49 protein-coding genes and 2 pseudogenes are annotated in these 54,136 nt (G+C 65.9%); 31 read left to right on the forward strand and 20 right to left on the reverse strand.

All coding sequences use genetic code 11. The features are described 5' to 3' along the window. Positions 1-281, reverse strand: a pseudogene (locus tag ACWEO2_RS39335) (hypothetical protein); the annotation flags it as partial. Here ACWEO2_RS39335 and ACWEO2_RS39340 point away from each other — a divergent pair. The 6 genes from ACWEO2_RS39340 (at position 220) to ACWEO2_RS39365 (ending at position 3,514) form a co-directional block, all read left to right on the forward strand. Beyond that, complete coding sequence (locus ACWEO2_RS39340; protein WP_452410059.1) at positions 220-627, forward strand: DUF6301 family protein; 408 nt, start codon at positions 220-222, stop codon at positions 625-627. The pseudogene ACWEO2_RS39335 and the gene ACWEO2_RS39340 sit on opposite strands and share 62 nt — an antisense overlap. Beyond that, entirely contained in the window at positions 624-1,073 is a 450-nt protein-coding gene (locus tag ACWEO2_RS39345) for a TY-Chap domain-containing protein (protein WP_452410016.1), read from the forward strand. Before ACWEO2_RS39340 ends, ACWEO2_RS39345 begins: the two co-directional genes overlap by 4 nt. A gap of 34 nt (positions 1,074-1,107) precedes the next feature. Continuing rightward, entirely contained in the window at positions 1,108-1,344 is a 237-nt protein-coding gene (locus ACWEO2_RS39350) for a hypothetical protein (protein ID WP_452410017.1), read from the forward strand. Between the two features lie 637 nt (positions 1,345-1,981). Further along, the gene (locus ACWEO2_RS39355) at positions 1,982-2,542 is read left to right on the forward strand and encodes a DUF6301 family protein (RefSeq protein WP_452410018.1); all 561 of its coding nucleotides are present in this window, start codon (positions 1,982-1,984) and stop codon (positions 2,540-2,542) included. Continuing rightward, positions 2,511-2,993, forward strand: a complete 483-nt coding sequence (locus tag ACWEO2_RS39360) for a DUF6301 family protein (RefSeq protein WP_452410019.1) — start codon at positions 2,511-2,513, stop codon at positions 2,991-2,993. Before ACWEO2_RS39355 ends, ACWEO2_RS39360 begins: the two co-directional genes overlap by 32 nt. After that, positions 2,990-3,514 carry a TY-Chap domain-containing protein gene (locus tag ACWEO2_RS39365; RefSeq protein WP_452410020.1) on the forward strand — a complete coding sequence of 175 codons (525 nt, stop codon included), beginning with the start codon at positions 2,990-2,992 and terminating at the stop codon, positions 3,512-3,514. Before ACWEO2_RS39360 ends, ACWEO2_RS39365 begins: the two co-directional genes overlap by 4 nt. Before the next feature lie 20 nt (positions 3,515-3,534). Here the strand turns inward: ACWEO2_RS39365 and ACWEO2_RS39370 are convergent, their stop codons facing one another. After that, complete coding sequence (locus ACWEO2_RS39370) at positions 3,535-4,407, reverse strand: LysR family transcriptional regulator (protein WP_452410021.1); 873 nt, start codon at positions 4,405-4,407, stop codon at positions 3,535-3,537. 108 nt (positions 4,408-4,515) lie between these two features. Here ACWEO2_RS39370 and ACWEO2_RS39375 point away from each other — a divergent pair, with 108 nt between their 5' ends. Continuing rightward, positions 4,516-5,514: a 4,5-dihydroxyphthalate decarboxylase gene (locus tag ACWEO2_RS39375; protein ID WP_452410022.1), complete on the forward strand. Its 999-nt coding sequence runs from the start codon at positions 4,516-4,518 to the stop codon at positions 5,512-5,514. A gap of 63 nt (positions 5,515-5,577) precedes the next feature. Here ACWEO2_RS39375 and ACWEO2_RS39380 read toward each other — a convergent pair whose 3' ends face one another. Then, positions 5,578-6,510 carry a LysR family transcriptional regulator gene (locus ACWEO2_RS39380; RefSeq protein WP_452410023.1) on the reverse strand — a complete coding sequence of 311 codons (933 nt, stop codon included), beginning with the start codon at positions 6,508-6,510 and terminating at the stop codon, positions 5,578-5,580. A gap of 135 nt (positions 6,511-6,645) precedes the next feature. On the opposite strand from ACWEO2_RS39380, the gene ACWEO2_RS39385 reads away from it, so the two are divergent. From ACWEO2_RS39385 to ACWEO2_RS39395, 3 genes and pseudogenes are all read left to right on the forward strand, one after another. Further along, entirely contained in the window at positions 6,646-7,923 is a 1,278-nt protein-coding gene (locus ACWEO2_RS39385) for an MFS transporter (protein WP_452410024.1), read from the forward strand. Positions 7,924-8,053: 130 nt separating this feature from the next. After that, positions 8,054-8,581: pseudogene (locus tag ACWEO2_RS39390) on the forward strand (isochorismatase family protein); the annotation flags it as partial. Beyond that, complete coding sequence (locus ACWEO2_RS39395; protein ID WP_452410025.1) at positions 8,479-10,149, forward strand: cutinase family protein; 1,671 nt, start codon at positions 8,479-8,481, stop codon at positions 10,147-10,149. The pseudogene ACWEO2_RS39390 and the gene ACWEO2_RS39395, both read left to right, overlap by 103 nt. A gap of 393 nt (positions 10,150-10,542) precedes the next feature. Here the strand turns inward: ACWEO2_RS39395 and ACWEO2_RS39400 are convergent, their stop codons facing one another. The 3 genes from ACWEO2_RS39400 to ACWEO2_RS39410 form a co-directional block, all read right to left on the reverse strand. Further along, positions 10,543-10,875, reverse strand: a complete 333-nt coding sequence (locus tag ACWEO2_RS39400) for a hypothetical protein (RefSeq protein WP_452410026.1) — start codon at positions 10,873-10,875, stop codon at positions 10,543-10,545. 99 nt (positions 10,876-10,974) lie between these two features. Beyond that, positions 10,975-11,103 carry a hypothetical protein gene (locus ACWEO2_RS39405; RefSeq protein ID WP_452410027.1) on the reverse strand — a complete coding sequence of 43 codons (129 nt, stop codon included), beginning with the start codon at positions 11,101-11,103 and terminating at the stop codon, positions 10,975-10,977. Positions 11,104-11,125: 22 nt separating this feature from the next. Next, the gene (locus tag ACWEO2_RS39410) at positions 11,126-12,166 is read right to left on the reverse strand and encodes an alpha/beta hydrolase (protein WP_452410060.1); all 1,041 of its coding nucleotides are present in this window, start codon (positions 12,164-12,166) and stop codon (positions 11,126-11,128) included. A gap of 276 nt (positions 12,167-12,442) precedes the next feature. On the opposite strand from ACWEO2_RS39410, the gene ACWEO2_RS39415 reads away from it, so the two are divergent. After that, positions 12,443-13,342 carry a DMT family transporter gene (locus ACWEO2_RS39415; protein ID WP_452410028.1) on the forward strand — a complete coding sequence of 300 codons (900 nt, stop codon included), beginning with the start codon at positions 12,443-12,445 and terminating at the stop codon, positions 13,340-13,342. Between the two features lie 9 nt (positions 13,343-13,351). On the opposite strand, the gene ACWEO2_RS39420 is transcribed toward ACWEO2_RS39415, so the two are convergent. After that, complete coding sequence (locus ACWEO2_RS39420; protein ID WP_452410029.1) at positions 13,352-13,846, reverse strand: MarR family winged helix-turn-helix transcriptional regulator; 495 nt, start codon at positions 13,844-13,846, stop codon at positions 13,352-13,354. A 54-nt stretch (positions 13,847-13,900) separates the two neighbouring features. Between ACWEO2_RS39420 and ACWEO2_RS39425 the strand changes: the two genes are divergently transcribed. The 4 genes from ACWEO2_RS39425 (at position 13,901) to ACWEO2_RS39440 (ending at position 17,973) form a co-directional block, all read left to right on the forward strand. Further along, positions 13,901-14,494 carry a hypothetical protein gene (locus ACWEO2_RS39425; protein WP_452410030.1) on the forward strand — a complete coding sequence of 198 codons (594 nt, stop codon included), beginning with the start codon at positions 13,901-13,903 and terminating at the stop codon, positions 14,492-14,494. 7 nt (positions 14,495-14,501) lie between these two features. Continuing rightward, on the forward strand, positions 14,502-15,146 hold the full coding sequence (locus ACWEO2_RS39430; RefSeq protein WP_452410031.1) for a class I SAM-dependent DNA methyltransferase: 645 nt from the start codon (positions 14,502-14,504) through the stop codon (positions 15,144-15,146). A 142-nt stretch (positions 15,147-15,288) separates the two neighbouring features. Beyond that, positions 15,289-16,644 carry a WS/DGAT/MGAT family O-acyltransferase gene (locus ACWEO2_RS39435; RefSeq protein WP_452410032.1) on the forward strand — a complete coding sequence of 452 codons (1,356 nt, stop codon included), beginning with the start codon at positions 15,289-15,291 and terminating at the stop codon, positions 16,642-16,644. 204 nt (positions 16,645-16,848) lie between these two features. Further along, entirely contained in the window at positions 16,849-17,973 is a 1,125-nt protein-coding gene (locus ACWEO2_RS39440) for an NAD(P)H-dependent flavin oxidoreductase (RefSeq protein WP_452410033.1), read from the forward strand. A gap of 316 nt (positions 17,974-18,289) precedes the next feature. Here ACWEO2_RS39440 and ACWEO2_RS39445 read toward each other — a convergent pair whose 3' ends face one another. Together ACWEO2_RS39445 and ACWEO2_RS39450 are read right to left on the reverse strand one after the other, a co-directional pair. Further along, a complete protein-coding gene (locus ACWEO2_RS39445; RefSeq protein ID WP_452410034.1) occupies positions 18,290-19,240 on the reverse strand; it encodes an oxidoreductase in 951 nt (316 codons plus the stop codon). A 466-nt stretch (positions 19,241-19,706) separates the two neighbouring features. Further along, positions 19,707-20,486, reverse strand: coding sequence for a GntR family transcriptional regulator (locus ACWEO2_RS39450; RefSeq protein ID WP_452410035.1), 780 nt, complete (start codon positions 20,484-20,486; stop codon positions 19,707-19,709). A 109-nt stretch (positions 20,487-20,595) separates the two neighbouring features. Between ACWEO2_RS39450 and ACWEO2_RS39455 the strand changes: the two genes are divergently transcribed. After that, on the forward strand, positions 20,596-22,080 hold the full coding sequence (locus ACWEO2_RS39455) for an ABC1 kinase family protein (protein ID WP_452410036.1): 1,485 nt from the start codon (positions 20,596-20,598) through the stop codon (positions 22,078-22,080). Between the two features lie 299 nt (positions 22,081-22,379). On the opposite strand, the gene ACWEO2_RS39460 is transcribed toward ACWEO2_RS39455, so the two are convergent. Then, positions 22,380-22,979, reverse strand: a complete 600-nt coding sequence (locus tag ACWEO2_RS39460) for a DUF459 domain-containing protein (RefSeq protein WP_452410037.1) — start codon at positions 22,977-22,979, stop codon at positions 22,380-22,382. Positions 22,980-23,098: 119 nt separating this feature from the next. Here ACWEO2_RS39460 and ACWEO2_RS39465 point away from each other — a divergent pair, with 119 nt between their 5' ends. Both ACWEO2_RS39465 and ACWEO2_RS39470 read left to right on the forward strand, forming a co-directional pair. Then, positions 23,099-23,878: a 2OG-Fe(II) oxygenase family protein gene (locus ACWEO2_RS39465; protein ID WP_452410038.1), complete on the forward strand. Its 780-nt coding sequence runs from the start codon at positions 23,099-23,101 to the stop codon at positions 23,876-23,878. After that, positions 23,862-24,638 carry an SDR family NAD(P)-dependent oxidoreductase gene (locus ACWEO2_RS39470; RefSeq protein WP_452410039.1) on the forward strand — a complete coding sequence of 259 codons (777 nt, stop codon included), beginning with the start codon at positions 23,862-23,864 and terminating at the stop codon, positions 24,636-24,638. Before ACWEO2_RS39465 ends, ACWEO2_RS39470 begins: the two co-directional genes overlap by 17 nt. 1 nt (position 24,639) lies before the next feature. Here the strand turns inward: ACWEO2_RS39470 and ACWEO2_RS39475 are convergent, their stop codons facing one another. Next, complete coding sequence (locus ACWEO2_RS39475; protein WP_452410040.1) at positions 24,640-25,488, reverse strand: SDR family NAD(P)-dependent oxidoreductase; 849 nt, start codon at positions 25,486-25,488, stop codon at positions 24,640-24,642. A gap of 205 nt (positions 25,489-25,693) precedes the next feature. On the opposite strand from ACWEO2_RS39475, the gene ACWEO2_RS39480 reads away from it, so the two are divergent. Further along, a complete protein-coding gene (locus tag ACWEO2_RS39480; protein WP_452410041.1) occupies positions 25,694-28,066 on the forward strand; it encodes a lysylphosphatidylglycerol synthase transmembrane domain-containing protein in 2,373 nt (790 codons plus the stop codon). On the opposite strand, the gene ACWEO2_RS39485 is transcribed toward ACWEO2_RS39480, so the two are convergent. Beyond that, positions 28,063-28,773: a methyltransferase domain-containing protein gene (locus ACWEO2_RS39485; protein WP_452410042.1), complete on the reverse strand. Its 711-nt coding sequence runs from the start codon at positions 28,771-28,773 to the stop codon at positions 28,063-28,065. The genes ACWEO2_RS39480 and ACWEO2_RS39485 overlap by 4 nt on opposite strands. Positions 28,774-28,877: 104 nt before the next feature. On the opposite strand from ACWEO2_RS39485, the gene ACWEO2_RS39490 reads away from it, so the two are divergent. Beyond that, positions 28,878-29,522, forward strand: coding sequence for a TetR/AcrR family transcriptional regulator (locus ACWEO2_RS39490; protein ID WP_452410043.1), 645 nt, complete (start codon positions 28,878-28,880; stop codon positions 29,520-29,522). A 73-nt stretch (positions 29,523-29,595) separates the two neighbouring features. Here the strand turns inward: ACWEO2_RS39490 and ACWEO2_RS39495 are convergent, their stop codons facing one another. After that, on the reverse strand, positions 29,596-30,201 hold the full coding sequence (locus ACWEO2_RS39495; RefSeq protein ID WP_452410044.1) for a cysteine hydrolase: 606 nt from the start codon (positions 30,199-30,201) through the stop codon (positions 29,596-29,598). Between the two features lie 47 nt (positions 30,202-30,248). Further along, positions 30,249-31,820 (reverse strand): fatty-acid--CoA ligase FadD5, encoded by a 1,572-nt coding sequence (gene fadD5, locus ACWEO2_RS39500; protein ID WP_452410045.1) that lies wholly within the window; start codon positions 31,818-31,820, stop codon positions 30,249-30,251. Positions 31,821-32,159: 339 nt separating this feature from the next. Between fadD5 and ACWEO2_RS39505 the strand changes: the two genes are divergently transcribed. Further along, positions 32,160-33,134 carry an NAD(P)H-dependent flavin oxidoreductase gene (locus tag ACWEO2_RS39505; protein ID WP_452410046.1) on the forward strand — a complete coding sequence of 325 codons (975 nt, stop codon included), beginning with the start codon at positions 32,160-32,162 and terminating at the stop codon, positions 33,132-33,134. 48 nt (positions 33,135-33,182) lie between these two features. Here the strand turns inward: ACWEO2_RS39505 and ACWEO2_RS39510 are convergent, their stop codons facing one another. Continuing rightward, positions 33,183-34,136, reverse strand: a complete 954-nt coding sequence (locus ACWEO2_RS39510; protein WP_452410047.1) for an MBL fold metallo-hydrolase — start codon at positions 34,134-34,136, stop codon at positions 33,183-33,185. A 191-nt stretch (positions 34,137-34,327) separates the two neighbouring features. Here ACWEO2_RS39510 and ACWEO2_RS39515 point away from each other — a divergent pair, with 191 nt between their 5' ends. Genes ACWEO2_RS39515 through ACWEO2_RS39535 form a run of 5 tightly spaced genes read left to right on the forward strand, consistent with a single transcriptional unit; the run spans position 34,328 to position 42,714 of the window. Beyond that, positions 34,328-34,597: an acyl carrier protein gene (locus tag ACWEO2_RS39515; protein ID WP_355177219.1), complete on the forward strand. Its 270-nt coding sequence runs from the start codon at positions 34,328-34,330 to the stop codon at positions 34,595-34,597. Further along, a complete protein-coding gene (locus tag ACWEO2_RS39520; RefSeq protein ID WP_452410048.1) occupies positions 34,594-40,974 on the forward strand; it encodes an SDR family NAD(P)-dependent oxidoreductase in 6,381 nt (2,126 codons plus the stop codon). Before ACWEO2_RS39515 ends, ACWEO2_RS39520 begins: the two co-directional genes overlap by 4 nt. A 52-nt stretch (positions 40,975-41,026) precedes the next feature. Next, a complete protein-coding gene (locus tag ACWEO2_RS39525; RefSeq protein WP_452410049.1) occupies positions 41,027-41,341 on the forward strand; it encodes a hypothetical protein in 315 nt (104 codons plus the stop codon). 30 nt (positions 41,342-41,371) lie between these two features. Then, the gene (locus tag ACWEO2_RS39530; protein ID WP_452410050.1) at positions 41,372-41,581 is read left to right on the forward strand and encodes a hypothetical protein; all 210 of its coding nucleotides are present in this window, start codon (positions 41,372-41,374) and stop codon (positions 41,579-41,581) included. Beyond that, complete coding sequence (locus ACWEO2_RS39535; protein WP_452410051.1) at positions 41,578-42,714, forward strand: cation:proton antiporter; 1,137 nt, start codon at positions 41,578-41,580, stop codon at positions 42,712-42,714. The genes ACWEO2_RS39530 and ACWEO2_RS39535 overlap by 4 nt, the downstream gene beginning before the upstream one ends. Positions 42,715-42,816: 102 nt before the next feature. Here ACWEO2_RS39535 and ACWEO2_RS39540 read toward each other — a convergent pair whose 3' ends face one another. The 3 genes from ACWEO2_RS39540 to ACWEO2_RS39550 all read right to left on the reverse strand — a co-directional run bounded on the left by ACWEO2_RS39540 (position 42,817) and on the right by ACWEO2_RS39550 (position 44,558). Continuing rightward, entirely contained in the window at positions 42,817-43,224 is a 408-nt protein-coding gene (locus tag ACWEO2_RS39540; protein ID WP_355177224.1) for an RNA-binding S4 domain-containing protein, read from the reverse strand. A gap of 2 nt (positions 43,225-43,226) precedes the next feature. Then, complete coding sequence (locus ACWEO2_RS39545; protein WP_452410052.1) at positions 43,227-43,832, reverse strand: C40 family peptidase; 606 nt, start codon at positions 43,830-43,832, stop codon at positions 43,227-43,229. Between the two features lie 456 nt (positions 43,833-44,288). Next, complete coding sequence (locus tag ACWEO2_RS39550) at positions 44,289-44,558, reverse strand: hypothetical protein (RefSeq protein WP_452410053.1); 270 nt, start codon at positions 44,556-44,558, stop codon at positions 44,289-44,291. Between the two features lie 209 nt (positions 44,559-44,767). Between ACWEO2_RS39550 and ACWEO2_RS39555 the strand changes: the two genes are divergently transcribed. Then, positions 44,768-45,949 carry an ATP-binding protein gene (locus ACWEO2_RS39555; protein WP_354959704.1) on the forward strand — a complete coding sequence of 394 codons (1,182 nt, stop codon included), beginning with the start codon at positions 44,768-44,770 and terminating at the stop codon, positions 45,947-45,949. Between the two features lie 203 nt (positions 45,950-46,152). Here ACWEO2_RS39555 and ACWEO2_RS39560 read toward each other — a convergent pair whose 3' ends face one another. Beyond that, on the reverse strand, positions 46,153-47,523 hold the full coding sequence (locus tag ACWEO2_RS39560) for a serine/threonine-protein kinase (protein WP_452410054.1): 1,371 nt from the start codon (positions 47,521-47,523) through the stop codon (positions 46,153-46,155). A 249-nt stretch (positions 47,524-47,772) separates the two neighbouring features. On the opposite strand from ACWEO2_RS39560, the gene ACWEO2_RS39565 reads away from it, so the two are divergent. Next, entirely contained in the window at positions 47,773-49,728 is a 1,956-nt protein-coding gene (locus ACWEO2_RS39565; protein WP_452410055.1) for an acyl-CoA dehydrogenase family protein, read from the forward strand. Positions 49,729-49,892: 164 nt separating this feature from the next. Here the strand turns inward: ACWEO2_RS39565 and ACWEO2_RS39570 are convergent, their stop codons facing one another. Further along, entirely contained in the window at positions 49,893-50,372 is a 480-nt protein-coding gene (locus ACWEO2_RS39570; protein WP_452410056.1) for an ester cyclase, read from the reverse strand. Positions 50,373-50,811: 439 nt separating this feature from the next. Between ACWEO2_RS39570 and ACWEO2_RS39575 the strand changes: the two genes are divergently transcribed. From ACWEO2_RS39575 to ACWEO2_RS39585, 3 genes are all read left to right on the forward strand, one after another. Continuing rightward, a complete protein-coding gene (locus ACWEO2_RS39575) occupies positions 50,812-51,045 on the forward strand; it encodes a WXG100 family type VII secretion target (RefSeq protein WP_452410061.1) in 234 nt (77 codons plus the stop codon). Then, the gene (locus tag ACWEO2_RS39580; RefSeq protein WP_452410057.1) at positions 51,042-52,073 is read left to right on the forward strand and encodes an outer membrane protein assembly factor BamB family protein; all 1,032 of its coding nucleotides are present in this window, start codon (positions 51,042-51,044) and stop codon (positions 52,071-52,073) included. Before ACWEO2_RS39575 ends, ACWEO2_RS39580 begins: the two co-directional genes overlap by 4 nt. Before the next feature lie 351 nt (positions 52,074-52,424). Beyond that, complete coding sequence (locus ACWEO2_RS39585; protein WP_452410058.1) at positions 52,425-53,153, forward strand: HEAT repeat domain-containing protein; 729 nt, start codon at positions 52,425-52,427, stop codon at positions 53,151-53,153. Positions 53,154-54,136: the final 983 nt, after the last annotated feature.

Consider the following 54,136-nt stretch of genomic DNA (forward strand, 5'->3'; position numbering starts at 1 on the left):
CCGCAGGCCTGGACGGCGATTCGGATCTGCCCTGGGCCTGGGGCGGGAGTCTCGGTCTCGTCGAGCCGCACGACGTCGAGTGGGGAGCCGTATTCAATCCAGATGCTCAACCGGGCCTCTGCCTTACCCATGACGGGATGGCGTGCGCTGACCGATGACGAGATAGTCGAATTGGCTACCGGCTTGCGGTCGTTGGACTGGTCGTGGCAGCTGCGGGATGTGCCTGCGATAGCGGCAAGGTTCGACTGGAAGGTGTTGATGACCCGAGGGGATTGGGTCATGCTCGACTGCGGTTTCGGGCTGAGCAGCGGTTCGGTAAACGGCCGCGACGGGGTAGCCGAGTACATCAAGTTGATGGTGACCGACGCCGCGAGCGAGGACGCGAGCGGCCGAGCAATGGTGCATGATGCGTTCGTCAGGATGAACGAGGCCATAACCGGCGCCCTCGGCGAACCAACCTCCCGTATGCCGGGGGAAGCCGCAGAAATCCGTTGGGCTTTCCCGGCAACAACATTGCGCCTGAACAATCTGAATCTCGCACATACTGTCCAGCTGACGTATCAGACGAACGCCTCGCTGGCGGCTCTCGACAGATCCATCGAATTCGAACGGCAGGGCCTGACATGATGGATTGGACGGAATTCACCGAGCGACTGGCCGAGCAGTTGGCTGTACTGCCCGCAGGCGCGATCGTAAAGATCGTAGAGGCGGGGCTCCCTCCGGGCCACCGGCGGTTCGCGCAGTTCGCGCAGACCGATAGCGAGCTACTGGCCGAATTGGTAGGCGATGAGTTCCTCGATCCCTCCGCACGGCCCGACGAAACAGGACACCGCTTGATCACCGAGACAGGCTGGCAGGAACCCGATTCCGACCACGGCCCCTACTGGTGGATCGAACTGCCATGGCCGGTCACTTCAGCCATCTACCGCCAGTTGGCGGCAATGGTGGTGACCGGACTCCGTGACGCATTCCGAATCACCGCCCCGGGGTCCTTGACCTACACCGCATGGAACAAGAACGCGGACGAACGCGACCTCCACCTGCCACTGCTCGGGCTGGCACGTCAGGATTGATCGGTTGTCATCCGAGCTTCGGGACAAGGAGGCCATGACATTGGCACTGTACGCAGAAATCGAGAAAATTGAGGAAGACGAGGAACGAGTTCGCTACCGGTACACCGATATTCAGGGCAGTCAGTACACGTTGGTCCTGAACAAGGCCACATTGGTAATCGCGTCGGAGGACAGCGCCGACGATATGCTCTATCGGGCCGTCGCGAGAAAGATCGCAACGGCGTGGCTGGACAGCGGCACATCGCCCGATCGCCTCGTAGTGCAGTCGTGAAGGCAACGTCGGGAGGCCTCGAATGAAACTGATGCGGCGGTTTCGCCTGGTCACAACTGGTCGGCTCGATCAAGCCCAACTGGAGGAACTTCGGGCGGTCATCGGGCTTGCCCCCTCGGGTGCTGCGAACGATGCAGTGGGCAGCGAATTGGGGTGCCGAGTCCGGAACCACCCGCGATATCCGTCAATTCGTGCATCCACCATCACGCTGCTGCGCACCGGCGCCGATGAATGGTCCATCATCGTTGATGCCCTCCCCTTTTTCGATATCTCGACATCGATCGGGCTGGTCGAAGTCGGCTGCCGCGCAGCAGGACTGACTGTCATCGGTCGGCATCTGTCAGCCGACGCAACGGTAAGCGACACTGCGCCCAGCGCTGCCTCATTGGAGGAGGCACGCAAAATTCTGGAAGAATCCAGGACACGAATGTGGGATTCGACCCTCACATTCGGCACACCACCCCCCGAAACACCGCGAGCCCGTATCACTTCCGAAGACGACCTGACGTTCGATTATGCGGCGGCCACCGAATTACTGTCGACGGGCCACGCAGTCCGCCCCGCGTCGAAACCCCTCTTCGTCGCCGACCACATACCCGTCGCCCAGCCCACGCCGCGACCAACCGGATGGCACGCATTGTCCGACAACGAGATCGTCGATCTCGCCGAGAAACTGCGCACCCTGGTCTGGTCATGGCGAATGGACGATCTGCTGCGCTTGGTGATCGTATTCGGTTGGCAAGAACCCCAGATCCACTCGACGGACCGGGTCCAATTCGCCGCCGCACTCGGCCCGGACACCGTCGACATCATCGGCTTCGATGGCGACGCGGTACGCGTCGAAGTTACCGTCAGCACCCAGGCAGCTGATACGCCGGACAGCCGCGACAACACAGTGGCGGCTTATGCCCGAATGGCGAACGTATTGACCGAATCCCTCGGCGAGCCGACCGCTCACCTCAACGACAGGGTTTCCGAAATCCGCTGGGCCGGTCCTCGAACAACCCTGCGGCTGATCGATTTCCACCACACGGTTCGGCTACAGCTGGTAACCAACGACTGGCTCAGCGCCTCGACCAAGAAGATTGACAACGCCCGTCAACCAGCGAGCTGGGATTGGCGGATCAGGCCAGGTCGCGTGAAGGCGACTTACGATAGGGCGGGTTATGACGAGGTGGCGAGCGCTGGACGACACTGAGATTGTCGCGTTGGCGCTTCGATTGCGGTCGCTGCATTGGTCGTGGCGTTTGGCTGACGTACCGAAACTGGCCGCAGAATTCGGATGGCATGTCGAGCGGATCGGCCCCCATTCGGTAAGCGTTGACGTTGGATTCGGGCTGGATAGCGGTGGAGTCGACGGCTGGGACGGACAAGCCCACCACATCGTGCAGTCGGTGACCGACAGCGACTCCGATGAGGCCGACAGCGTGTGGGATGCATTCGTGCGGATGACGCATGCGCTTACTGGTGCCCTCGGTGCACCAACCACACAGATCCCGGGTGAATACCCCCAGGTGCGGTGGGCCGGGCCGCAGCAGACGCTCATGCTGAGAGCGCTTCCGAACGTGGTGAACCTGGAGCTGGTGCCCAACGAGCAGTTGGCTCTCGATGACGAGGGAGACGTGCTTGCCGAGGCAGAACGGTCATGATCGGCTGGGACGAGTTCACCGATAGGTTGGCCGACCAGTTAGCCGTGTTGCCTGCTGGTGCGGTTGTGTCCATCAGGGAGCGTGTACCGAACCCGGATCGGCGCCGATATGCGCAGTTCTATCAGACCGATACCGAGCTGTGCGCCGAACTACCCGGCCCCGGCATGCTCGACCCCCAGGTGCGAGCCGATGCCGCGGGCCTTCAGCACATCACCGACCTGGGCTGGCAGCCGCCTGCCGGGCGCGACAGCTACAACTGGTCATACAACGTATCGTGGCCCGCACCACGGGCCGGCTATCACAGGCTGGCGACGATGATCACCTCCGGTCTGCGGGATGCGTTCGCAATCGCAACACCGGCGCAGTTGACATATAAGGCGTGGAACGAGAACGAGGGCAACGCCGACCTCGCCCTTCCCCTCCTGGGACTGGAACCGACCCCCAACGAGGCGGCATTGGCGACAGATCGAGAGCGGGCGGCGAGCGTGATCGCTTTGACCAGCAGGCCCTTACGCCGCTGATGGTGCCCAGGATGTCGCGCTCAGACGCCGCCTTCGTCGCGGGAACTGTAGCTGCGCTCGGCGATCTGGACGAAGCTGCGGATCAGCGGGTTGTGAGCGGTTTTCAGCCACGCGACGACGAGATGGCTCGGCGGGCGAGCGGAGAATGGGACGGTGACCAGGCCGGAGGGCAGCGGCTGGTCGATCGGGGCGAGCGCCGACGTTCCGTTCCATATGACCGCTTGCAGGCATTCCTGGATCGTCCGCATCGCCGGTGCTGCGTCGTCGTGCGCGCCGCAGGTCCAGTAGGCGGTCCATGCCGGGTCTGCGCCGGATGGCAACCGGACCCATCGGCGGCCGGCCAGGTCGACCGGCGACACCGAAGTGCGATGGGCGAGCGGGTCGTCGTCACGCATCACGACGCCGACAGGTACCGAGCGCAGGATGCGCATGCTGATTCCGTTGTCGTCGAAGGGGGTTCGAGTGAGCGCCACGTCGACGAGCCCGGCGTGCAGCCCGACGGTCGGTTCACCGAGATCGGCTTCGTGAACGCGAACATCGACGTGCGGATGGCGTGCCCGGAACAACGCCACCAGCCGACCGTCGACGTGCGCTGCGGTATCCGCCAGTGTCCCGATGGTGAGCGTCGCCGACCCCGCGCTGGCGGTCACCCGGTCGCGGATCCGGTCGGCTCGCTTCAGCAGCGCACTCGCCTCGTCGTACATCGTTGCTCCGGCCGGAGTCAGGACGACGCCCTTCGGGGTGCGCTCGAGCAGGATGACGCCGAATTCGTCCTCCAGCTCCCGGATGGCCCGGCTCAGCGGCGGCTGCGTCATGTGTAGGCGGTTCGCCGCCCGGCCGATATTGCGCTCCTCCGCCACCGCTACGAAGTACCGGAGCAAACGAAGGTCCACCGCAACACGATACCTACGCGGTATGGCGGATGCGGAGATGGTCTTGGACAGCCGGCCCGGTCACGGAGAACTGTTGAAAGCGTAGAGCCGACAAGGAGATCCACGCTCATGACCAACCGCACTCTCACCATCGGATGCTTCCGATACGACACCACCCGGGCGCTTTTCGACGAGAGCGCCAGTGTGGACGGCAGCGCTGTCACAATGGAAACCGCGGCCACCCTGCCGGAGATCTTCGAACGGCTGATCCGCGGAAACGAGTTCGACATCGCCGAACTCGGGCTCACGTTCTACCTGCGCCTGCTCGAAACAGGATTGCCGTACGTGGCGCTGCCGATCTTCCCGAACCGGGTGTTCCGGCACTCGTGCATCTTCGTCAACACCCACAGTGGCATCACCCACCCTGCCGCTCTGACCGGACGGACCATCGGGGAATTCGGCACCTACGGCCAGGACTCCGGCGTGTGGGCCAAAGGGATCCTCACCGACGAGTACGGATTCGAGCCCGAACAGAACCGCTGGGTGATCGGCGGCCTCGAATCTCCCGCACCCCCTTTTGATTTCATCCCGCACCCGCACCCGGCCGATCTCGAGGTGACCGCCACACCCGAGGGAACGACACTGAGCGCCATGCTGGATGCGGGCGAAATCGACGCCCTGTTCTCGGCGAATGTTCCACAGTGCGTGCTCGACGGATCTCCGAACGTCGCCCGGCTGTTCCCCGACTTCGAGCCACTGGAACGCGACTATCACCGGCGAACCGCGATCTTCCCGATCATGCACACCATCGTCGTGCGCAGGGATCTGCTGCATGCGCGCCCCGGCCTCGCGCAGGACGTCTACCGGGTCTTCTGCCAGGCGAAAGACGCTGCCGCTGAATACTATCGCCGCAACCGCAGACTGTACGAGGTCCAAACCATGGTGCCGTGGATGAACGCACTGATCGAACGCAACGGCGAACAGTTCGGCGACAACTGGTGGCCCTACGGCATCGCAGCCAACCGCACCGCCCTCGACACCTACCTGCGCTACCACTTCGAACAAGGCTTGTCGTCTCGACGGTGGAGGATCGAGGACGTCTTCGCCCCGGAGTTGCTCGACAGCTGAGAGTTCTCCCGGTCATGTGGCATCGAATGCAAAGCAGCTTTCCTGCTCCAGGTGGCCTGGGTCTTAGCGTGCCCAGTCCGGTGTCCATATGTCATCGCTGGATGTCGTTCGGTATCTGGTCTGGAGGTAGTCGAGGAAGTTTGCGAGGACGGGGTGGGAATTGTCTGCTCGCCAGATCACCGAGAGTGGGTAGACGGGGGTCGGGTCGACAACGGGGATTCGGCGCAGGTCGTAGCTTTCCGGCCAGAGGTATCGGGAGCCTTCGCCGGCGAAGGTGGCGAGTTGGGTCGAGTCGGCGAGTTCGGCGAGGAGCGCTTCGATGCCGAACATCGGGCCGATCGTGTCGATGGTGAGTCCGAACGCGGTCGCGAGATCGCTGTAGTAGCCGATCGGCTCCGGATCGGACATGCCCGGCATCCAGATGGGGTGGTCGGTCAGTTCGGCCAGCGTCACGGATTTCGCGTTCGCCAATGGGTGCTTCGGGCCGACCAGGAGTTCGTGTCGGTCGTCGATGACACGCGATGAGCGGAGTCCGGTCGGGACTTTGCGGGCGGAGTCGCGTAGGGATCTGAAGGTGGCGTCGAGGGTACCGGCGCTGATCTCGGCGAGCGCCGCTGTGGCGTCGGCGTTGGGCAGGGCGACGACATCGAGCTCGATATCGGGGTGCTGCTGGTAGAAGGCGTGCAGGACATTGGACGGTGCGATCCTGCGGCTGACCACGTCGATCCGCAGCGCCCTGCGCCCCGGTGTCACGGCCGCGATGGCGCGTTCGGCGGCACGGAGCACTTCGCGGGCATGGGATAGCAGTGCTTGTCCGTCGACGGTGAGCCGGACGCCCCTGGCGGTCCGCGCGAAGAGCTGTACGCCCAGCTCTCGCTCCAGGCTCGCTACTCGTTTCGAGGCCCCCTGCTGGGTGATGCGCAAATCGTCGGCAGCGGCTTGGAACTGGCCCGTCTCGGCAACAGCGACGAAGGTGCGAACCGCATCGAGATCCATGGGGGAGAACCTAATCGCACAACGATGAGTTGTGGCACGCCGCTCGATCTGTTGTTGGTGTCGGCGTCCTGCAACCGGCTTCAATCCCCGTGGCAACAGAGCGTTGTCCCATGAGGTGTGAAGCGGAGTGAGCGAGTGCCGAATATCGGGCGGAGGACGAGACTGGGCCGGGCGTTCGGATGGTTGTGGGCCGCCTACGCGGTCAGCGCCTACGGAACCGGGCTCGGGTTCGGGGCATTCTCGGTCGTTGCCATTACGGTTCTGAACGCGAGCGCGGCAGAAGTGGCGGCCTTGTCGTCGTCCGGGCTGGCGCTCGGGGCGCTGCTGGCGGTCCCGCTCGGGCCGTGGATGGAGTTCCGCGCCAAGCGGCCGGTCATGATCGCCATGGACGTGATCCGCTTCGCGGCATTGGCATCGGTACCGCTCGCCTACTGGCTCGGTGTGTTGTCGTTTGCGCAGCTCTTGCTGGTCTCCATGGTCGCCGCGACAGCGAAGATCGCGTTCACGGCCGCCAGCGGCGCCTACCTCAAGACCATCGTCCCCGCCGACGGACTGCTGGTGGCCACCAGTCGTTTCGAGTCGACCACCTGGTCGGCCACGGTCATCGGACCACCCTTGGGTGGCGCCGCAATCGGGCTCTTGGGTCCGGTGACCACCGTTGTCATCGATGCGGTGAGCTACCTCCTCTCAGCGCTCGGCATCACCGCGATCACCGAACCCGAGCAGCCGCCGAAGCCGCAGCACACGCGAACACGCCGGTGGAGCGATATCGCCGAGGGGTGGCGCTACATCCTCACCCACGACACGCTGCGTCGATTCTTCTTCAACACCATGCTGGTCAACGGGCTGATCATGGCCACGGAGCCGCTGTTATCGGTGCTGATGCTGTCCCACTTGGGATTCCCGGTCTGGGAGTACGGGCTCGCGTTCGCCGTACCGTGCATCGGTGGCCTGATCGGGTCACGACTCGCCCGCCGCATCGCTGCCCGCCTCGGCGAACAGACGGTGCTGCGCGTCTTCGGCGCGCTACGCGCCTGCTGGCCCCTCGGGCTGGCGTTCATCCGGCCCGGCCTCGCTGGGCTCGTGATCGTGATGGTCACCGAACTCGGCCTGATCATCTGCGCCAGCATTTTCAACGCCGTCTTCGCCGCCCACCGGTTGAACACCACCGCCACCGACCGCCACGCCCGGGTACTCACCGCCTGGTCGATCACCACCAGCACCAGCATCGCCGCAATCACCGTGCTGTGGGGCCTGCTCGCACAACTCACCAGCCCGCGCACAGCAATTGCGCTGGCCGGGATTCTGCTCCTCGCCACACCTTTCCTGCTGCCGCGCCATGTCGAGACCTCCGAACCGGCCAGCGCGATTCCGACTCACGAAGAGCCGGTCTCCTCCAGTGACAGGGCATGACCACGAAACGATCTACGACCAGCGGATCCGGGTCATCAAGTGGGCATGATCGATACCGGACAGATCGAACTGATTCGTATGGAACAGCCGTCCGCCGAACTACCGCCGCCTGTGAGATCGACTCGAATCGTGGCTGCGGGAACGCGGCGTCGACACCATCGCAGTCGTCGGGTACCTGACCCATCACTGCAATAACGCGCTGATCACGCACGCGCACCACGCCGGATTCGCCACCGAACATCTCAGCGACGCGACCGGCACCGTACCGCTGACGAATGCCGCTGGTCAGGCCACCGCGGCGGAGATCCACCGCGTCCTCAATGTCGTGATGCACTCCCAGTTCGCCGCCGTCAGCACCACCGATCAGTGGATCGATAGTCGTCGGCAACGCAACCGCAACACCGATCGGAAATCTGTTCGATTCCTACAACAGTTCTTTCGCCTCGGCGGCGCCGCGGTAACGAATACGTCCCGGTCACCGACACACCTCGTGACATATGGCCTGTCGGGGGGCCTGTCCGCCCATTTGTCGGATTTTGGATTGGGGAACTGGACATGGCTCTTCGGGAGTTCATCGCGCGCCATCGGCTGGCTTCGGCCGTTGTCGCGCCCGCCACGCTCGGGGTGGTGGCGATCGTCGCCGCCTCCTGGGCGCTGACATCGACGTCGCAAACCGTGGATACACAGCTCAGGGCCTCGGTGACGGAGTGCCACGACATGGTGACCATTTCGGTGGCCGGACGCCGTGACACTCCGGTCGAAGGCACCACGAAGCTGCTGGTCGGCGCCAATGGCGAGGAATTGCCCGCCGCGCTGTCGGATGACTATCACAGTCAGTGGGTCGACCCCGTCGTCAACGCACCCGCCGATAATGTCGATCCCGGCTCATATGCCGCGGTATACATCGCGTATCCGGCGAATATGGCCACCTACGAGGACGCCGTCAATGCCGGTGTCGCGAATACCGAACAGGTGATGCGGGAGATCAGCCAGGCCTGCCCGGACACCAAGTTCTCCATCGTCGGCTACAGCGAGGGCGCCGATGTCGTGCGCCGCGTCGCCATGACGGTCGGACATCAGACGCCCGACCAGAACGGTGGCTACGCAGTCGTCGATCCGGCCGATGTCGTCGGTGTCGTCATCCTTGCCGATGCCGGACGCTCGGCGGGCGACGGGCCGTTCCCGGGTGCGAAGGATCCGTACAGCAATCCCGACGGCTTCGACCAGAAGTATCAGAGCGGCACCAAAGCGGTTGCCGGTCAGGGTGCATTGCCCGGCACCAGCGGCGACTTCGGGGCGCTGAACGGCAAGATCGCGTCGTTCTGCTCCGATGGCGATCTCACCTGCTCGGCACCGCAGAATATTTCGCTGCTGCAGTTGGTGGTCAATGTGGGTCGCCAGTTGAATGTCGACGCACTCGAACGTGATGGGCTCACCCCGGCGACCGGGCAGGACGTCGCGGTTGTCCTCGGCCGGATCGCGCTGGCGGCCTTCGCCGATATTCAGTCGCAGCCGAACTGGATGCAGAGCAACGAAACCTTCCTCCAGGTGCTGCTGCGGGTTTCCGATCCCGAGTACAAGCCGGGTCAGACGCCCAAGCCCACCACGCAAGCGACGGCGATCGCGACCAACGACATGTCGCCACTGGCCTATCTGCCGCAGAAGGTGTTCAACGAGATCGTCGGTCTCATCGTGACGAACCAGAACACCATCCCCGTGATCATGAGCGACCCGTACCAGCTCACACTCGGGCCGAACGCGACCGGTCACCACTTCGACTACTGGCGCGACGCCGCCGACGGCAAGCCGCTGACCTCCGCCGAGTACGCGGCCGCCTGGCTCACCCATCTGGCGCAGCAGGCGCAGGCGGGTAAGACGGTCGATACCAGCGCAAAGCCGACGCCAGCGGATCTCGCCGCCGCATACCAGGCGGCGACCTCCACGACCAAGACCAGCGAACCGACCAAGACCACGACCACGTCGCCGACGACCACGACCAGCACCTCGCCCGCGAAGTCCCCCGCGGCCAGCGCACAGCCGACGACCACGACACCGCCCACCACCACGACGTCGAGTGCGCCGACCACCCCGCAGGTGACGACAACACCACCGGCTCCGACCTCGGTCACCACCCCCGCCCAGACGACAAAGCCGACCACCACCGAACCGACCACCACGACCACGACCACGCAATCCGCGACACCGACCACCACCGCTACGCGCTAGCAGTCACCGCAGGTTTTCGATACGGGCCGTGGAGTTCGGCTCGGGTGGCCCGTCTCGCTCGCCAGAAGACTGGCGAGCGGGCCGCCTATCCGATCCGGATGACGCTCTTGCCTCGGTGATATCGAAGCGGACCGAACCAGCGATGGCGAATGTCGCTGCGGCGCAGCGGGTTTCAGCGGTCAAAGGGATCGGATGGACGGCGTTCGGCTCGGTTGGCCCGTCTCGCTCGCCAGAAGACTGGCGAGCGGGCCGCCTATCCGATCCGGACGACGCTCTTGCCTCGGTACTGCCGTCGCTGAGATTCGCGGCGGCGGTACCGAGGGCGGATTTGCCGCGGTGATATCGATGCGGACCGAACCGTCGATGTCGAATGTCGCTGCGCTGCAGCGGGTTTCAGCGGCCGAGGGATCGGATGGCTCGGTTGAGGTCCGCGTGGAGGCCGTCGACGGCGGCGCGGGCGTCGGCGATGGCCTCGCGGCGGGCGGCGAGAGCGGTTGGGGTGTAGTTCTTCGCCGCGGCCTTGCGCTCCAGTTCGGTGGCGGATCGGTCGAGTCGGCGGTGGGCCGCGGTGACGCGATCAGCAGCCGCGGTGAGGGCGGGGACGACCTTATCGGTGCGGCCCGCGACAGTGCTGAGATCGCCGCCGGATACGCCGAGGCCCGCGCGGACCGCTCGGACCGGCAGTACCAGTTGACGGTGCAGGATTTCGGCGGTGTTGGTTTCCATGTCGAACCTCTCGGTGATCGTTGCTTGCCGCGTCCTTCGTGGCATGGGCGCAACAGTGCCGACCGCCGCTGACACCGCGCTGACACCGCGGCCGATTCGCTAACTGCGCAGGCGGTCGACCACGGGGAGGCCCAGGTCGGTGCGGAGGTTCTCGACGCGGGCGGCGATATCGCCACGAATGGGGCGGACCTCGTCCTCCAGCCCGTCGAATGCCCGCCGAGCGAACATTCCGTTAACCGGCTCGAACCAACTACGGAGCGGAGTACAGTCCCTGCGCCAGAACCGGCCATGAGGTGTGCAGATCCTCCTGCCAGTAGCCCCAGGAATGGGTGCCGCTGTCCCGGTAGACGAAGGTGGCGGGGATCCCGAGCTGGTCGAGCCGGTTCTGCAGATTGTGCGTCGACCAGTTGACCCCGGCCTCGATCGCCGCGCCGACCGCGACCGTCTGCGCATTGTCCTCGGGCTTCTCCAGCCGGAATTTACCGCCCGGCTGGTCGTAGACACCGGGTATGCCATTTCCGGTGGAAACGAAAAGGTTTGGTCCGCGCAGCTTTTCGGCATTGCGGATGGGATCGTTCGCGGCCCAGAGCGGACTATCGGACGGACCCCACATATTTCGCGTATCGCCACCGCCGTAGGTCTCCACGGTCACTTTGACCATGCGCTGACCGATCGGGTCACTGGTCTGGGCGATCCCGCTGTAGACCGCGACGCTGCGGTAGAGGCCGGGCTTGGCGATTTGGAAATTGAGCACCGAGGTGCCCGCCATCGACAGTCCCGCAATGGCATTGACACCATTGGTGCCGAGCGCGGTATCGATCAGCGGCGGCAGTTCCTCGGTGAAAAAGGTCACCCATTTATTGGTGCCGAGCACCGGATCCGGCGCGATCCAATCCGCGTAGAAGCTCCAGTGCCCGCCGATGACATTGACCACATTGACGTTCTTGTCCGACAGGAACTCCATTGCGTCGGTATTGCGCTTCCACGTCGCATCGTCCTGTCCGCCGCCAGCACCGTTCAGCAGATAGAGCGTCGGGCGCGGCACCGAGGTGTCGGTCGGTCGCAGCACATCGACCGGGATCGTCGAATTCATTGCGGCGGAATGGATGTAGAGCCGAACGTTGCGGGCGTCCTTGGCCTCGACCTTCTCGATGAACGAACCATCGGGCGACTGCACCGATGACGGCAGCACAATGGCGGGCTGCGTCGATCCCGTTCCGGAGCCCGTATTCGGCTCCGCATGCGCGGGAATCGCACCGAGACCGAGCAATACCGCAATCGCCGCCAGCATTACGCGTTTCGTTGGACGGTTCAACACCCATTCCTTCGTTCGGGCCCGGACCCGAATACCCATCGGCCCGGCCAGTTGATCGAGAACCGGACCGGCCTCGTTACGACAACCTGTCGTCGGACGGCCGAAACTGGTGCGCGGCTGGCTGATTGAATCCGATGCCGCGGGCTGCCGTCGAGCCCCCGATTCCACTGGCTCGACCAGCAAAACTTGCCCTCGAATCATGGGATGAACCCATATATGCTCCGGTGCGAGAAAACGATCGGAGGTGCCACGATGACCAGGCGTGGCTGGGTGCTGTTCTTGGCAATGGGCGTCATCTGGGGCGTGCCCTACGCGATGATCCGGATCGCCGTCGAGGATTTCGACCCGATCGCGGTGGCCTTCGGCCGGACCTTCCTCGGCGCGCTGATCCTGCTGCCGATTGCGCTCTACACCAAGGCGCTGGCACCGGTATTCCGCCGCTGGCGTCCGCTGCTGCTGTACACCCTGGTCGAGATCACCGGCCCGTGGCTGCTCATCGGCTTCGCCGAGACCACATTGAACAGTTCGACGGTCGGCCTGCTGATCGCCGCGGTACCGCTGATCGCGGTGGTCATCGTGACCAAACTCGGGCACGACCGCTTCGACGCGCGCCGCACCGTCGGCCTGATCGTCGGCTTCGCCGGGGTGGCGGCGCTGGTCGGCTTCGATATCGACCTGACCCAGCCCGCAGCCATCGGCGCGATCGGGCTGACCACCATCGGATATGCCGTCGGCCCGATCATTATCAATCGCGCACTCGCCGACCTGCCGCCGCTCGGCGTGGTCACCGGATCACTGATCCTCGCGGCGGTGATCTACGCACCGTTCGCGGCATGGCGCTGGCCGGCACACTTCACCGCCGATGCGTCGTGGTCGGTGCTCGGCCTCGCCGTCATCTGCACGGCCGCGGCGTTCCTGGTCTTCTTCGCGCTGATCAGCGAGGTCGGCCCGGCCCGCGCCACCGTCATCACCTATATCAATCCGGCAGTCGCCATCCTGCTCGGGGTGACCCTGCTGGACGAACCGCTGACCATCGGCATGGGCATCGGCTTCCCGCTGGTCATTCTCGGCTCGATACTCGGCACCGCGCGCGCCCGCGCCGCCGAACAGCCGGTTTCGACGCCGGTGCCGCAATCGCCGAGTCAGGTGTGAGTCCCGCGCTCATTCGGCGCGCATCACCTCGGTCGCGCCCGCACTGAAGGTCAGACCCGCACCGCCGATGATCTTCATCAGCACATCGCGCAGCCGAACCACTTCGGCCGCACCGATTATCGCGTCGAGATGCGCGTCGAATCGCTCGACCACATCGAGTCCGGCCGCCAGCACGGACCGGCCAAGCGGAGTCAGGCGCACCAGCCGTGCGCGCCGATCCGTCGGGTCGGGAGCCACCTCGACATAACCGCGCGATTCCAGGTGCCGCACGAGTTCGCCCATCGCCTGTTTGGTCATGCCCGCCCGCGCGGCCAGGTCGATCAGCCGGGTGCCCTCGGGATCGATTACCTGGAATACCGGCGTGTGCGCGGCGCGCAGGTCGGTGAATCCGGCCGCGGCCAAACCCGCATCCATTTCGGCCGCAAGCGTTCTCGCCGCGGCGCTGAGCAGATTCCCGAGCGGCGGCGGCCGATCGGCCAGCGGATTAGTCAGGCTCTTGACCATTCTTCGACTCCTTCGTACCTTTAGTCAGGAACCTTACTACTTTGGATGGTGCACATGACTGGACAGGCTGTCGTCGGGCTCTCGGCACTGGCCCTGGTGATCGAATCCGGCTGGCTGATGTTCCCGGACGGATCCGTTGGATCGATCACCGCGGTCGTTCTAGTGAGCGTCGCGGTGCTGACCGTGAGCGCGGCCCGATTCGTGGCCATCGATACCGCCGTGCGAATTTTGTTGGGCGCCTTGTTCGCCGGATCGGTCGCGGACCGGTTCGGACTACTCGGCGCGCCGGGCACGAAAGACGTTTCCTGGGGCAGCTATTCGGCGTTCGTCGACTACACCAGAACCTTGGTACCCCAGGCGTTGGACTGGTCCGTACCAACCCTGGCCGCAGTCGCGACGGCGCTGGAAACCCTGATCGCCATCGGTCTGATCCTCGGCATCGCGGCGAAATCCACCGCACGCCTCGCAACCGCGGTGCTGATCGCCTTCGCGGCGGCGATGTGGACATCGGTGGGTTTCGATGAAATGTCTTCCTACGGTGTGCTCGTCGTCGCGGGCGGCACCGCGATACTCGGCACCTGCGATACCGCGCTGCGACTCGACCAACTGCTGCGCCGTCTGCCGTCGCGGCGCCCCGCGGTGGAATGATGGCCGGATGGCACGCACCGATTACGCCGATGTGGCGCAGACCCGCACCGCCTACGACGACCTCGCGGACCAATACGCCGAGTTCGTCATCGGGCACCTCGAGTCCCAGCCGTTCGACCGCGCCATGCTCGGCGTATTCGCGGAACTGGTGCGGGCCAACGGTTCTGGTCGGGTCGCCGACCTCGGATGTGGCGAGGGCCGACTGACCGCGCACCTGGCGGGGCTCGGACTGGATATCTTCGGCATCGACCTGTCACCGCGGCTGATCGCACTGGCGCGAGCGCGACATCCGGAACTGACCTTCGGCGAGGGTGCGCTCGAACACCTCGACCTCGCCGACGGTACCCTCGCGGGCGTCCTCGCGTGGTACTCGTTCATCCATCTACCACCCGAACGGATTCCCGCGGTGTTGACGGAGTTCCATCGGGTACTCGAAAACGGAGGGCACGCGCTGCTCGGCTTCCAAGCCGCCGCTGTCGAGGATGTGGAACCGTACGACCACAAGGTGATTCGCTCCTACCGCTGGTCGCCCGATCGGCTCGCCGCACTGGCCGACCAGGCCGGTTTCACGGCGACCGCCCGGCTGGTACGGGAACCGGATCCCGGCGAGCGGGGTCGCCAGGGCTACTTGCTGCTGGTCAAGGATCACTGATTCGGCGGACGCCGATCCGGACCTTTCAGTAAGGTTGAGGCCACCGCGCAGGGGACTGGCTGCGCGAGCCCTTCCGACATCGTGGTCGATACCGCTTGTTCGAGACCTCCACACCACACCGTCGTCAGGGGGCGACTCACCAATGGAGCTCATTTCTCCGATCGATGCCGTATTTCTGCTGGCCGAATCCCGCGAGCACCCAATGCATGTCGGTTCACTGCAGCTGTTCGAGACGCCGGAAGACGCCGGGCCCGACTACGCCCAGATAATTCACGAGAAGTTGTTGGCGGACACCGAATTCCACCCCACCTTCCGCAAACGACCGGCGAGTTGGCTCGGCGCACCGCAGCTGGCGTGGACGCAGGCCGAAGACATCGAACTCGCCTATCATCTGCGCCGGTCGGCGCTGCCGAGTCCGGGGCGCTTCGACCAATTGCTCGAGCTGGCCTCCGAGCTGCACAGCGCCCTGCTCGACCGGCACCGCCCGCTGTGGGAGATCCACCTGGTGGAGGGGCTGAGCGACGACCGCTTCGCCATCTACTCGAAGATGCACCACGCGCTGATCGACGGTGTCGCCGCGCAGCGGCTGTTGCAGCGCACACTCACCGACGACCCCGCGGCGAACGAAATGCGCGTGCCGTGGAATCTGCCTCGTTCGCGGCGCGCGCCCGAACCGTCCGGATCCCGGTTCGGCGGGATCGCGCGAAATCTCTTGTCGGCGGCCAATTCCGCTCCGGCCGCACTGCGGGCGGCCCGCGCCGCGCTGCTGCAACAGCAGCTGACCATGCCGTTCGATGCGCCGCGCTCGATGTTCAATGTGCCGATCGGCGGCGCCCGGCGCTGCGCGGTGCGGTCCTGGCCGCTGGAACGCGTCAAACAGGTCAAGAAGGCCACCGGCACCACCGTCAATGATGTGGTGCTCACGATGTCGGCCGGTGCGCTGCGCGAGTACCTGATCGAACAGCATGCGCTGCCCGACAAGCCATTGATCGCCATGGTCCCGATCTCGCTGCGGTCCGATGACGATACCGCCGAGACCAGCGGCGTGAAGGTCGGCGCGATCCTGTGCAACCTCGGCACCGATATCGCCGATCCGATCGAACGGCTGCGCGTGGTGAGCGAATCGATGCGCCGCAGCAAAGAGATCTACAACTCGCTCTCGCCGATACAGACGATGGCACTGTCCGGTCTGATGCTCAGCCCGCTGGCCCTGACCTTCCTTCCGGGCATGCTGTCGCTGGCCAATCCGCCGTTCAATATCGTCATCTCCAATGTCCCCGGCCCCAAGGATCCGCAGTACTGGAACGGCGCCCGCCTCGACGCCTCCTACCCGATGTCGATCCCGTTCGACGGACAGGCCGTGAACATCACCCTCACCACCAATGGCGACAACCTGGACTTCGGACTCGTCGGCTGCCGCCGCAGCGTGCCGCGCCTGCGCAGCCTGTTGGACCACCTGGAGAACTCGCTCACCGACCTGGAACAGGCGGCCGTCTGAAACGGCTATCCCTAAAGAAACTAGAACGTGTTACATTCGATTTCAGGCGCCCGCGCCTGCCGACGAAGCCGTCATCGCGTCATGGCGATATCTGCGGTAGGCGGTCGAATCGGCGGCGCGGGCCAGCGACCAAATATGTAACCCGTTCCAGCACTCCTCGGCCGGTCGCTCCGGCTGCGGGGCGAGTAGGGAGACCAGCACGCCATGCGTACCGAAATCTGCGACCGGCTGGGGATCGAATTCCCCATTTTCGCCTTCACCCATTGCCGCGATGTGGCGGCCGCGGTCAGCAATGCCGGTGGTCTCGGCGTGCTCGGTGCGGTCGGCTTCACCGCCGAACAACTGGAGGTCGAACTCGCGTGGCTCGATGAGCATGTGCACGGCGTCTACGGTGTCGACCTCGTCATTCCGTCCAAATACGAGGGCAAGGGCATCGACGATCTGACCCCGGAACAGTTGGAAGCCAAACTGGCGGAACTGGTTCCGCAGGGCCACCGGGATTTCGCCGAGAAGATCCTCAATGACCACAATGTGCCGCACCTGCCCGAAGAGGAGCACCACAACCAGCTGCTCGGCTGGACCGCGACGACCGTCGCACCGCAGATCGAGGTGATCCTGCGCCATCCCAAGGCCAAGCTGGTCGCCAATGCCCTTGGCACCCCGCCGGACGATGTGATCAAGCAGATCCAGGATTCCGGGCGCCTCATCGGCGCGCTCTGCGGGTCGGTCAAGCACGCGCTCAACCACAAGCGGGCCGGGCTGGACTTCGTGGTCATGCAGGGCACCGAAGGCGGCGGCCACTGCGGTGAGATCTCCTCGCTGGTGCTCTGGCCGCAGGTGATCGATGCGATCGGCGATATGCCAGCGCTGGCCGCCGGTGGTGTCGGCAATGGCCGTCAGGTCGCCGCGGCCATGGCAATGGGCGCGGCGGGCGCGTGGACCGGCTCGCTGTGGCTGACCGTCGAGGAGGCGAATGTGCCGCCCGCGCAGATGCAGACCTATATCGATGCCTCCAGCCACGACACCGTGCGGTCGCGATCCTGGACCGGCAAGCCGTGCCGCATGCTCAAGAACGACTGGACCGAGGCCTGGGAGGCGGCGGAGACTCCGGACCCGCTGCCCATGCCGCTGCAGATGATGGTTGCCCTGGACGGCGTCAAGCGCGGACACCGCTACCCGGAAGCGGCCAAGGACGTGAACTTCAACCCGGTCGGCCAGGTCGTCGGCATGATGAACAAGGTGGAGCGCTCCGCCGATGTGATCGCGCGGCTGATCAACGAGTACGTGGAAGCGTGTGACCGCCTGAACAAGCTCAATAGCGAGCTCTAGCAGTCGGATCGGTGCCGTCGCCCCGGCACGCAAGCTGGGGCGACGTACCACCCTCGCCGAAAGGCAATGAGTTTCGATTCATAACGCCGCCCCTATTGCCGCATCCGATCCTGCGGATTCCGCCACCGCTGCGGCAGCACCCCGGGCCGAATCCGATGGGCGCGCAGGTGCAGCCCAGCGATGACATGGCTTGCCGCATCCTGCGGATTCCACGACCGCTGCGGCAGCACCCCGGGCCGAACCCGATGGACGCGCAGGTGCAGCCCAGCGATCGCATGGCGTCCGCCTCCCGCCCGAGCTTCGGGGCGATGGGTGATCAGGTCGCCGAGAAGTCATATCGCACGCCGGTGAGCTGTTCACTGAGCCGCCACAGCCTGCGCGCGGTCCAGCGGCTGTGGGCCATGGGATTGCGCGGAGCCCGCCGTGGATATCCCGCCAGTTCGAATCCCGGTCCCACATAGGAGTTTCCGTGCAGATCCGGCACCGTCGCGGCGTATAGCTGCGGCAGCGCGCCCATCCGGTCGGACTGGGCGATCGCGAACAGGATCGTCTGCGGGATCGCCGCCAAGAGGCCGCCCACCCCCTTCTCACCGTTGCGGGCGTAGAGATGGGTCGCCGATAGACCCGGATGTGCGGCAACGGCGTGCAGGGCGGTCCCGGCCGCCCGGGCCCGGCGATCGAGTTCGGCGGTGAAGAGCAGATTGGCCAGTTTGGACTGGCAGTATGCGGGCCAGCGCAGGTAGAGCCGCTCCCAGTTGGGATCGAGCCAGTTGATCGCGCCACCCCATGCGGCCACCGAGGATACGGTCACCACCCGCGGCCGTTCGGCGCGCAGGAGTGCGGGCAGGATGGCGCCGGTGAAGGCGAAGTGCCCGAGGTGGTTGGTGCCGAATTGGGCATCGAACCCGTCGGCGGTGCGCGAGCGCGGCACCGCCATGATGCCCGCATTATTGATCAGCAGATCGACCCGGTCGATGGTGTCGTTTATCTTTGCCGCGGCCTGTCGGACCGAAGCCAGATCGGCCAGATCCAGCGGCAGCACTTCGGGTTTCGGCCCGGCGGCGATCGCGGTGACGGCATCCAGCGCGGCGCTCGCCTTCACTTGGTTTCGGCAGGCCAGCAGCACATGTGCGCCCTTGGCCGCCAATGCCTCGGCGGTACGCAGGCCGAGACCGCTGTTCGCGCCGGTGACCAGCACGATCCTTCCGGACTGATCCGCGATATCGGCAATGGTCCAGCGGCGCGGCAGGATCGGTATGGATGTCACAGAGCGCTCCCGGTCACTCGCGGAAAGGGCATCGGTTCGCAGCCTAAGCCGCCTCGTCGTTGTGCGCAGTGCACCTCGCCGATGCCTTCCGCGGCAACCGGCGCATCCTCGGATTCGGTGACACGCTCCCGTCAATGGGTGCCCAACAGTTCGGCGAGCATCGTATCGGCGCCCGGTTGTTCACCGAGTCAGTGATCTCACCACATGGCACGCCCGTCATGATGGCGCGCCTGGTCGCGATGCCCCGGCGCGCCATCCTGCCCAGCGGCAAGCTGGCGAGCTTCCCCGAGCATGCCCTACTGCCATCGCATTCCCCTGCCCGCGCGCCATCTACCTTAAAATGTCTCAGACAGCTAACAGCTCAGGTGATCTTGCCCAGCTGCCGCGACACTGCACCCCTCGGGCGGCATCGAGCGCAGTTGGGCCAGCAATGGCTCAGACAGTGGAATCGGAGGAGCCGGGGCGATCAGGCCGTCGCCGCGTGCGCCGCATCCTCATGGCCGTCGGCCGCGGTGTCGAGCAGCTCCTCGAAGCGGGCGATCACCTTCTCGTGATACAGCCCGAACAGATCCTCGAACAGCGCGAGCTGCGCATCGGACGGACCGGAACCGGAGTCCCATACCGCGACCAGCGCACGCCATACCAATACATGCAGATCGGCAGCGCCCGCGAAGAAGGCCTCGACGGCCTCGGGTACGTCGAGCACCATCTCGCCGATGGAGTTCACGATCGCACGCTGCATGCTCAGTCCGAGTGCGGTGAGCAGGCGGCGGACCAGTCCGACCTCGATGGCCAGAATCTGGCGGAAGTCGGGAACCTCCTGTCGGGCAAGCGATTCCAGTTGATCGATCTCGGCCTTGAGTTCGGCCGGGTCGATCTCCTGTTCGCTGCCGGTGTAGGCGAGCAGCGCCTCCATGACGATGCCGCGCTCCACCTCGACGATGTCGCGGAACATCTCGATGGCCACATCCGGCATCGGAATCGAGAAACGGAAGAGGTGCCGATACACATCGATGCCGCCCGCCTCACGGACATCACGGATGGTGAACCCCTTGCCGCGTCGCGCCTCGACGAATCCATACGATTCCAGCCGACCGAGGGTCAGCTGTGCGGTCGCGCGGTTCATATCGAACTCCTCTGCGACCTGCCGGACCGACGGCATCAAATCCCCTGGCTGATACTCCCCCGCGGCAACCCGGCGTGCCAGCTCATCGGCAACGTCGGCGACTACCGTCTGGGATCCCATCGAGATGCCACCTTTCGACTCGGTTCCGAATACGTCCCAGACAGTCTAAGCCCTCCTGTGCGAGACTGCACCTGAGTAACACTGGTCAGCGTGCGGTGTGAGGTGAGTCATGACCATTCAGCGTGGCAGCGGTCGGCCGACCGAGAGTTCGACCACTAGACGCGCACGCCTGTTCGCGGCGAATCCCCACGGCAAACCCCCAGTTCGCACGGCAGTTCGCAATGCCAAACTGGCGGCGATTCCGGTCGCCTTCGCGGGTCGGCAGGCCGCGGGCATCGGCAAGCGCGCGATGGGCAGATCGGCCGATGAGGTCGATCGCGAAATTCAAATGCGTACCGCCCAGCACATTTTCGAGGTACTCGGCGAGCTGAAGGGCTGCGCGACGAAACTCGGTCAGCTGCTCGCCATTTACGAACTCGCACTGCCGCGGGAACTCGCCGAGCCGTACAAGATCGCGCTGAGCCAATTGCAGGATTCCGCGCCCGTGATGCTGCCGCGCTCGGTGCACGCGGCGATGGCCGCCAGTATGGGGGAGAACTGGCGTTGGCACTTCCGGGAATTCGACGATCGACGCGCGGCCGCGGCATCGCTGGGGCAGGTGCACCGCGCGGTCTGGCGCGACGGCACACCCGTCGCGGTGAAGGTGATGTATCCCGGCGGTAAGCAGGCGGTCGCGAACGATCTGGACCAGCTGCGCCGCATGTCCACGCTGGCAACGGTTTTCGTGCCCGGTGCCGACGTCAAGGGAGTGACCGAGGCGATCTGCGCCGGCGTGCTCGACGAACTCGACTACGCCGCCGAGGCCGACCATCAGCGGGCCTTCGCGGCGGCCTATGCCGACGATCCGGATTTCTATATTCCGCGCGTGGTCGAGCAGCGCGGCGATGTGCTCATCACCGAATGGCTCGACGGCACACCGCTGCCGCGCATTGTCGCCGCAGGTACGCGTGCCGAACGTGATCGGGCGGGCATGCAGCTGGTCCGGTTCATGGCCTCCAGCTGGATCCGCAGCGGTCTGCTCTACGGCGATCCGCATCCGGGCAATTTCCGGGTGCTGCCGGACGGGCGACTCGGCATCGTCGACTTCGGGGCATGTACGCCGTGGCCCGCCGAGGGTTTCGAGGAGTGGGCGTTCGACTATTGCGATGCGTTGTTCAACGGCGGGCCAACGGATCTGGAGGCGGCGGCCCGACGGCACGGCTTCTGCGAACCGGGTCGCACACTTGATGCCGAGGACCTGTTCAACATGATGGTGCCGTGCATCGAACCCTTCCAGCACCCGACCTACCGGTTCACCACGCGCTGGCTGCGCAAACAGGTATTGCGCGTGACGAACCCGCGGCTGTCCAACGCGCTGCGGCAGGCGACCATGCCCGCGCACTACACACCGTTCGCGCGCTCGATGCTCACGTTGGTCGGCGCGATCGGCCAGTTGGAGACCGAGGGCTCGTTCCGCGACGAGGTCGGCCGCTGGCATCCGACGCTGCACGAATTGGTCACTCGACCCGCCGAGGAGGGGGCGGCACCGGTCGACTTGGCGGTGGCGCGGCGCAAGCGAGCCGAGCAGGCCGCGCGACATATATCGGTCGGCTGATCCATAACGACGCCCTGACCTGCCCGGACACGCTTCCCAGCAACCTGAGATATGCCGTCTCAGACAGTTAGGTCGTCACTTCTGTAGATGATCATCCGGACGACGAGCGGCCTTGGGCTCAGAGACGACGAGCAGCCATGGGCTCAGATCAGCGCGTCGGCCACTCTCGCCGGTGCGGACCAATGAGTGCGGCCAGCTCGTCGTAACCGGCCGCACCCGAATGTGCGCCGCCACCCGCACTCACGTCGCGCATCCACACCGCGCTGTCGCGCATCCGGACGACGCAGCCATGGCTCAGATCAGCACGCCAACCACTCTCGCCAGCTCGGACCGATGAGTGCGGCCAGCTCGTCGTATCCGGCCCCACCTGGATGCGCACCGTCACCCGCGCGCACCTCACGCATCCACACCGCGCTGTCGCGCAATGGCTGATGGACGGGGACGTAGGGGACTGCGGCGGCCGTACAGATGGCGGCGAAGCGTTCGTCGAGCCCGGCGGTCCTGGCATTGTGCTCGGCGTCATCGATGGGCGGCGGCGCGACCATCAGGACCGGCAGCCCGTATTCGGCCGCCTGCGCGAGCAGTTGGGTCAGGTTGGCCGCCGATCGTTCGGGTGCCACGCGAGGTTGTCCATCGAGCAGCGTGGCGTCGTTGACGCCGAACGAGACGACCAGGCGGGCATTGGATCCGTCGGGCAAGCGGGGCGTGCATTCGGCCTGCCAGCGGTCCAGGATCTCGGTCGAGGTCTGCCTGCGCACGCCGAGGTTGTACGCGGTGAGCGGCTGCCCGGTCGCATAGGTCTCGGCCGCCAGGCGGCCGACCCAGCCCAGGCACTGCGGATCGCCGACACCCGCGACGAAGGAATCACCGATGAAGCACACGCGAAGGTCGTTCCACACCCGGCGATCTTCGCAATCGCCGAACACCGCCTGGGACCAGGTCCGGCTATCGCCCGCCTAGGCGTGGCTGGCGGTGGTACCCGTTAGGATCGCGATGGTCGTTCGGGAGGGATTTGACGTTGACCGGGGTAGCTGAGTCCGCGGTGCCGCAGTGGTTCGCCGAGCTGTTCGCGCATCGGCGCTGGATTCGCCGGATGGAGCCGTTTCCGCATATCTATGCCAGGGATGTGTTCGTGCCGGAGTTCTACCGGCGGCTGGCCGAGGAGTTGGTGCGGGTGCGCCGGGAGCAGCCGGAGGCATTCGGTTCGGTGGCGGCCGATTACGGTGCGGTCGGGGCCCAGTTGGCCGGACTGCGGGACGGGCCGTTGGCGCTGTTCCTGTCCCGGGAATGGCACGATCTGATCGCCCGCGTCGCCGGCGTGGCGACAACCGGTGATGTCGAGGGATCGGTGCACCATCATCCGCCGGGCAGCCCGCGGGGGTGGCCGCACAATGATCTGAATCCGGCCTGGTTCAAGGGTCCGGCGCCCGGTCCCGACCAGGTCACGACGGTGGATCCGGAGGTGGATCTGAAGTCCGGCGCGCGGTCGCCGGAGGTCTTCGCGCGGGAGACGGTCCGCGCGGTGGCGATGCTGTTCTACTTCGGCAATCCGGACTGGCAACCCGGCGACGGCGGCGAGACCGCGCTGTTCGACCAGCTCGGTGCGAATCCGGTTCCCGCACTGACAATTCCGCCGATGGACAATTCGCTGCTGCTGTTCGAATGCACACCGCGTTCGTGGCATACCTTCGTCGGCGGCAATGCCGCGCCGCGCAATAGCGTGGTGATGTGGCTGCACCGGCCGAAGGAAGATGTGGTGCGGCGTTGGGGAGGAGACAGCATTGCGCAGTGGCACTGAACGCCGGGTATGTCTGCTGACCGGAGCCGGTGGCGGACTCGGTGACATCTTCTGCCGCGGTCTGTACACCGATTACGACATCATCGCGGTGTGCCGCAATCGCACCCCTGCGGCACCGTCGCAGCTGGAGTGGTTCGTCGACCCCCTGGCGCCGGAAATGCCGGTGCCGGAGAACGGTTCGCGAATCTTCGTGATCAAGGCGGATCTGACCGAGGAGGGTGCGATCGAGCGCGTCGTCGATCTCGCACTCGCCCGGTTCGGTCACGTCGATCTGCTGGTCAACAATGCCGCGTACAGCCGCTTTCAACCGCTCGGCATCGTCGACGGCGATGCGACACTCGACGAATTCGAACCGCATTTCGCGGTCAATGTCGGTGTGCCGCTGCGGTTATCGGCCCGACTGGCACAGCGTTGCTGGGTGCATGCCGTGGATGAGAATCGGGCACACAATCGCAATATCGTGAATGTCTCCAGCATTGCGGGCTCGCGGGTGTACCCCGGCGGACAGGCGCTCTACGCGGCGTCCAAGGCGGCGCTCAACCAGCTGACCCGGCATATCGCGGCCGAATTCGAGGAGTTCGGGGTGCGGGCGAATGCGATCGCGCCCGACAGCTTTCCCGCGGTGGTACCCACCGAGCAGGTGGTGCGGGCGATCGTCGAACTCGACCGCGGCGATATGACGGGCGAGGTCTTCAGCGTCGGTGTCGAAGCCGAGGATGCGGCCGGTGGGCGTCACGCACTCGGTGCGGACGCCCGTTGACCTACCTCGCCGAACTCGTCACGCCGGTGATCTCCTCGGACATCACCCAGAGCCGTTGCGCGAGATCCGGATCCACCGCCTGCCTGTTCCGCGGCTGCTCCAGCTTGAACCGGTGGAAGTACTTGCCGTTGATGTCGTCCTGCGTTGTCGCCAAGTGCACCAGCGGATCCGCGCCCTTATCGGGCCGGATGAAGAAGGGCCGCGACAGCGGGGAGCGAATGAACGCGCCGAGGCCGAGCGGCGCATTGTCATAGACGTGGGTGGCGACCGCGCCGGGATGGAAGGCGGCGGTGACCAGCCCGGTGCCCTCGGTGCGGCGGGCCAGCTCCCTGGTGAAGACGATATTCGCGAGCTTGGAGGTGCTGTAGGCGGCCAACTGGTTGAACGAACCGGTCGAGGCGTTGACGGTATCGAGATCCAGCTTCGCCATCCGGTAGGTCGTGCTCGCGGTATTGACGACCCGGGCCCGCGACTGCACCAACCGCTCCAGCAGCAGGCTGGTCAGCAGGAACGGCGAGAGGTGGTTGACCTGGAAGGTCAGCTCATTGCCGTCATCGGTGACGGTGCGTTTCGCCCACGCGCCGCCCGCGTTATTGGCCAGCACATCGATGCGCGGATAGCGGTCCAGGAGTTGATCGGCGAGCTTGCGGACGTCGTCGAAGCGGGCGAAATCGGCGATGAACGATTCCGCGCCGACCCGCGCGGCCACCTCGGCGGTGCGCTCCGGTGCGCGCCCGACCACCGCGACCGTCGCCCCGCGCGCCACCAGCTTCGCCGCCGCCTCCGCGCCGATGCCCGAGCTGGCGCCGGTCACCACCACCGTCTTGTCCGATAGATCTTGTGCTGCCATCTGCTACCTCCTGCGCCATAGCCTGAACCGTCCTGATCCTCATCGGATCGGCGGCATTCGGCAAGGCTGTCTACTGGCCGGTAGGTCGGCGAAAACGGCGCGGTGTGTATCGTCCCCGCAGACCCTAAACCGTCGGCCCGCAACGGTACGTTTATCGACACCCCGACGACCGGCCACAGACGCGGAGAAGCGAAGGACCCACTAGATGCGAGTCGATGGGCGGGACATCCCGGTCACGGGGAGCCTGCTACAACCGCTGAGGCGGCGGACCAGTGACATCATCCGCGTGGTGCTCGCGGCCCTGTGGGTCGGCGTTGTGGTGGCCGCCTCGCTGATCACCCGGCCGGAATGGCTGGCGCTGGAACGGTCGGTCTCGAATATCGTCGGCTTCCTCAATCCGGACCAGTCCAATCTGGTGTATCTGGTCTACGGCATGGCGATTCTGGCGCTGCCGTTCGCGATTCTCCTCGAGTTGATCATCAGCAGGCAGTGGAAGCTGCTCGCGGGCTATGCCGCGGCCGGATTGGTCGCCGGTCTGCTGCTATCGATCACCGGCACGGGATTGTCCGCGCCGCAATGGCATATGCAGGTGCCGGACCGGCTCGATACCTTCCTATCGCAATTCCTCGACGATCCGCGCTGGATCGCGATGCTGGCGGCGGTGCTCACCGTCTCCAGTCCCTGGCTGCCCACCCGGCCGCGGCGTTGGCTGTGGTTCCTGCTGCTGGCCTTCGCGCCGATCCATCTGGTGGTCAGCACGGTGGTGCCGGCGCGGGCCATGTTCGGCCTCGCGGTCGGCTGGTTGGTCGGCGCGGTCATCGTGCTGGTGGTCGGCACACCGGCGCTGGAGGTGCCGCTGGAGGCGGCAGTGCGGGTGCTGGCCGGGCGCGGACATACCGTTACCGCATTCACCGTGGTGCATCCGGCCGGGCGCGGTCCACTGGTGCTCGCCGCCGCCATCGACGGTCCGGAGCGCGAATTGACCGTCGAGATGTACGGCAAGAACCAGCGCAGCTTCGGCGCGCTGCGCCAGCTGTGGCGCTGGCTCACCTTCCGCACCAGCGAAACGGCGGCGATGCACGGTTCCCTGCATCGCGCCGTCGAACATCGCGCGCTGATGGCCGTCGCAGCCGGTGAACTGGGTCTGGCCGCCACCGAGCAGGTCGCCGTCGCGGCGCTGGAACGCGGCTGGATGCTGTACGCGCACACCATGCCCCGGGGTACACCGCTCGACGAGCACTCCGACGAGGTGCTCACCGGCGTCTGGAAATCGCTGGCCGAGCTGCACTGCGGCCAGATCTCGCACGGTGATCTGCGGCCGGTCGAGATCCGAATCGAAAACGGCGACACCCTGTTCGGCGGCTTCGTCAACGCGGAGTTCGGCGCTTCGAATAAGCAACGCCAATCCGATGTCGCACAGCTGTTGGTGTCGACCTCGGCGGTCTTCGGCAAGGAAGCCGCGGTGCGCACCGCCATCGAAACCCTCGGCGAGCAGACCGTGCTGACCGCGGCGAGCCGACTCACCAAGTCCGCCATGCCCACCGGGATCAAGAAGTCGATTCCGGACTGGGCCGATGTGGTCGCCTCGGCCCGCGACGAGGTGCGCAAGCAGACCGGTCAGGACAAGATCGAGGCCGAGCAGATCACCCGGTTCAGCCGCAACCAGATCATCCAGCTGGTGCTGCTGATCGGACTCGTCTACGTCGCGTATCCGTTCATCAGCGCGGTGCCGACCTTCTTCTCCCAGCTGCGCACCGCCAACTGGTGGTGGGCGCTGCTCGGCTTGGCGGTTTCGGCGCTGACGTATGTCGGTGCGGCGGCGGCACTGTGGGCCTGTGCGTCACGGCTGGTCAGCTTCCGCAATCTGGTGATCATGCAGATCGCCAATACCTTTGCCGCCACGACGACCCCGGCCGGGGTCGGCGGGCTGGCCTTGAGCGTGCGCTTCCTGCAGAAGGCCGGACTCGGCGCGGTGCGGGCCACGGCCGCCGTCGCATTGCAGCAGTCGGTACAGGTGATCACCCACATCAGCCTGTTGATCCTGTTCAGCGTGGCGGCGGGCACCTCGGCGGACCTTTCGCATTTCGTCCCCGACGCCACGGTGCTCTATCTGGCGGCCGGTGTGGGTGTCGGCATTATCGGCGCCTTTATGTTCGTGCCGAAACTGCGTCGCTGGCTGAACGTTTCGGTGCGCCCACAGTTGCGGGAGGTACTGGGCGAACTCAGAGATCTGGCCCGGGATCCGAAGCGCTTCCTGGTGATCGTGCTCGGTTGTGGCGCCATCACACTCGGCTTGGCGCTGGCGCTGTGGGCCAGCGTTGAGGCATTCGGTGGGGGCGCATCGTTCATCACCGTCACCATCGTCACCATGATCGGCGGCACCCTGGCCGCGGCCGCGCCGACACCTGGCGGCGTCGGCGCCGTCGAGGCGGCGCTGATCGGTGGTCTGGCCGCTTTCGGTCTGCCGGCGACCATCGCGGTGCCTTCGGTGCTGCTCTACCGCGTGCTCACCTGCTGGCTGCCGGTGTTCTGCGGCTGGTTCACCATGCGCTGGTTGACCGCGAAGGGCATGATCTAGGCGTTCTTGGTCGCCACCAGGACACCGGTCGTCGGCGCGATCGCGGTGAAATCGACCGTCCCGAATCCGGCTTCCCGCAACGCTTCCCGATAGCGGCGGATATCGATGGCTGCTAGCGGATCCGCCTGGTGTCCGGCCGCATGCGGGTCGTCGGTGCGCCGTGCCGCGAATCGGGACATGAGCCGGACCATCGCGGGCAGCACCAGTCCGGTCGGATGGGTATCGGCGAGCAGCAGTCTGCCGCCAGGGCGGAGTACGCGGAACATCTGCGCCAGGGCCGCGGCACGCTTGGCCTCCGGAATGTGATGCATGACGAAGGTCGAGGTCACCACATCGACCGAGGCGTCGGGCAGATTCAGCGACTGCGCCGTGCCCACCTCGAATCGGCAGTTGGACCGGGCCGCGGTGCGGGCGGTCGCATAGTCGATCATCTCCGCCGACGGGTCGATGCCGAGCACGTGGCCGGACGGACCGACTCGCTGCGCCAGGGCTCGAACGAGTTGACCCGGGCCGCAACCGATATCGACGGCCCGCTCGCCGGCGGCGGCACCGGTCAGCTCGACAAGTCGAGCGTTCAGTGCGCCGACCCGGCCGAGCAGGAAGGCCGATTTCACCACGAGATAGCCACGCGGTTTGGTGATCAGGATGCCGATCTCGGATTTCGGGTCAGCATGTGCGGCAGTGGACTGTTGTCTGTTTCCGGTCATGTGTTCATAATCGGACTCGATACCCGGAACGACCAGAAGCAAAAAGCGAGATATGTTCTGTTCGGAACGGATTCGCACCATCTGTACGGGAACGTGAGGACGAGATGACCGGCAGCACCGATCGCCGGGTTCGGCGCACCAAGAGCCTGCTCCATCGGGCCTTGATCGAGCTCATGATCGAATGCGGCTACGACCGGATCACCCTGCAGGACATCCTGAATCGCGCCGATGTCGGACGCTCCACGTTCTACGCGCACTTCCGCGACAAGGACGATCTGCTGCTGGTGAGCAGTACCGAGTACCTGCGCGCGGCGGTCGCGGATGCCGGGTCGGCGGCATACGACCCGCAGGTCCCGCATGGTTCGACACCGCTCGCGCCGCTGTACACGCTATTCCGCCTGGCCTCGGCGAATCCCGAGGTCTACCGGGCGCTATTGGGGCGAAGGGCGACCGGTGTGCTGTTGCGCTCGACCCGGCGGATGGTGGAAGAGATTCTCACCGAACAGCTCGCGGGTCGACTGGATATGGACGACGACGAATTCGCCGTGACGGTGACCTTCCTGTCCTGGGGCGTCGTCGGCCTGCTCGGCTCGATCGCGGACGCCGATCCACCGCTGCCCGCCGCCGAGACCTACCAGCGGCTCACGGATCTGGTCGGCCCCGGCCTCGAACGCCGGGTCCGGCGACCGGCCGACCCGTCAGCCACGGAAGGCCGTCTTCCCACGGGCGGCAAGGCGGCCTTCGGCTGAACGAATCAGTTGGCACACGGGCCGATAACTAGACCGATCGCCGTCTCGGTCGCGGGCCCATCCCGGAACCGGGTCAGTGCGAACCGATCAGATCCAGTACCTGGTCGGCGGTGCGGCAACCGGCGGTGGTCAATTCGAGATTCGCCAGCGATCCGGTGTGCGTTTCGGGGTTCGCCGCGGCGACGCAGTCCGAGACCGGATGCACGGTGAAGCCGAGATCGGTTGCGTGCCTGGCGGTTTGCTCGACCACCAGATTGGTCGCGACACCGGTCAGGAACAGCGTGTCGATGCCCTGCTCCTCGAGCCATTCGGGCAGCGGACAGCCCGCCAACCCGGACAGCTTCTGATTGTCGAAGACCGCGGTCGGCTGCTCGGCCATCTCCGGGATGAGTTGTGTGCCCGGCGACTCCGGCCGAAAGTCGGTCTGCGCCGCCGCCACCGAACGCATGAATCCGGTGTTGCGTACCAGCCCACCCTCGCCGACGGGAATGGTGAAGCGCAGGAATGCCACCGGCAGCCCGCGTTCGGCCGCTGCCGCGTGCAAACGCACCGCGCGCGGCACCACCCCGCTCGCCGCGACCGGCGCGGCCAGCATCGGTCCGAAGAATCCCTCGGGCCGAATCACATTCACCTGCCAGTGCAGGGCGAGGACCGCGGCGCGAATACGTGGTATCGCCATGGGGCGATCTTGACGCACCGCGTCGCCACTGTCCACGATTTCCGCACTCAGGACGAATAGTCCCTGCGCAGCTGCACTTTCACGACCTTGCCGCTGGCATTGCGCGGCAGTTCGGGCACGATCACCAGATCCTTGGGGTGCTTATAGCGCGCCAGATTCTCGTTGAGGAACGGTGTCAGCTCGTCGAGGGTGAGCTCGGCATCCGGATCGACCAGGGCGACAACGGCAACCGGCACCTCGCCCCACTTCTCGTGCGCCCGGCCCACCACGGCGGCCTCGCGGATCTTCGGATGTGCGAAGAGCGCATTCTCCACTTCGGCGCAGTAGATGTTCTCACCGCCGGAGATGATCATGTCCTTCTTGCGGTCCACCACCCAGAGGAAGCCCTCCTCATCCGCGCGGACCAGGTCACCGGAGTGGAACCAGCCACCGGCGAAGGCTTCGGCGGTCGCCTCCGGCTTATTCCAATAGCCCTGCATGAGAGTCGGTCCGCGGTAGACGATTTCGCCGATCGCACCGGGGGCGACATCGTTCATCTCATCGTCGACGACGCGGGCCTGGATGGTCGGGATGGGCTTGCCGACCGAGCCGAGCTTGCGGATCGCGTCCTTGCCCTCCAGCACACAGGTGATGGGCGACATCTCGGTCTGACCGAAGACCGCGACATTGACCGCGTCCGGGAAGCAGTCGGCCATGGCGCGCAGCACGGTATCGGAGGCGGGGGCGGCACCCCAGCTGAGCATCTTCAGCGCGAGCTTGCGCTGTTTGACCGTCGGCTCCTCGCAGATCATCTGCCACTGCGCGGGCACACAGAACGCGGCGGTCGCCTGCTCGCGCTCGACGGCGTCGAGGAATTCGGTGGGATCGAATGCACCGAGCGGATGCAGGACGGTCTTGGCGCCGAGCAGGAAGTACGGTGCGAGGCTGCCGAGTCCGGCGATGTGGAACAGCGGCGAGGTGCAGAAGCCGATCGCATCGGGTCCCAGATCCATGGCCCGAATACAGGTCAGCGCCTGGGCATTCATATTCGCGTGCGAAAGCACCGCACCCTTCGGGCTGCCGGTGGTGCCCGAGGTGTACATGATCAGTGCGGGGGTGTCCTCGGGGATATCGAGCGGCGCATGCGGTGTGCCGCCCTCGGCCAGCACATCGTCGTAGCCGAATACGCCGTCGGCGCTCTGGCCGCCGATCACGATGCAGGTCGCCAATTCGGGCGCCTGCCCCTGAACGGCCGTGGCCAGCGGCTGCAGCATGGTGTCGGTGACGATCGCCCTGGCGCCGGAGTCGCTGACGATATAGGCGACCTCGGGCGGGGTGAGCCGGAAGTTCACCGGGACCGCGATGGCGCCGAGTGCGTTGATGCCGAAGACGGCCTCGAGGTACTCGGGATAGTTCAGCGCCAGGAGCAGCACTCGATCACCGAAGCCGATGCCGCGCCGGGCGAGTGCATCGGCGAACTTCAGCGAACGCTCGTGCAACTGTTGCCAGGTGGTGTCCACACCACGGAACCGCACGGCGACCGCGTCCGGACGCATCTGCGCATGCGACGCGATCTGGTTGTTCCAGTGGTTGCGCCGCGACCGCAGCGGCTCGTCGAGCGCCTGTGCACCGGTGGTCATGCCACGAACTCCTCTCGGACCGCCGAACGTGCGCCGGTCTATCCGACGGTGCCGACGGGCTGAACTGTCAGCAGAATAACAACTAACTTAATCCGTGAGCAAGATATCAAGATAGGAATCGGCGTTAATTGCCTCAGCGTGTGGTCCGAGCGTCAAAAATGCCTTCTAACTGCACATTCTTCTACTATCACAGCCGCTACCCGGACTGTCAGATTCCGTCTATGCGGGATGATGATGCGAATCCCGGCTTACTTACAAGTTGAACAACGAGCGATTCCCGTGTCACCATCACTGCGTAAGGGCGGACTGGCGCGCCCCGCGACGCAGAGGAGAAGCGCAGTGCTTCGTACCAGGTTCACCGAGATGTTCGGCGTCGAACACCCGATCGTGCAGGGCGGCATGATGCATGTCGGCCGGGCCGGACTCGTCGCGGCCGTTGCCAATGCGGGCGGCCTCGGCTTCATCACCGCGCTGACCCAGCCCACCCCCGATGACCTGCGCGAGGAGATCGCGCGCACCAGGGAGCTGACCGATAAGCCGTTCGGCGTCAATGTCACGATCCTGCCGTCGATCAACCCGCCGCCGTATGCCGAATACGTGCAGGCGATCATCGACAGCGGCGTCAAGATCGTGGAAACCGCGGGCAGCAATCCGGAGCCATTCCTGCCGTACTACCGGGCGGCCGGAATCAAGGTGCTGCACAAGTGCACCAGCGTGCGGCATGCGTTGAAGGCGCAGAAGATCGGCGTGGACGGCGTCAGCATCGATGGCTTCGAATGCGCGGGACATCCGGGCGAGGACGATATTCCCGGCCTGATCCTGATTCCGGCCGCCGCGCGGGTCCTCGATATTCCGATGATCGCCTCGGGCGGTATCGCCGATGCCCGCGGTCTGGTCGCCGCACTCGCCCTCGGTGCCGACGGCGTCAATATGGGCACGCGCTTCCTGTGCACTCAGGAGTCGGCGATCGATCAGAAGGTCAAGGAGCAGATCGTCGCCAACTCCGAACTCGACACCCAGCTGATCTTCCGGACCATGCGCAATACCGCGCGCGTCGCGGATAACGAGATCAGCCGCAAGGTCGTCGAAATCGAAAAGGCCGGTGGCACTTTCGAGGATGTGCGGGATCTGGTCGCGGGTGCGCGCGGGCGCCGCGTCTTTGATGAGGGCGATCTCGACGCGGGCATCTGGTCCGCGGGCCTGGCCCAGGGCTTGATCCACGACATTCCGTCCTGCGCGGAACTCATCGACCGGATGGTGTCCGAGGCGGCGGAACTGATCACCGCCCGGCTCGCCGAAACGGTCATCGCCTAGCGGCTATTCAGCCGTCGCAGTCCATCGAGGGGTGACCGCGACCATCGGCTAACGCGCCGCCAGCGCTTCGACCGCCGCGTAGTCATGGGCCGCGACGATGTCGATGCCGTCGGGCAGTGCGTGCAGCCGGTGGATCGTGGTGAATGTGGCATCCCGGTCGGCGTCGAACAGCAGACCGGGCATGGGGGCCTTCTCGCGGATCAGCTCCACCTGCATCCGGTGCCATACCGCATCGCCCGCGAGCAGCACCCGGGTGCCGTCGTCCACCGCGAGCAGTACGCCGATGCTGCCCGGGGTATGTCCGGCGAGGTCGACGAGCAGCACCGAACCGTCGCCGAACAGATCGAGGCTGCGCGGGAAGGTGAGCACCGGCGGACCGTCGAGTTCGAAGGTGTCGAAGGTGCGCCCGCGCAGCGGCCCCGGGGCAACGCCCATCGGTGCATGCGGACCGTCGAGCGCCCATGCGCGTTCGGCGGCGGGCAGTCGGATGGTCACCGCATCCGGCAGTTCCAGCAGACCGGAGATGTGATCCCAGTGCAGGTGGGTCGGGAGCACGAAATCGATGGCCTCGACGGCGATATCGCGGGCGGCGAGTGCATCGGACAGGCCGAGTACCGGCTTATCCGGGGCGACCAGCAGCGGAATCGGAAATGGCAGCTCCGGCACGACGCGAGCGTGCACATCCGAGCACAGGGCGGGGTCGACCAGGAATCGCGCCTTCGGATGCTCGATCAGATACGCGGCCATGGTCAGCGGCAGTTCACGCAGGCTGCGCACCCCCTCCGCGACGATCGTGGTCGGCACGGCCATGCGGGCCTGCATCAGTACGGTGAGTCCGACGGTTGCCTTGGTCTGCGGCAGCGGCACCGGATCGAGTCCGGCCAGCAGTGCGGCATCTGGGCGACGCGGGCGCAGCAACCGTCCCGGGGTGGCCGCCAGTGCGGCGCAGCAGCGCAGCACGGTGGGCAGGGTCGGCGTCCGCTCGGTTCCTGATTCGGGCACGGTGTCACCGTAAGCGATCACCGCGATCGGCGAAAGAACCAGGCAGCCAGGGCGATTCCGGACAAATCCGGACACTTCACCCGCCTGTCCTGGTCGACGGAGAGGTCTTGCTCGCGTCGATTTCTACGGCATAATCGCAGGGGGTACGGCGCGGGGGCACCCAGCCCTCGGGGCAAGGGGTAGGAGGACGGATGGGGCTTGGTCTTCCGCGCGGGCACAGTGTTGTCCCGCGGCGCGCGGCGCTACTGACCGCTGCTGTCACCGCCGTCGCCGACCTACTGGATGTCGACGCCGCCACGGTGTCCACCAGCGCGCCGTTCAGCGATCTCGGCCTCAGCTCACTGCAGCTGGCCCGGCTGACGGCACATCTGGAAGATGCCATGGGCGTCGAGGTTTCGCTTACCGCCCTATACGACCACCCGGATATCGAGCAGCTTGTCGAGCATCTCGCGATGCGATGACTACCCCGCCCACAGATCAGAAAGGCCAGCCCGCTTCCATCCAGCCCTATCCGCCGGTATCGATCGTGGGAATCGGCTGCCGGGTGCCCGGCGCGGCCGGGGTGACCGAATTCTGGCGCATGCTGCTGGCGGGCCGGGATGCCACCGGCGCACCACCGCCCGGGCGGCTCGGCATGCGCCGCGCCGGATACCTCCCGGATATCGACGCGTTCGATAACGACTGGTTCGCCATCTCCGGCCGGGAGGCCGCGCTGATGGATCCGCAGCAGCGGCTGGCACTCGAGGTCGCGGTCGAGGCCATCGACGATGCCGGAATCGGCTACCGCACCAGGGGTTCCGGGGCCGCGGTGGTATTCGGCGCCTGCGCCTTCGATCACGGCATCGCGGTGCTCGGCCGGGGCGGGCACGATGCGCCGTACGCGGTGACCGGTTCGGCGCTCAGCATTATCGCCAACCGGCTCTCCTATGTCCTCGACCTGCACGGACCGAGTCTGGTGGTGGACAGCGCGTGCTCGTCCTCGCTGGCGGCGGTGGATCTCGCGATGCGTCTGCTCGCCGATGACGCGGTGCCCTTCGCGGTCGTCGGCGGGGTGCAGCTCACGCTGTTGCCGCATACCTCCGAGTACCTGGCCGACAGTGGATTCCTCGCGCCGGACGGGCGCAGTAAACCATTCGACGCCGCGGCGGACGGGTATTCCCGCAGTGACGGCTGCACCGTGGTGGTGCTGCGGCGCACCGCCGATGCGTTGCGGGACGGGCAGCGGGTGTACGCGGAAATCCTCGGCGCGGCGGTCGGGTCGGACGGGCGATCCAATGGTCTGTACGCGCCGAATGGTCGCGCCCAGCAGGACACCCTTCGGACCGCATGGGCCAGGGCCGGACTCGAACCGCGCGATAGCGGATACATCGAATGCCACGGCACCGGAACGCCTTTGGGTGATGCGGTGGAGGTCGGCGCACTCGCGGCCGTGGTCGGGGACGGCGCCGAGCCGACCTGGATCGGCTCGATCAAATCCAATATCGGCCATCTGGAGGCGGCGGCCGGTGTCACCGGAATGGTCAAGGCGGCGCTGTCCATCCGGCACGGTGTGATCGCCCCGACCATCAATTTCCACACCGAGAATCCGCTGTTGCGGCTTGTCGAGCAGGGTCTGCGGGTGCCGACCGAGCCGATCGACTGGACCGCGACGCCGGTGGGCGCGCGATCCGCCGGGGTCAGCTCATTCGGATTCGGTGGGACGAATGCGCATGTGGTGTTGCGCGGGATCGAACCCGAGCGGTATCGGGGTTATGAACCGCCCGTGCTGATTCCGGTTACCGGCCGCGATATCGCGGAACTGCGGACGCGGGCACAGCAGTGGGCCGAGTTGCTCGATGGCGCCGACGCGCACCTTGGCGCGGACTCCGATGCCAGCGCTATTGACACAGTGCAGGGCGATACCGACATCCTTCGACAATTCGCCGCTGCCACATCGCGATTGATACCCGAACTCGCCCGCGCCGCGATTCTCGCCCACGATCGCGGCGACGCGGCGACTCAGTTGCGCGCACTCGCGGACGGCGCCTCCGGTGCGGGAGTGATCGGCACGAGTTCGGTGCGGCGACGGGGTGGGCTGCTGTTCCTGTTCTCCGGGCAGGGCGGTCAGCACGCCAGAATGGGACGGGCGCTGGCGGCTCGTTATCCGGTGTTCGCCAAGGCGCTGACCGACGCCGCGGATGCGATTGTCGCGGCGGGCGGAGCACGGGTGTGGACGCCGCGCAATGGATTCGCGCTCGGCGGTGTGGCCGCGGGCAGTGGCACCGGCGCCACGGAACTCGTGCAACCGGCGATCTTCGCATTTCAGGTGGCACTGGCCGAACTGCTCGGCGCATGGGGTATCGAGGCGGATGCGGTGGTCGGGCACAGTCTCGGTGAGGTCGCCGGTGCGGCCGTGAGTGGTGCGTTATCGCTTGCGGACGCGGCGCGAGTCGCGGTGCAGCGCAGCCGGATTCTGGCGCGGCTCGATGGACACGGCGCCATGGCGCTGCTGGAGGCGACACCGGATGAGGCGGCGCGGCTGGTGGAGCCGCTGCATGCGACCGTCGCGATCGCGGCGATCAATGGCCCGCGTTCGGTGGTGATCTCCGGTGCGCCGCGCTATATCGACGCGCTGATCCGGCGCGCCGGGCGGCGAAAGATGTTCGCGAAGCGCATCGCCGTCGACTTCGCCGCACACAGTCCACAGGTCGGCGCGCTACTTCCGGAATTCGTCGACGCGCTCGCCGCACTCACCGCGCGGGCGCCATCCGTGCCGGTCTACTCCACGGCGCGCCCGGGCGAAACCATCACCACGGCCGCGATGGATGCCGATTACTGGGCCGAAAATGCCTCGGGGACCGTTGAACTGGCTGCGGCACTGGAACTAGCCGCGCAGGACGGTTTCACATCGGTACTGGAAATCGCCCCACATCCCGTGCTGATACCCGCGATTCGGGAATACCCCGATTTCGCCGATGCGGCCCATGCGGTCACCAACCGCGACGACGAGGCCGCAGCCTTCCTGACCTGCCTCGCCGAACTCTACCTCGAAGGCCGACAGGTGAACTGGGCCGCGAGCGGACCATTCACGGCGGCGCCGCCACAGCGACAGTGGGTCAAACGCCAGTTCCCGCTGGTCACCACACTCGATGCCAGGGCTGCTGGATACCGAGGCACCGCAATCGGTCCCGGCATCAACGGGGGCGCCGGTACCGACCAGAGCACCGCTAGCGGATCCGGTATCAACGGCGGCACAACCTCCAGCCGCGATATCGACGACGGCATCACTTCCGGTCCCAGTGTCAACAGCGGCACGACTGCGGGCGCTGGTTCCAACCACACGACCGCTAACGGATCCGGTATCGACGGCACAACCTTCAGCCGCCGTGTCGACTACGGCACTACCTCCGGTCCGAGTATCAACAGCGGCACCACTTCGGGTGCTGGTTCCAACCACAGCAACGCAAACGGCCCTGGTGTCAGCGGCACAACCTTCAGCCGCCGTGTCGACTACGGCACTACCTCCGGTCCGAGTATCAACAGCGGCACCACTTCGGGTGCTGGTTCCAACCACAGCAACGCAAACGGCCCTGGTGTCAGCGGCACGACATTCAGCCGCAGCATCAACGACGGAACCACCTCCAACGCCGATACCAACCACAGCACCACAAACAGCCCTGGTATCAGCGACACGACATTCAGCCGCAGCACCAACGACGGAACCACCTCCAGCGCCGGATCCAACCACAGCACCGCTAACGACCCCGGTGTCTACGACGGCATCACTTCCGGTCCCAGTGTCAACAGCGGCACCACTGCGAGCGCTGGTTCCAACCACAGCACCACAAACAGCCCTGGTATCAGCGGCACGACATTCGGGCACGACACCAACAGCGGATCCACTTCCAGCGCCGATACCAACCACAGCACCGCAAACAACCCCAGCGTCAACAGCGGCACGACATTCGGCCGCAGTACCAACGACGGCACCACTTCCAGCGCCGGATCCAACCAAAGCACCACAAACAGCCCTCGTGTATACGACGGCATCGCTTCGGCCACTGGTGTCGACGACGGCACCACCGCTGGCCCGCGGATCAACGGCAGCACCACCGCAGGTCCCACCGTCAGGCACGGCATTGCTACAGATATCGACCATCGCACCGTCGGCGACTCGGGTACCGCCGGTCTCCGTGTCGCAGACCAGCGAGCTGCCAGCGGTGTGAGCGCATCCGACGTGGTCCTCGCCGAATCCGAGTTCCCTGCCGACGATCTCGACGATCATGTGGTGCAGGGTGTACCGACGGTCCCGGCGGTCTTCTGGCTGCGCAGGTTGCTCGAGCTGGCTCGAACCGGGCATATATCGACCGCCATCGCTGATTTCATGGTGCACGAGCGAACCGAGCTGGCGGCGCTGTCGGCGGTCACCTACCGGAACACCGGTGGTGGAAAGCTACAGGCGGAGGTCACAGGTGCCGGGACGCTGGCTTCGGCACGGCTGGCCGGTGACCCCACACCCGGGGATATCGTCGCATGGATGCGGGTGGTCGACGCAAATCGAGCCGCGCGCAGAAGGATGCGGGTGCTCGCGCCCGCCGATTTCTACGACGCATTGCGCGCACATCACCTCGAATACGGTCCCGGCTTCCGTCCGCTGCGCGGAATCGAGACCGGTCCCAATTGTGCGGTGGGCTCGTTCGCCGCCGCACCCCACGACGGCGCATCACCGCACCGCTCGGCGATCCTGGACGGCTGCCTGCACCTGCTCGTCGCCGCGGGCCACGACCAGCTGCCCGACAATGCCGTCGCACTGCCGATCGGCATCGAATCCGCCTGGCTTTCCGCCGAACCGGAGCTGGTGCTGCTGGAAGCCCACGCGTTCGTTCGTGATCGATCGCCCCATGGACTGACCGGCGACATTATCGGCACCGATCAGCACGGGGTTCCGGTGCTCGCGCTGTCGGGTGTGCAGATCCGTTTCGCGACCCTGCCGCTGCGGCCCGAATCCACCACACACGTCGGCCCTTTCCGCCGCGAAGCGTGGATACCGTTCGAGATCCACGATTCGTCCGATGGCAACGGTGACCGAGTCCAGCGCCACCCTGAACCGCAGCACGCCCTGGTGATCGGCGAATCCCCGCTCGCCGTCCGGCTGGCCAGGGCGCTCGACCGCACACTGCCCACCGAACGGGTCGCCCGCGAACCGGATGCCGCCGGGCCGATCGTCTCCGCCGTCCTCGCCGCCCGCACCGGCTCCGCCCGCACCGCGGTGGTCGTGGTCTGGCCCGCCGGATTCGGCGCTCCCCCCGAATCCGACCGTGACGGACACACGCACAGCATCGTGACCACCACCGCGCGCATACTCGATCTGCTGCAACGCGTCCAATCCGAAGACGCCACCGCATCTGTGACGATCGTGCTCCCGCACGACGGTTCCGACCACCGGATCGATGACCACACAGCATCGTCGGCAATCCGCCAGCTCGGGCCGACATCGCCGGACTTTCGGCGGGCTTCCCGCCCGAAAACCGCGACCGCTCCGCCCGCTTCCCCGTCTGCAGCGCGGCGTCCGACACCATCCTCGCCGGGCACCGTGCCGATGGCCGTGGCCGGACTGGTTCGCTCGATGCAGCTCGAATCCGGCCGCGAGGTGCGGCTGCTGTGGACCGATGCGGCGGAAACCTCAGTGCCCCGCCTATGCGACCTCATCGTCCACGCGGCCACGGCGGCAGCCACCGCGCCTGCGCTTCCCGATGAACTCCGCATCACCGGCGGTGCCGTCGCCGCACGCCGTTTCGTACCCGCCCGCCCCCGGTCGGCCACCCCGATATCCATCGACCCCAATGGCACCTACGTGGTCACCGGTGGTCTGGGTGCGCTCGGTTCGGTCGTGGTGCGCTGGCTGCTCGATGCCGGTGCCCATGACGTGGTGGTGCTCACCCGCGCGCCCCGCCCGGTGCCCGCACTCTTGGACGGACTCGAGGATCGAATCGTCGTGATGCGCTGCGACGCCGCCGACCGCAGCGATCTCGCCAACGCCCTCGATGATGTCCGGGAATGCGGATCCACCATCCGTGGCGTCATCCACGCCGCGGGGGCACTCGAGGATGCCGCCTTCGAGGCCGTCACCGCAGGTCAGCTCGCCCGGATGTGCGCGCCGAAACTGATTGCCGCTGGCCACCTCATCGAACTCACCGCCACCGATCCGACCGACTTCGTCCTGCTGTTCTCCTCGGCCACCGGCACATTCGGCGCGCCGGGTCAGGCCGCGTACGCCAGTGCCAATGCCGCGATGGACGCACTCGCCCGCGCATATCCGGGTCGGCGCGTGCTGAGCATCGGCTGGGGAATCTGGGATTCGGGACTCGCCGCGGCCGCGGGTGGCGCGGCACATTTGCGACGCGCTGGAATCTCGGCATTCGATATCCCACGCGGCACCGAATTGTTCGCTCAGACAATGCACTACGACGAGCCGTACCTGCTCGCGGTCGATTACGTACCGACGACGGATTCGACTCCGGTCGCCATCCGCCTGCGCAACCTGCTGACCGATCAGCCGACGACACCGGCATCGACGAATCCAGCACCCCCGCAACACTATCCGGTCGAATCGCTCACCACGACCATCCGCACCGTGCTGGCCGCCACCCTCGATCTGACCTCCGAACATCTCGATCCCGAAGCCGATTTCAATGAATTGGGCCTGAGTTCTCTGCTCGGCATACAGATGCGCCGCCACCTCGAATCCCGCCTCAATATCCGGATCTCCACCGCAGAACTGTTCCAACACCCCACCATCACCGCGCTCGGTGCCGCACTGGCCGAACGTATTGCCGCGAAATCCGCTGAACTGCCGTGACTTCGCCGCACACCACACCGCCCCGCAACGCACTGGCCGCCCGAATCGCCGAATGGGCATGGACAAAGCGGGGCATGTGACCGCATTCGGACACGATGACGGTCGCCGCGAGGATCTGGTGGTGGTCGCCGAACTCGTCGAGCCGGCGGCCGAATCAACGGAGGTGGCCGCATTGGCCCGCCGGATCCGCAATGCCATCGCGACCGCACACGAGGTGACTCCCGGCGACATCGTCCTGGTGCAGCCGGGCCGGATCCCCAAGACCACCAGCGGCAAACTGCGCCGCGGCGAATGCCGGACACTCTACGGCGCTGGCCACCTGACCCGGCCCGAGCACTGCGGAAACACCCCGCCGATGTCCCCCTGATCGGGTGCGTCGAGCGCGATGATGGGCGCCATGTCGACCGAAATCCTCCCCGTGACATGGAAAGACCAGCCCGATGAGCACGACTATCCGGCGGCCGCCGACTATCTGGAACTGCTCGCCGAACCGGATATCGTCGATGCGGTTGTCGCGGATCTGCGCACCGCCCCGATCGTGCACAAGAAGGCCAAGGACATCCTGCGAGCGGCCGGACTCGAGCTGGTCGCCGCCATGCCGCGATGACCTTTTCCACCCTCGCCCTGGTCATCACGCTCGGACTGTGCGGCCCGCTGCTCGCACTGCGGCAGGCCTGGCATATACCGGTGATCCTCGGCGAACTGTCCGCTGGCATCGTCTTCGGCACCACCGGATTCGGCATTCTGCACGCCACCGACCCCCTGTTCGCCTTCCTCGCCGATATGGGTTTCGCGCTCGTCATGTTCGTGGCGGGCAGCCATGTTCCGGTGCGTGATCCGGCCGTCCGTTCCGCACTGGGCAGGGGCGCGATCCGGGCGGTGCTGGTCGGATTGCTCGCCACCGCGGCCGGTTTCGGCATTGCCCGCTGGTTCGAGACCGGACACGGCGCGGTCTACGCGGTGCTGATGGCGTCCTCATCGGCGGCACTGGTGCTGCCCATTGTCGATTCGCTCGGTCTGCAGGGTAATCCCGTGCTGGCCTTGACCGCCCAGGTCGCAATCGCCGATACCGCCTGCGTGGTGGCGCTGCCGCTGGTGATCGATCCCAGCAACGCGGGGCGCGCGGCACTCGGCGCCATCGCGGTCGCGGCAGCCGCCACCGTGCTGTTCGTGGTGCTGCGGCAGCTGGAACTATCGGGTACGCGGCGGCGGGTGCATCGGTTGTCCGAGGATCGCGGGTTCGCATTGGAACTGCGGGTCAGCCTCGCGGTGCTGTTCGCCTTGTGCGCGTTGGCAACCCGAACCCATGTGTCGATCATGCTCGCCGGATTCGCCGCCGGACTGGCGGTCGCCGGGGTCGGCGAGCCGCGCCGGGTCGCCCGCCAACTCTTTGCCATCAGCGACGGCTTTCTCGGTCCGCTGTTCTTCGTCTGGCTAGGTGCCCGGCTCAACCTGCGCGAGTTCGGCGACCACCCCCGGCTCATCGTGCTCGGTCTGACTCTCGGCATCGGTGCGGTTCTCGCGCACCTCACGACCCGCATCGCAGGACAGCCGATCGCATTCGGCACCTTGGCCGCGGCGCAGGTCGGCGTCCCGGTCGCCGCCGTCACAGTGGGCTCGCAACTGCACGTCCTGGTGCCGGGCGAGGCATCGGCCATGATGCTCGGCGCACTGTGCACCATCGCCGCGGCGGCGCTCGCGGCCAGCCGAATCGCGGCCGCGACCACCCGCGCAAAGTAACGCCGCAACCATCAGCTCGCCCAGGAGACAACCGATTTCGCGAACCTGGATATCAGCCTGTGGATCAGGCCGCGGCGGCACCAACGAAGACTCGGATGAGGCTCAACCCTCGGTGCGGCCCAGCAGACGATCGGTCTCGCGGCGCTCCCGTTTGGTCGGCCGACCCGATCCACGATCGCGGCGCGGCACGACCGCCAGAATCTCCCGGGACGGCGGCGGCGGACTGCGATCGATCAAGCACTGTGCGGCGATCGGCGGGCCGACGCGCTTGACGACGATGCGCTCCACAATGACGATCCGCTCGATACCGCCGACGCGAATCCGCACCTCATCACCCGGGCGAACATGCTGGGCCGGTTTGGCCGCAACGCCGTTCACCCGGACATGTCCGCCGCGACAGGCCTCCGCGGCGGCGGACCTGGTCTTGAAAAGACGCACCGCCCACGTCCACGAGTCCACACGGGCCTGTGTCGGGGCGGTGTTCTTGGTAGTCGGTTGGGCGGGTGCCACCCTTAGACCATACGGCGTGCCGTCACAACCATGTCGGGGCGCAGCGGGGTGTAGGACACCGGCTGGCCGGACTGGACCGCATTGAGCAGCTTGCCGTCGCCTGCGTACAGGCCGACGTGGCCGCCACCGTTGGTCACGACAATGTCGCCGGGCTGCAGGTTCTCGAAGGCCACCGGCGCACCGACGTGCGACTGTTCGAAGCTGGTACGCGGCAGTTCGATTCCGGCCTGACGGTAGGCCCACTGGACCAGACCCGAGCAGTCGAAGCTGAACGGACCCGACGCACCCCAGGAGTACTGGGCGCCGACCTTGGACTTGGCGGCGTCCAGCGCGACATCGCTGGCGGTGTTCTGGTGGAACATCTGCGGCATCCCCGGGGTGAAGAAGCCGGGGACGTTCGGCACGCCGGCCTCCGGGGCGGTCTGCGGCGCGGGCGCGGCGGGCATCGAGGCGAGCGCCTGCGTGAGCTGCTGCCCCAGATCCTGGGCCTGCTGTTCGAATTCCTGCGGAACCGGGACGTCGAAATCACCGACACCGGGGATGTTGATGGTGGCTGCCATCGCGGGGATCGCGGGCATCGCACCGGTAGATGCGGCCACTGCTCCCATGACGAGCGCACCCTTGACTGAATTCGGGAGCCGCGATTCCCGCTGCAAGCTGTGTTTACCCACCGAGCCGTATCTCCGATCTTTCTGCTCTCCCGCCGACCGGGTCAGCTGTCGGTTCGGACCGGCAGATCGGCCCCAACTCCCAGTTGAATCTCTGGGTCCCGGTACGACGGCCGGGATCATTGGTCCCGACAGCCGTTTTGGCGGTGACTCAGTGGCGCCGCTCCTCTGACGAACCGACAGACTCCACTAAGTCACGAAGAGATTACGACCCGGACGCGATGTTGTCCAGCGCACAGCGCAGGTTGTTCTCGGATGATCGAAAAACCCCAGGACGAGCGGCCGGAGTCGGAAAACTTCCGGATGGTCACAACTCGGTATCGGCGGCGCGACGCGAGTTATCGAATCGGGAGCGCCGACCGGATCCGACACCGCGCCCACGGGATTCGGCGCCGACTACTCCTCGGCCCCGCCGCCCCGCTGCGCCAGCGCACGCTCGAGTTCATCGATGCGGCGCCGCGCATCGGCCAAGCCGACCTCGAGCTGACCCAGTGCCATCACCAGCGGCCCGACCGCGAGATCGGCGACGAGTTGCGGATCGTCATAACCACGCTCGATCGCGACCAGAATGTTGGAGCGGATACGTCCGGCCACGGTGGCCCCGACCGGAACGTTCCACGATTCGACCACTTCAGCGGTGGTCGCGGGAGTGGATTCCTCGGACATGCCCCTCCGTTCCATCCGGTACTGGACGGTATACCGAACCGCAACCAGCGTAGAGACTTTCGTGGCGATAGCAATAGTGCAATAACTACGTTGTGAGCGACTGCTTGCAGGTCGCTCCATTCAACACTGCGATGGTTCGCTAGCAATATCTAGGACACGCCGTATACATGGCCAGATTCGGCTGACGAGACGCGCTACGGTGTCTGGGCATGGACCCCGTGCGGAATCCGTATGCTCCCGGAGCCGGACAGCGCCCACCCGAACTTGCCGGGCGCGATAAGCAACTCAAGGCCTTCGACATCGTGCTGGAGCGGATCGCGCGCGGCCGGCCGGAGCGCAGCGTCATGCTCACCGGACTGCGCGGTGTCGGAAAGACCGTGCTGCTCAACCAGCTTCGTTCCGGCGCCGTCTCGCGCGGTTGGGGTACCGGCAAAATCGAGGCGCGACCGGATCAGGAACTGCGCCGCCCGCTGTCCTCGGCACTGCATATGGCCGTGCGTGCCATCGCCATGGCGCACCGCAATCAGGAGCGCGTCGACGACTTCCTCGGCATACTCAAGGCTTTCGCGCTGCGCTCCACCGCCGATAAGGGCATGCGGGAGCGCTGGCAGCCCGGTATCGATGTCCCCGCGGTGACCGGTCGCGCCGACTCCGGCGATATCGAGATCGATCTGATCGAACTGCTGAAGGAGGCGGCCGGACTGGCCAGCGATATCGGCGTCGGCATCGCGGTCTTCATCGATGAGATGCAGGATCTCGGACCGGCCGATATCTCCGCCATCTGCGGCGCCTGTCACGAATTGAGCCAGGACGCCGCGCCTTTGATCGTGGTCGGTGCCGGACTGCCGCACCTGCCCGCGGTGCTCTCGGCCTCGAAAAGCTACTCCGAGCGTCTGTTCAGCTACCACCGCATCGATCGGCTGGACCGCGAATCCGCCGACCTCGCCCTCATCGCACCCGCCGAGCGCGAGGAGGTGAAATTCACCGAGGCCGCCCTGGATGCCCTGTACCAGCGGGCCGATGGGTACCCGTACTTCGTACAGGCCTACGGCAAGGCCGCCTGGGATCAGGCGCCGGAGAGCCCGATCACCGCCGAGGATGTCGAGGTGGCGGCACCGAGCGCCGAAGAGGAACTCGCCGTCGGATTCTTCGGTTCCCGATACGAACGCGCCACTCCCGCCGAACGCGAATATATGCGCGCCATGGCCGATTTGGCGGGCGATGACGGTCCGGTACCGACCGCCGCGGTGGCCAGTGAACTCGGCCGCAAACCCGCCTCGCTGTCACCGGCCCGCGACGGATTGATCAAGAAGGGCCTGATCTATTCGGCCGAGCGCGGCACCATCGGGTTCACGGTGCCACACTTCGGTCGCTATCTGCGCAGCGTGTAGCCGAAAGACTCGGTACGGCAAGGGAAGTGGACACCGGTCGTCGCAGTTGCCCTGCGGTGGTTGTCACCCGGGTCGATCCGAGGGCGACTGGACAACTCGGGTGGATGCGGAGCGTTCAACCCCCATCGGGTCATCTTCCGCACTGCAGGGGCGCCGTTCGGTCGAGGATGGGGCGAACATCGGCGCCGCCTACTCCCAGGTGGTCATGGCGCCGGAGCGCAGCGGCCGTCGAAGGCTCCGTCGGCGACCCGAAATACCGGCCACTGCAAGGCTTTGGCCCGCGTCTCCGGGCCGTAGATGCCGTCGACCGCGGCACCGTAGTCGAGCTGCAGATGTCGAATGGCGCGCTTCATCGGGGCGTCGTACACAGTCGTCGCATCCAGCTGGATGCCATGGCACATGTTCAGCGCCTGCCGCAGGGCCGTCACCGAATCGCCACGATCGCCCTCATTGAGGGCGCAGTGCGCATCGTCGTGATCGGCTGCCCCGCTGGGCAATTCGAGATAGAAGTCGGTGCCGAGTGGGACTCGCACGCGCCAATAGCACCGCAGCAGCCCGGGCGCGGCGGCGCTCGTCTTCGACACAACCACCGGGGCCGCACCATCGGATCGATGGGGCATCAGCCAGACAGCGGTCGTCACCGCGGCCACCAGTGCGGCGGCGATCCCACCGAGTGCGGCAATACGGCCGCGCGGAGCACGAGCCAGACCGGACAACCCCCACCGATGCGGCCACCGCTCGGTATCACTGATCGCCAGTTCCACCGCCCGCGCGAACTCCGTGCAGGTCTGATAGCGCCGCCGCGGATCCGCCGCCATGGCGCGGGCGATCACGTCGTCCAGCGCCGGTGGTATATCCGGCCGGACCCGGGTGAGCTGCGGATTGTCCCGGACGGTTCGGGTCCCTGCTGGGGTCGGTGCGTGGCCGGTCGGATTCGATCCGGTGAGCAGCGCGAGCAGGGTCGCACCGAGGGAATAGATATCCGCGCGGCGATCGACCGCGCGCCCCGCCAGCACCTCCGGTGCCGCGAAGGCGGGAGTACATGCGCGCCAACCGGTTTCGGTGACGGTGGCGGCCTCCTCGAGGGTGCGCGCCAGCCCGAAGTCCGCGACCAGCACGCGCTCGCCCTCGGGATCGGCGGCGACCAGGATGTTCGATGGTTTGACGTCGCGGTGCAGCAGGTTCTGCTCATGTGCGTGATGCAGCCCCTTGGCGGCCTCGCAGACTATGCGCGCCGCCCGGTTCGGCGCCAATCCGGTCGGTTCCTTGCGCATGAGTTCACCCGCGTCGGTGCCGTCCACATACTGCATCGCCATCCACAGCACCTCGCCCTCCGCACCCCGGTTGTAGACCGAGACGACATTGGGATGGTCCAGGCGGCACACCAGATCGGCCTCACGCCGGAAGATGCTGCGGTAACGATGATCGGCGCCGAGGTTTTCGGCGAGCACCTTCAACGCGACCTGTCGCGGCAGCGCCGGATCCTGGGCCAGATAGACCGCGCCCATTCCGCCGGATCCGAGGGGCCGCACAATCGAATAGCCCGCGAACACCTGCCCAGGCCGCAATAACATCCCTGCCCTCCAAGGGAATACGGGCCACGTCGCCGCCGTCGCCGGGCCCGTATCAGCCACTAGCCCACATTCCGAACCCGGTGTCAAGACAATCTGTCCGCCCGGCGCCCGGCAAGCGTTAGCGGCCCATTTGCCGCTCTATCAAGATCATTTGAGATCGATAGATAACGCTCTACCTCAACATCTACCGGCCGGTAACAAACCCTCCTACACTCTTATGTGATCCTGATCACGTCCGAGGAGGACATCATGGCGACTACCGCAAAAGTCGACGCCACCGAAGAACAGGCCCGCGCACTGGTCGAGGAATCCCGCGAAACCGGCTGGGCCAAACCATCGTTCGCCAAGGAGATGTTTCTCGGCCGGTTCCGGCTCGATCTGATCCACCCGTACCCCGAGCCGAGCGCCGAGGACGCGGCGCGCACCGAGGCCTATCTGGCCCGGCTGCGGCCGTTCTGCGAATCGCTGGACGGCAGCGTCATCGAGGCGGAATCCAAGATTCCGGACGAGTACGTCAAGGGCCTGGCCGAACTCGGCTGCTTCGGCCTCAAGATTCCGCAGGAGTACGGCGGCCAAGGGCTTTCCCAGGTCGGCTACAACCGGGCGCTGATGCTGGTCGGCTCCGCGCACCCCAGCCTCGGGGTACTGCTTTCGGCGCACCAGTCGATCGGCGTGCCCGAACCGCTGAAGCTGGCGGGCACCGCGGAGCAGAAGGCCGAGTTCCTGCCCCGCTGTGCGGCGGGCGCGGTCAGCGCATTCCTGCTCACCGAGCCCGATGTCGGCTCCGACCCGGCCCGGATGGCCAGCATCGCCACCCCGACCGAGGACGGCGAGGCCTACGAGATCAATGGCGTGAAGCTGTGGACCACCAATGGCGTGGTCGCCGAACTGCTGGTGGTGATGGCCCGGATACCCAAGAGCGAGGGGCACCGCGGCGGCATCTCGGCCTTCATCGTCGAGGCCGATTCGCCCGGCATCACCGTGGAGCGCCGCAATTCGTTCATGGGCCTGCACGGTATCGAGAACGGCGTAACCCGCCTGCACAATGTCCGGGTACCCAAGCGCAATCTCGTCGGCCGTGAGGGCGACGGCCTGAAAATCGCGCTGACCACGTTGAACGCCGGACGTCTCGCCATACCGGCGCTGTGCACGGCGGCCTCGAAGTGGTCACTCAAGATCGCCAGGCAGTGGTGCACGCAGCGGGTGCAGTGGGGTCGTCCGGTCGGCGAACACGCCGCGGTAGGGGAGAAGATCTCCTTCATCGCCGCCACCACCTACGCACTCGAGGCGGCGCTCGACCTGTCGGCCACCATGTGCGACGAGGGCCGCAACGATATCCGCATCGAGGCGGCGCTGGCCAAACTCTGGGCCAGTGAGATGAGCTGCCAGATCGCCGACGAACTGGTACAGATCCGCGGCGGACGCGGCTACGAGACGGCAGCCTCGTTGCGAGCCCGCGGTGAGCGCGCCGTCGGGGCCGAGCAGCTGGTCCGCGACCTGCGGATCAACCGCATCTTCGAGGGCTCCAGCGAGATCATGCGCCTGCTGATCGCCCGGGAGATGGCCGATGCGCACATGTCCGCCGCCGGCGCGCTGGTCGACCGGAACGCCGAGTTGAAGGACAAGGCCAAGGCCGCGGTCGGCGCGGGTGGGTTCTATGCCAAGTGGTTCCCGCAGTTGGCGGTCGGCGCGGGCACGGTACCGGCGACCTATGCCGAATTCGGACCGCTGGCCCGGCATCTGCGCTTTGTCGAGCGCAGCTCCCGCAAACAGGCCAGGTCGCTGATGTATGCGATGGCGCGCTGGCAGGCTGGTCTGGAGTACCGGCAGAACTTCCTCGGTCGCATTGTCGATATCGGCGCCGAACTGTTCGCGATCTCGGCCGCCTGCGTGCGGGCGCAGGCGGCGCGGACCGCGGGCGCACCGGAGGCCAAGGCCGCCGAGGAACTCGCCGATACCTTCAGCAGGCAGTCGCGGATTCGGGTGAAGAAGTTGTTCGACGCGCTGTGGGACAACACCGACGACGACGATCGCACCCTCACCCGCGGCGTCCTCGACGGCCGCTACCAGTGGCTCGAGGATGGCGTCTTCGATCCGAGCGAAGGCACCGGACCGTGGATCGCGGAATGGCAGATGGGTCCGTCGACCGAGACAAACCTGCTACGACCGTTCCTGCCCTCGACCCGCAGTCACGCGGGGACCTAGGCCGGAGTCGGTACGAGCCGTCACCCCCGTGGCAGGGGTGACGGCTCGTAGCATGATCGCTCGTACACGGTTTCGGTCGCTCCGAAACTCCGGACCGAACCGTATGCGCGTATCCCGCCCGTGTTCTCGCTCGACAAGGACACGGTGCGCATCCACGGTGCGAGTCAGGTTGTTGCGGAGTGCGCCGATGGGACGACGCCGAGTTGCTGCATCATCCCGAGCGTGTCCCAACATACCCAGGATTCGACGGCCTTGCCGTCCCGGAACCGACTGATCGAAATTCCCTGAACCACCACTGGTTTGCCAGTCGCGGACATGCCCATCATCTCGCCGTCGTTGGTGCCCGTCGCCGTCCATCGGGTAGTGACGAAGTCGCCTTCGGCGATCTGTTCGTTGACCAAGAACCGTTGATCCGAGAACGCGGCGAGATACATCTGCGCGAGCCGCTTGAAGCCGTCGGGGCCATGGACATCGGCGAACGGGTTCTGTGGATCGTGGTCGATGAAGTCGGCTGCAATCACCTCGTCGAAGACAGCGAGGTCTCGCGCGTTCCATGCGTCGAAGACGCGCCTTGCCGCGGCCTTGTTCTGTTCTGACATGGCTCTCCTATCGATTGATAGCGCCGAACTGGCGGGGGCGGCCAAGTCGCTACAGGCAGCATGCGCGGTGCCCGGCGCGGAGTGTGATGCAGAGCGCGGCCGCGATGCCATCAGTGGATCCAGGCGCCGCGCCCAGCATGTGGACGCTGTCATCACGGCGGATGCCCGTCCGAATGTTGTCAGCAGACATCCAGCTATCCGTTAATCGCAAACCTTGAAGCCGGTGTATCGGAATCATTGTGCGCCTCTTTCGTGCGCGAAGTAAGGGGAAACAGAGGCTGCCGCGAGCCCGCCCCGCATCCACACGATGTCTACCTGCGGGTTTATGGTTCGACAAGTTGACCTGGAGTCAGCCGCGAGGATCCCTCGGGTGAGAACGCCGTAGTGGAGCCAGCACGGGTTGTCGCATGAATCGGGCCGCACGAGAATCTACAGCTAATTCATTGTTAATCGCTGCTCGTGCACACTTTGATACGGTCACGACCTGGACGAACTTGAGCAGATCATTGCCCGGCTGTCCGGGCTGGCCGCCTTTATCGCCGATCACCTCGATGAGATCGACACGCGGATCGCGACCCTGCGCGGCACGGGGTGGGAAGGCATTGCCGCACAGGCATATTCGGAGGCCGATCAGCAGTGGATCTCGGGAGCACGGAATTCGCCCAAGAGGGCATCTGAGACCAGGTCCGCTGCAGGATTAATGTGTTGCGGCAAATGATTTTTGCCTGGTGGACTGGCCGAGTGTTCTATCAGGCCTTGTGGGAGCGGCAGCTACATCAACTGGGCCGTGTCAAGGCGGTGGCACTGACACACGAATCAGTCGTCGTCCATGAGCGCAACACCCGGCTCGTCAGCTTGGACCGATGGACGGGCTCGCTTCGCTGGGACGTTTCCGTCGGCACATGGCCTCGCGCGGTCGTCGTGACCGGCGATCGCTGTCTGGTCATCGCCCAGAACACTCAACAATTGTCCTGTCTGAACGTGTGGACCGGAGCGCTGCTCTGGCATGCCGCTCTCCCTCCCACGACGGGTCACCTGGTGACCACGGCGGATACCGTGCTCGCCGGTGGCTGGCGTGACTACACCTCGCTCATGGCGTTTGATCTCGAGACGGGAACACGCTGCTGGGAAACGGCCGACCGCGTCGACATCGTGCTGCCCGTCCTCGTCGGTGACGGCGTGCTGGTCGGGGCGCCGGGCGGCACGGTGATTCGACTGATCAATCCACGTGATGGCGCGGAACTATCTCGCTGGCGGCTGCCTGAGCCACTGATCAGCAGCGATGACCGGCCGGCTTGCACACCGATCGGACCCGACCGCTTCCTCGCGCGGTGCGGGCCACGGTCCGTGGTCGAAATACGACTGTCATCTGCCAGAGTGCGCGAATTCGTCCGCGCCGAGGCCGACCTCGTCTCAACAGCAGTCGAGTACACCGCCGGCATGCTCTGGCTGCATGAACTCCGCGGCGGTTACCTCGCCGCCGACCCGGTCGATGGCCATGCGCTGTGGCGGGTGGATGTCGGACAGCCGCTTGTCGATCAGGTGGTCCGGACTGGGTCAGGGTTCGTGGTCGCCACCAAAAACGGAGCGTTGCTCCACTTGGATCCCGCGGGGCAGGTGATCAACCGAACCACCGTGGCCAGGAGGATCGCCGGGTTGCGGAGCGCGGGGCCGGATGAGCTGCTGGTTCAGACCAAGGGGACCTTGCTTGCCGCCACGGTGCTAGAGGACCGCTCGGAGACCTGAGGTGTCTGTGTCCGGAGGGGAAATGACCACACCAGCGGCTGATAGTGGGCAAATAGGTGGGCCACGATTGCACAGCCCTTCATCCACTTCACCAATGCCGGCTCAACGGCTGAGCAAACGGTTTCGCTCGTAACCGGCGACAGCAGCCGCACCGCACATACGGTGGACGCGAGTAACAGCAGCCGCACCGCACATACGGTGGACGCGAGTAGTCGAGGTAGGGCCGCAGCATCGCGGTTTTCAGATGCCCGCTAAGACAGCGATCGAAGGATGTGGGTACAAGTGGACGGCGGAGGTTCCCCGCTCAATTCGGCGCTGACATCGGGAAATCCTAGTGAGCAGGTCCGTGCGATGATCGAGTTGCGCGAGCTCGGCGACGGTCGAGCCGTCGCCGACATTCTGCCGCTCGTCGAGTCGCGCGATATCGCTGTGCGTAGTGAAGCGGCGCGCGCAATCGGATACCTCGGTGCAACACAGGTTCCGGTTGTCGGGCCGGTGTTGTTGCGGATGCTGTCGGATTACGACGAGATGGTTCGCAACGAAGCGGCGGAGTCGCTCGGCCTCGTACGGTACGGTCCCGCGGTCGACGTCCTTGTGGACCTGCTGCGCGACGACCCGTCGTGGATAGTGCGCGCTTCCATTGCCGAGGCGTTGGGAAGCTACCCGGGGCATGGGACCGCCGAATTGGTCGAGTGCGTGCGCGATGTCGACGAGTATGGCGCGGTGCGGAGGTATGCGATCGACTCCCTGGGCCGTACAGGTGACCTCCCGCGTGCCGAAATATTCGCTCTAGCTGAGGAATTCGGGCGGGACGAGGAGATCGGACCGCAAGTTCGAATCGTCGCCTATCGGGTCGGCGATCAATCACAGCTGGCGGAGATCAGCCGCGAGGCGGCTCATATGGATCGGGAAGACTCGGCCCGCTTGCTCAACGATATCGAGTATCTGTTGCAGCCCCCGATACCACCGACGCTGGTGGCGGACTCCGCGCGCATCAAGTCCATGCTCGACGTGGTCGCAATGCGCTGGCCGTTGTCCTCGCGGCACGTCAAACGGATCAGCGACATGCTGCCGACATAGAGGGCGGCAGCGCTGGGTACTCGCCGCAGTTCCTGATCAGCCGGAGCAGTCTCAAGCTGGGCGACCAATTTTGACTCGGCGCGGCGGCGCGCCTCCGCGACGCCTGTGTTGTCGGTGCGAGTTGGCGTGCCGCGCACGTCACCAACAGCGGTGGGTTTAGGACTCATGTTGGGGGCCAACGGAGTTCACACACCTTCGACACGGTCTCATATCGACGCTCCGCACACACACCGAGTCGAAAATCAGAACCTCTGCGCGAGCCTGGATTTGGTGCGGTCCGCAGCAGGGGTGCGGTTTAGGGGCCACCGGGGCAGGCGGCGGCGGGTGGTCGAGCGGGGGACGCTTTGGATGACATCGTGGTCTTTACCCCGTCGAGCGGAGCAGGGCCAACCTGACCGCTCGGATGCGAGACTGCTCAGCGCGTCGGCAAGTGCGCGTCGGCAACCGATGGTGGGCAGCCGCAGGTTAGGGGCCACCAGGCAGGCGGCGGCCGGTGGTCGAGCGGGGGACGCTTTGGATGACATCGTGGTCTTTACCCCGTCGCATCCTGCGCCGCGCGCTGCCCTAGTCAACAGCCACGTGATGAGGCTTGCGGTGGTTGGCCGGAAGTTCCTCGTCCGGGCATTCATGACCGAGCTCGAGCCGGTACTGCTGTCGTTGTGGAAGCGGTTGCGTGCAGGGCTGGTCGCGTGTCGCGCACGAGCGGAGCAGGGCCAACCTGACCGCTTGGATGCGAGACTGCGCAGCGCGTCGACAAGTGCGCGTCGGCAACCAAGGGTGGGCAGCCGCAGGTTAGGGACCGCCCGGGAGGCGGCGGCGGCCGGTGGTCGAGCGGAGGACGCTTTGGATGACTTCGTGGTCTCTACCCCGTCGAGCGGAGCAGGGCCAACCTGACCGCTTGGATGCGAGACCCGCAGCGCCAGCGGTACCGCTACGGCGCAGATGGCCGCGCATACCCACAGCATCGCGCTCATCCCGCTGAC

It is taken from the genome of Nocardia sp. NPDC004278, from assembly GCF_053602975.1.

Bases quoted from the DNA above. Each gene is read 5' to 3' on its own strand.
- ACWEO2_RS39345 (WP_452410016.1), top strand. From the start codon at position 624: ATGATGGATTGGACGGAATTCACCGAGCGACTGGCCGAGCAGTTGGCT.
- ACWEO2_RS39350 (WP_452410017.1), top strand. From the start codon at position 1,108: ATGACATTGGCACTGTACGCAGAAATCGAGAAAATTGAGGAAGACGAG.
- ACWEO2_RS39360 (WP_452410019.1), top strand. From the start codon at position 2,511: ATGACGAGGTGGCGAGCGCTGGACGACACTGAGATTGTCGCGTTGGCG.
- ACWEO2_RS39365 (WP_452410020.1), top strand. From the start codon at position 2,990: ATGATCGGCTGGGACGAGTTCACCGATAGGTTGGCCGACCAGTTAGCC.
- ACWEO2_RS39375 (WP_452410022.1), top strand. From the start codon at position 4,516: ATGACCAACCGCACTCTCACCATCGGATGCTTCCGATACGACACCACC.
- ACWEO2_RS39380 (WP_452410023.1), bottom strand. From the start codon at position 6,510: ATGGATCTCGATGCGGTTCGCACCTTCGTCGCTGTTGCCGAGACGGGC.
- ACWEO2_RS39395 (WP_452410025.1), top strand. From the start codon at position 8,479: ATGGCTCTTCGGGAGTTCATCGCGCGCCATCGGCTGGCTTCGGCCGTT.
- ACWEO2_RS39400 (WP_452410026.1), bottom strand. From the start codon at position 10,875: ATGGAAACCAACACCGCCGAAATCCTGCACCGTCAACTGGTACTGCCG.
- ACWEO2_RS39405 (WP_452410027.1), bottom strand. From the start codon at position 11,103: ATGTTCGCTCGGCGGGCATTCGACGGGCTGGAGGACGAGGTCCGCCCC.
- ACWEO2_RS39410 (WP_452410060.1), bottom strand. From the start codon at position 12,166: ATGCTGGCGGCGATTGCGGTATTGCTCGGTCTCGGTGCGATTCCCGCG.
- ACWEO2_RS39415 (WP_452410028.1), top strand. From the start codon at position 12,443: ATGACCAGGCGTGGCTGGGTGCTGTTCTTGGCAATGGGCGTCATCTGG.
- ACWEO2_RS39420 (WP_452410029.1), bottom strand. From the start codon at position 13,846: ATGGTCAAGAGCCTGACTAATCCGCTGGCCGATCGGCCGCCGCCGCTC.
- ACWEO2_RS39425 (WP_452410030.1), top strand. From the start codon at position 13,901: ATGACTGGACAGGCTGTCGTCGGGCTCTCGGCACTGGCCCTGGTGATC.
- ACWEO2_RS39430 (WP_452410031.1), top strand. From the start codon at position 14,502: ATGGCACGCACCGATTACGCCGATGTGGCGCAGACCCGCACCGCCTAC.
- ACWEO2_RS39435 (WP_452410032.1), top strand. From the start codon at position 15,289: ATGGAGCTCATTTCTCCGATCGATGCCGTATTTCTGCTGGCCGAATCC.
- ACWEO2_RS39440 (WP_452410033.1), top strand. From the start codon at position 16,849: ATGCGTACCGAAATCTGCGACCGGCTGGGGATCGAATTCCCCATTTTC.
- ACWEO2_RS39450 (WP_452410035.1), bottom strand. From the start codon at position 20,486: ATGGGATCCCAGACGGTAGTCGCCGACGTTGCCGATGAGCTGGCACGC.
- ACWEO2_RS39455 (WP_452410036.1), top strand. From the start codon at position 20,596: ATGACCATTCAGCGTGGCAGCGGTCGGCCGACCGAGAGTTCGACCACT.
- ACWEO2_RS39475 (WP_452410040.1), bottom strand. From the start codon at position 25,488: ATGGCAGCACAAGATCTATCGGACAAGACGGTGGTGGTGACCGGCGCC.
- ACWEO2_RS39480 (WP_452410041.1), top strand. From the start codon at position 25,694: ATGCGAGTCGATGGGCGGGACATCCCGGTCACGGGGAGCCTGCTACAA.
- ACWEO2_RS39485 (WP_452410042.1), bottom strand. From the start codon at position 28,773: ATGACCGGAAACAGACAACAGTCCACTGCCGCACATGCTGACCCGAAA.
- ACWEO2_RS39490 (WP_452410043.1), top strand. From the start codon at position 28,878: ATGACCGGCAGCACCGATCGCCGGGTTCGGCGCACCAAGAGCCTGCTC.
- ACWEO2_RS39495 (WP_452410044.1), bottom strand. From the start codon at position 30,201: ATGGCGATACCACGTATTCGCGCCGCGGTCCTCGCCCTGCACTGGCAG.
- fadD5 (WP_452410045.1), bottom strand. From the start codon at position 31,820: ATGACCACCGGTGCACAGGCGCTCGACGAGCCGCTGCGGTCGCGGCGC.
- ACWEO2_RS39515 (WP_355177219.1), top strand. From the start codon at position 34,328: ATGGGGCTTGGTCTTCCGCGCGGGCACAGTGTTGTCCCGCGGCGCGCG.
- ACWEO2_RS39520 (WP_452410048.1), top strand. From the start codon at position 34,594: ATGACTACCCCGCCCACAGATCAGAAAGGCCAGCCCGCTTCCATCCAG.
- ACWEO2_RS39525 (WP_452410049.1), top strand. From the start codon at position 41,027: ATGGGCATGGACAAAGCGGGGCATGTGACCGCATTCGGACACGATGAC.
- ACWEO2_RS39530 (WP_452410050.1), top strand. From the start codon at position 41,372: ATGTCGACCGAAATCCTCCCCGTGACATGGAAAGACCAGCCCGATGAG.
- ACWEO2_RS39535 (WP_452410051.1), top strand. From the start codon at position 41,578: ATGACCTTTTCCACCCTCGCCCTGGTCATCACGCTCGGACTGTGCGGC.
- ACWEO2_RS39545 (WP_452410052.1), bottom strand. From the start codon at position 43,832: ATGGGAGCAGTGGCCGCATCTACCGGTGCGATGCCCGCGATCCCCGCG.
- ACWEO2_RS39550 (WP_452410053.1), bottom strand. From the start codon at position 44,558: ATGTCCGAGGAATCCACTCCCGCGACCACCGCTGAAGTGGTCGAATCG.
- ACWEO2_RS39555 (WP_354959704.1), top strand. From the start codon at position 44,768: ATGGACCCCGTGCGGAATCCGTATGCTCCCGGAGCCGGACAGCGCCCA.
- ACWEO2_RS39560 (WP_452410054.1), bottom strand. From the start codon at position 47,523: ATGTTATTGCGGCCTGGGCAGGTGTTCGCGGGCTATTCGATTGTGCGG.
- ACWEO2_RS39565 (WP_452410055.1), top strand. From the start codon at position 47,773: ATGGCGACTACCGCAAAAGTCGACGCCACCGAAGAACAGGCCCGCGCA.
- ACWEO2_RS39580 (WP_452410057.1), top strand. From the start codon at position 51,042: ATGATTTTTGCCTGGTGGACTGGCCGAGTGTTCTATCAGGCCTTGTGG.
- ACWEO2_RS39585 (WP_452410058.1), top strand. From the start codon at position 52,425: ATGATCGAGTTGCGCGAGCTCGGCGACGGTCGAGCCGTCGCCGACATT.